This is a genomic window from Vibrio sp. KMM 9700 (assembly GCF_058545285.1).
This window is the reverse complement of the sequence record NZ_CM178589.1, coordinates 1211102-1268031: the sequence shown is the minus strand read 5'-3', so window position 1 is coordinate 1268031 and position 56930 is coordinate 1211102. Positions and strand designations below refer to the sequence as shown.

At 42.6% G+C, this 56930-nt stretch carries 64 protein-coding genes (2 of these 64 running past the window's edge); 55 read left to right on the top strand and 9 right to left on the bottom strand.

Annotation, left to right across the window (positions count from 1 at the left end):
- Nucleotides 1-1565, bottom strand: partial view of a phosphoenolpyruvate carboxylase gene (gene ppc, locus AC2VOY_RS05660; protein ID WP_491832931.1) — the 5' portion only. 1066 nt of this gene lie to the left of the window's left edge; the window shows 1565 of its 2631 coding nt (coding positions 1-1565); it begins with the start codon at nt 1563-1565; the stop codon falls past the left edge of the window.
- A gap of 433 nt (nt 1566-1998) precedes the next feature.
- The gene (argE, locus tag AC2VOY_RS05655) at nt 1999-3138 is read right to left on the bottom strand and encodes an acetylornithine deacetylase (protein ID WP_491833026.1); all 1140 of its coding nucleotides are present in this window, start codon (nt 3136-3138) and stop codon (nt 1999-2001) included.
- Nucleotides 3139-3281: 143 nt separating this feature from the next.
- Here argE and argC point away from each other — a divergent pair, with 143 nt between their 5' ends.
- The 7 genes from argC to AC2VOY_RS05620 all read left to right on the top strand — a co-directional run bounded on the left by argC (nt 3282) and on the right by AC2VOY_RS05620 (nt 11982).
- Entirely contained in the window at nt 3282-4307 is a 1026-nt protein-coding gene (gene argC, locus AC2VOY_RS05650) for an N-acetyl-gamma-glutamyl-phosphate reductase (RefSeq protein WP_491832929.1), read from the top strand.
- Nucleotides 4308-4334: 27 nt separating this feature from the next.
- Nucleotides 4335-5123, top strand: a complete 789-nt coding sequence (gene argB / locus AC2VOY_RS05645; protein WP_491832927.1) for an acetylglutamate kinase — start codon at nt 4335-4337, stop codon at nt 5121-5123.
- 72 nt (nt 5124-5195) lie between these two features.
- Nucleotides 5196-6422: an argininosuccinate synthase gene (locus tag AC2VOY_RS05640; RefSeq protein WP_491832926.1), complete on the top strand. Its 1227-nt coding sequence runs from the start codon at nt 5196-5198 to the stop codon at nt 6420-6422.
- 263 nt (nt 6423-6685) lie between these two features.
- Nucleotides 6686-8560 carry an argininosuccinate lyase gene (gene argH, locus AC2VOY_RS05635; protein WP_491832924.1) on the top strand — a complete coding sequence of 625 codons (1875 nt, stop codon included), beginning with the start codon at nt 6686-6688 and terminating at the stop codon, nt 8558-8560.
- Between the two features lie 179 nt (nt 8561-8739).
- On the top strand, nt 8740-8946 hold the full coding sequence (locus tag AC2VOY_RS05630) for a DUF1656 domain-containing protein (protein WP_491832922.1): 207 nt from the start codon (nt 8740-8742) through the stop codon (nt 8944-8946).
- Nucleotides 8943-9869, top strand: coding sequence for an efflux RND transporter periplasmic adaptor subunit (locus AC2VOY_RS05625; RefSeq protein WP_491832920.1), 927 nt, complete (start codon nt 8943-8945; stop codon nt 9867-9869). Before AC2VOY_RS05630 ends, AC2VOY_RS05625 begins: the two co-directional genes overlap by 4 nt.
- Complete coding sequence (locus AC2VOY_RS05620) at nt 9862-11982, top strand: FUSC family protein (RefSeq protein WP_491832918.1); 2121 nt, start codon at nt 9862-9864, stop codon at nt 11980-11982. Before AC2VOY_RS05625 ends, AC2VOY_RS05620 begins: the two co-directional genes overlap by 8 nt.
- Nucleotides 11983-12041: 59 nt before the next feature.
- Here AC2VOY_RS05620 and AC2VOY_RS05615 read toward each other — a convergent pair whose 3' ends face one another.
- The gene (locus tag AC2VOY_RS05615) at nt 12042-13493 is read right to left on the bottom strand and encodes a dihydrolipoyl dehydrogenase (protein WP_491832916.1); all 1452 of its coding nucleotides are present in this window, start codon (nt 13491-13493) and stop codon (nt 12042-12044) included.
- 267 nt (nt 13494-13760) lie between these two features.
- Between AC2VOY_RS05615 and oxyR the strand changes: the two genes are divergently transcribed.
- Nucleotides 13761-14648, top strand: a complete 888-nt coding sequence (gene oxyR / locus AC2VOY_RS05610) for a DNA-binding transcriptional regulator OxyR (RefSeq protein ID WP_491832914.1) — start codon at nt 13761-13763, stop codon at nt 14646-14648.
- Nucleotides 14649-14722: 74 nt separating this feature from the next.
- Here oxyR and AC2VOY_RS05605 read toward each other — a convergent pair whose 3' ends face one another.
- A complete protein-coding gene (locus AC2VOY_RS05605; protein WP_491832912.1) occupies nt 14723-17272 on the bottom strand; it encodes a penicillin-binding protein 1A in 2550 nt (849 codons plus the stop codon).
- Between the two features lie 438 nt (nt 17273-17710).
- Here AC2VOY_RS05605 and aroK point away from each other — a divergent pair, with 438 nt between their 5' ends.
- From aroK to AC2VOY_RS05545, 12 genes are all read left to right on the top strand, one after another.
- Nucleotides 17711-18238 (top strand): shikimate kinase AroK, encoded by a 528-nt coding sequence (aroK, locus tag AC2VOY_RS05600; protein ID WP_491832910.1) that lies wholly within the window; start codon nt 17711-17713, stop codon nt 18236-18238.
- 157 nt (nt 18239-18395) lie between these two features.
- On the top strand, nt 18396-19487 hold the full coding sequence (gene aroB, locus AC2VOY_RS05595; protein WP_491832908.1) for a 3-dehydroquinate synthase: 1092 nt from the start codon (nt 18396-18398) through the stop codon (nt 19485-19487).
- Nucleotides 19488-19543: 56 nt separating this feature from the next.
- On the top strand, nt 19544-21133 hold the full coding sequence (locus AC2VOY_RS05590; RefSeq protein ID WP_491832906.1) for an SPOR domain-containing protein: 1590 nt from the start codon (nt 19544-19546) through the stop codon (nt 21131-21133).
- Between the two features lie 167 nt (nt 21134-21300).
- Nucleotides 21301-22137 (top strand): Dam family site-specific DNA-(adenine-N6)-methyltransferase, encoded by an 837-nt coding sequence (locus tag AC2VOY_RS05585; protein ID WP_491832904.1) that lies wholly within the window; start codon nt 21301-21303, stop codon nt 22135-22137.
- Nucleotides 22138-22286: 149 nt separating this feature from the next.
- Nucleotides 22287-22958 (top strand): ribulose-phosphate 3-epimerase, encoded by a 672-nt coding sequence (gene rpe, locus AC2VOY_RS05580; protein WP_491832902.1) that lies wholly within the window; start codon nt 22287-22289, stop codon nt 22956-22958.
- Between the two features lie 9 nt (nt 22959-22967).
- On the top strand, nt 22968-23642 hold the full coding sequence (locus AC2VOY_RS05575) for a phosphoglycolate phosphatase (protein WP_491832901.1): 675 nt from the start codon (nt 22968-22970) through the stop codon (nt 23640-23642).
- Between the two features lie 118 nt (nt 23643-23760).
- Nucleotides 23761-24792, top strand: coding sequence for a tryptophan--tRNA ligase (trpS, locus tag AC2VOY_RS05570; protein WP_491832899.1), 1032 nt, complete (start codon nt 23761-23763; stop codon nt 24790-24792).
- A gap of 164 nt (nt 24793-24956) precedes the next feature.
- On the top strand, nt 24957-25535 hold the full coding sequence (locus AC2VOY_RS05565; protein ID WP_491832897.1) for an aminodeoxychorismate/anthranilate synthase component II: 579 nt from the start codon (nt 24957-24959) through the stop codon (nt 25533-25535).
- Between the two features lie 249 nt (nt 25536-25784).
- Nucleotides 25785-27005, top strand: a complete 1221-nt coding sequence (locus tag AC2VOY_RS05560; protein WP_491832895.1) for an aspartate aminotransferase family protein — start codon at nt 25785-25787, stop codon at nt 27003-27005.
- A 79-nt stretch (nt 27006-27084) separates the two neighbouring features.
- Nucleotides 27085-28104, top strand: a complete 1020-nt coding sequence (astA, locus tag AC2VOY_RS05555) for an arginine N-succinyltransferase (RefSeq protein WP_491832893.1) — start codon at nt 27085-27087, stop codon at nt 28102-28104.
- Nucleotides 28105-28116: 12 nt separating this feature from the next.
- Entirely contained in the window at nt 28117-29604 is a 1488-nt protein-coding gene (gene astD / locus AC2VOY_RS05550) for a succinylglutamate-semialdehyde dehydrogenase (RefSeq protein ID WP_491832892.1), read from the top strand.
- A 1-nt stretch (nt 29605) separates the two neighbouring features.
- Nucleotides 29606-30472: a DUF1338 domain-containing protein gene (locus AC2VOY_RS05545; RefSeq protein WP_491832890.1), complete on the top strand. Its 867-nt coding sequence runs from the start codon at nt 29606-29608 to the stop codon at nt 30470-30472.
- A 104-nt stretch (nt 30473-30576) separates the two neighbouring features.
- On the opposite strand, the gene crp is transcribed toward AC2VOY_RS05545, so the two are convergent.
- From crp to AC2VOY_RS05525, 4 genes are all read right to left on the bottom strand, one after another.
- Complete coding sequence (gene crp, locus AC2VOY_RS05540; protein WP_491832888.1) at nt 30577-31209, bottom strand: cAMP-activated global transcriptional regulator CRP; 633 nt, start codon at nt 31207-31209, stop codon at nt 30577-30579.
- Nucleotides 31210-31480: 271 nt separating this feature from the next.
- Nucleotides 31481-32350 (bottom strand): phosphoribulokinase, encoded by an 870-nt coding sequence (locus AC2VOY_RS05535; protein WP_491832887.1) that lies wholly within the window; start codon nt 32348-32350, stop codon nt 31481-31483.
- A gap of 153 nt (nt 32351-32503) precedes the next feature.
- Entirely contained in the window at nt 32504-32722 is a 219-nt protein-coding gene (locus AC2VOY_RS05530; RefSeq protein ID WP_491832885.1) for a YheU family protein, read from the bottom strand.
- The gene (locus AC2VOY_RS05525) at nt 32719-34650 is read right to left on the bottom strand and encodes an ABC transporter ATP-binding protein (RefSeq protein ID WP_491832883.1); all 1932 of its coding nucleotides are present in this window, start codon (nt 34648-34650) and stop codon (nt 32719-32721) included. The genes AC2VOY_RS05530 and AC2VOY_RS05525 overlap by 4 nt, the downstream gene beginning before the upstream one ends.
- Before the next feature lie 202 nt (nt 34651-34852).
- On the opposite strand from AC2VOY_RS05525, the gene kefG reads away from it, so the two are divergent.
- The 4 genes from kefG (at nt 34853) to slyD (ending at nt 38156) form a co-directional block, all read left to right on the top strand.
- The gene (gene kefG / locus AC2VOY_RS05520) at nt 34853-35497 is read left to right on the top strand and encodes a glutathione-regulated potassium-efflux system ancillary protein KefG (RefSeq protein WP_491832881.1); all 645 of its coding nucleotides are present in this window, start codon (nt 34853-34855) and stop codon (nt 35495-35497) included.
- On the top strand, nt 35484-37280 hold the full coding sequence (gene kefB / locus AC2VOY_RS05515) for a glutathione-regulated potassium-efflux system protein KefB (RefSeq protein WP_491832879.1): 1797 nt from the start codon (nt 35484-35486) through the stop codon (nt 37278-37280). Before kefG ends, kefB begins: the two co-directional genes overlap by 14 nt.
- The gene (locus AC2VOY_RS05510; protein WP_491832878.1) at nt 37280-37516 is read left to right on the top strand and encodes a YheV family putative zinc ribbon protein; all 237 of its coding nucleotides are present in this window, start codon (nt 37280-37282) and stop codon (nt 37514-37516) included. The genes kefB and AC2VOY_RS05510 overlap by 1 nt, the downstream gene beginning before the upstream one ends.
- 118 nt (nt 37517-37634) lie before the next feature.
- On the top strand, nt 37635-38156 hold the full coding sequence (gene slyD / locus AC2VOY_RS05505) for a peptidylprolyl isomerase (protein WP_491832876.1): 522 nt from the start codon (nt 37635-37637) through the stop codon (nt 38154-38156).
- A gap of 131 nt (nt 38157-38287) precedes the next feature.
- On the opposite strand, the gene AC2VOY_RS05500 is transcribed toward slyD, so the two are convergent.
- The gene (locus tag AC2VOY_RS05500) at nt 38288-38518 is read right to left on the bottom strand and encodes a SlyX family protein (protein ID WP_491832874.1); all 231 of its coding nucleotides are present in this window, start codon (nt 38516-38518) and stop codon (nt 38288-38290) included.
- A gap of 338 nt (nt 38519-38856) precedes the next feature.
- Between AC2VOY_RS05500 and fkpA the strand changes: the two genes are divergently transcribed.
- The 31 genes from fkpA to secY form a co-directional block, all read left to right on the top strand.
- Complete coding sequence (fkpA, locus tag AC2VOY_RS05495; protein WP_491832872.1) at nt 38857-39789, top strand: FKBP-type peptidyl-prolyl cis-trans isomerase; 933 nt, start codon at nt 38857-38859, stop codon at nt 39787-39789.
- 297 nt (nt 39790-40086) lie between these two features.
- Entirely contained in the window at nt 40087-40806 is a 720-nt protein-coding gene (locus AC2VOY_RS05490) for a helix-turn-helix transcriptional regulator (protein WP_491832870.1), read from the top strand.
- Nucleotides 40803-41201 carry a sulfurtransferase complex subunit TusD gene (gene tusD / locus AC2VOY_RS05485; protein ID WP_491832868.1) on the top strand — a complete coding sequence of 133 codons (399 nt, stop codon included), beginning with the start codon at nt 40803-40805 and terminating at the stop codon, nt 41199-41201. The genes AC2VOY_RS05490 and tusD overlap by 4 nt, the downstream gene beginning before the upstream one ends.
- The gene (gene tusC, locus AC2VOY_RS05480) at nt 41201-41551 is read left to right on the top strand and encodes a sulfurtransferase complex subunit TusC (protein ID WP_491832866.1); all 351 of its coding nucleotides are present in this window, start codon (nt 41201-41203) and stop codon (nt 41549-41551) included. The genes tusD and tusC overlap by 1 nt, the downstream gene beginning before the upstream one ends.
- A gap of 36 nt (nt 41552-41587) precedes the next feature.
- Nucleotides 41588-41857 (top strand): sulfurtransferase complex subunit TusB, encoded by a 270-nt coding sequence (gene tusB / locus AC2VOY_RS05475; protein WP_491832865.1) that lies wholly within the window; start codon nt 41588-41590, stop codon nt 41855-41857.
- Nucleotides 41858-42044: 187 nt separating this feature from the next.
- Complete coding sequence (gene rpsL, locus AC2VOY_RS05470; RefSeq protein ID WP_004399892.1) at nt 42045-42419, top strand: 30S ribosomal protein S12; 375 nt, start codon at nt 42045-42047, stop codon at nt 42417-42419.
- Nucleotides 42420-42533: 114 nt separating this feature from the next.
- Complete coding sequence (gene rpsG / locus AC2VOY_RS05465) at nt 42534-43004, top strand: 30S ribosomal protein S7 (protein WP_252021286.1); 471 nt, start codon at nt 42534-42536, stop codon at nt 43002-43004.
- Nucleotides 43005-43179: 175 nt separating this feature from the next.
- Nucleotides 43180-45276, top strand: a complete 2097-nt coding sequence (gene fusA / locus AC2VOY_RS05460; RefSeq protein ID WP_491832862.1) for an elongation factor G — start codon at nt 43180-43182, stop codon at nt 45274-45276.
- 233 nt (nt 45277-45509) lie between these two features.
- Nucleotides 45510-46694, top strand: a complete 1185-nt coding sequence (tuf, locus tag AC2VOY_RS05455) for an elongation factor Tu (protein WP_491832860.1) — start codon at nt 45510-45512, stop codon at nt 46692-46694.
- Nucleotides 46695-47112: 418 nt separating this feature from the next.
- Nucleotides 47113-47424, top strand: a complete 312-nt coding sequence (gene rpsJ / locus AC2VOY_RS05450) for a 30S ribosomal protein S10 (protein WP_491832858.1) — start codon at nt 47113-47115, stop codon at nt 47422-47424.
- A 13-nt stretch (nt 47425-47437) separates the two neighbouring features.
- A complete protein-coding gene (gene rplC / locus AC2VOY_RS05445) occupies nt 47438-48067 on the top strand; it encodes a 50S ribosomal protein L3 (protein WP_491832856.1) in 630 nt (209 codons plus the stop codon).
- A gap of 16 nt (nt 48068-48083) precedes the next feature.
- The gene (rplD, locus tag AC2VOY_RS05440) at nt 48084-48686 is read left to right on the top strand and encodes a 50S ribosomal protein L4 (RefSeq protein ID WP_491832854.1); all 603 of its coding nucleotides are present in this window, start codon (nt 48084-48086) and stop codon (nt 48684-48686) included.
- A complete protein-coding gene (gene rplW, locus AC2VOY_RS05435; RefSeq protein WP_491832852.1) occupies nt 48683-48985 on the top strand; it encodes a 50S ribosomal protein L23 in 303 nt (100 codons plus the stop codon). Before rplD ends, rplW begins: the two co-directional genes overlap by 4 nt.
- A gap of 15 nt (nt 48986-49000) precedes the next feature.
- A complete protein-coding gene (gene rplB / locus AC2VOY_RS05430) occupies nt 49001-49825 on the top strand; it encodes a 50S ribosomal protein L2 (RefSeq protein WP_491832851.1) in 825 nt (274 codons plus the stop codon).
- Between the two features lie 18 nt (nt 49826-49843).
- A complete protein-coding gene (gene rpsS, locus AC2VOY_RS05425) occupies nt 49844-50122 on the top strand; it encodes a 30S ribosomal protein S19 (RefSeq protein WP_073579722.1) in 279 nt (92 codons plus the stop codon).
- Between the two features lie 10 nt (nt 50123-50132).
- Nucleotides 50133-50462, top strand: coding sequence for a 50S ribosomal protein L22 (gene rplV, locus AC2VOY_RS05420; RefSeq protein WP_491832848.1), 330 nt, complete (start codon nt 50133-50135; stop codon nt 50460-50462).
- Between the two features lie 12 nt (nt 50463-50474).
- Nucleotides 50475-51173: a 30S ribosomal protein S3 gene (rpsC, locus tag AC2VOY_RS05415; protein ID WP_491832846.1), complete on the top strand. Its 699-nt coding sequence runs from the start codon at nt 50475-50477 to the stop codon at nt 51171-51173.
- 11 nt (nt 51174-51184) lie between these two features.
- On the top strand, nt 51185-51595 hold the full coding sequence (gene rplP, locus AC2VOY_RS05410; protein WP_084888990.1) for a 50S ribosomal protein L16: 411 nt from the start codon (nt 51185-51187) through the stop codon (nt 51593-51595).
- Nucleotide 51596: 1 nt separating this feature from the next.
- Nucleotides 51597-51788, top strand: a complete 192-nt coding sequence (rpmC, locus tag AC2VOY_RS05405) for a 50S ribosomal protein L29 (protein ID WP_491832844.1) — start codon at nt 51597-51599, stop codon at nt 51786-51788.
- Nucleotides 51788-52042: a 30S ribosomal protein S17 gene (gene rpsQ, locus AC2VOY_RS05400; RefSeq protein WP_491832842.1), complete on the top strand. Its 255-nt coding sequence runs from the start codon at nt 51788-51790 to the stop codon at nt 52040-52042. The genes rpmC and rpsQ overlap by 1 nt, the downstream gene beginning before the upstream one ends.
- 163 nt (nt 52043-52205) lie before the next feature.
- The gene (gene rplN / locus AC2VOY_RS05395; RefSeq protein WP_017026385.1) at nt 52206-52577 is read left to right on the top strand and encodes a 50S ribosomal protein L14; all 372 of its coding nucleotides are present in this window, start codon (nt 52206-52208) and stop codon (nt 52575-52577) included.
- A gap of 11 nt (nt 52578-52588) precedes the next feature.
- Nucleotides 52589-52906 (top strand): 50S ribosomal protein L24, encoded by a 318-nt coding sequence (rplX, locus tag AC2VOY_RS05390; RefSeq protein WP_491832840.1) that lies wholly within the window; start codon nt 52589-52591, stop codon nt 52904-52906.
- Between the two features lie 26 nt (nt 52907-52932).
- Nucleotides 52933-53472, top strand: coding sequence for a 50S ribosomal protein L5 (gene rplE, locus AC2VOY_RS05385; RefSeq protein ID WP_491832838.1), 540 nt, complete (start codon nt 52933-52935; stop codon nt 53470-53472).
- Nucleotides 53473-53489: 17 nt separating this feature from the next.
- Nucleotides 53490-53795 carry a 30S ribosomal protein S14 gene (gene rpsN / locus AC2VOY_RS05380; RefSeq protein ID WP_491832837.1) on the top strand — a complete coding sequence of 102 codons (306 nt, stop codon included), beginning with the start codon at nt 53490-53492 and terminating at the stop codon, nt 53793-53795.
- Between the two features lie 29 nt (nt 53796-53824).
- Nucleotides 53825-54217, top strand: a complete 393-nt coding sequence (gene rpsH / locus AC2VOY_RS05375) for a 30S ribosomal protein S8 (RefSeq protein ID WP_491832835.1) — start codon at nt 53825-53827, stop codon at nt 54215-54217.
- Between the two features lie 10 nt (nt 54218-54227).
- A complete protein-coding gene (gene rplF, locus AC2VOY_RS05370; protein ID WP_491832833.1) occupies nt 54228-54761 on the top strand; it encodes a 50S ribosomal protein L6 in 534 nt (177 codons plus the stop codon).
- A gap of 9 nt (nt 54762-54770) precedes the next feature.
- Nucleotides 54771-55124 carry a 50S ribosomal protein L18 gene (rplR, locus tag AC2VOY_RS05365; protein WP_491832831.1) on the top strand — a complete coding sequence of 118 codons (354 nt, stop codon included), beginning with the start codon at nt 54771-54773 and terminating at the stop codon, nt 55122-55124.
- A gap of 14 nt (nt 55125-55138) precedes the next feature.
- On the top strand, nt 55139-55639 hold the full coding sequence (rpsE, locus tag AC2VOY_RS05360; protein WP_491832829.1) for a 30S ribosomal protein S5: 501 nt from the start codon (nt 55139-55141) through the stop codon (nt 55637-55639).
- Between the two features lie 6 nt (nt 55640-55645).
- On the top strand, nt 55646-55822 hold the full coding sequence (rpmD, locus tag AC2VOY_RS05355) for a 50S ribosomal protein L30 (RefSeq protein WP_491832827.1): 177 nt from the start codon (nt 55646-55648) through the stop codon (nt 55820-55822).
- 6 nt (nt 55823-55828) lie between these two features.
- Complete coding sequence (rplO, locus tag AC2VOY_RS05350) at nt 55829-56263, top strand: 50S ribosomal protein L15 (RefSeq protein ID WP_491832825.1); 435 nt, start codon at nt 55829-55831, stop codon at nt 56261-56263.
- A 20-nt stretch (nt 56264-56283) separates the two neighbouring features.
- Nucleotides 56284-56930, top strand: partial view of a preprotein translocase subunit SecY gene (secY, locus tag AC2VOY_RS05345; RefSeq protein WP_491832823.1) — the start only. Its footprint extends 688 nt past the window's final position; only the first 647 of its 1335 coding nucleotides appear in the window; its start codon is at nt 56284-56286; its stop codon lies beyond the right edge, outside the window.

The following is a 56930-nucleotide window of genomic DNA, read 5'->3' as shown; positions in this document are numbered from 1 at the left end:
TCTAGCGCAATCAGTTGCTTCATCACAGCTTCTGAGTTGTTCAAGTCGTCTAAGGTTTCAAAAAGTGGGCAAACATCCATGCGGAATTTACAGCCTGCTTCTTGTAAAATTAGGTGCACAGCTAACACATCTGATGCGGTGCGTGCCATCGAGATGATATATGAACCAAACGCGCTGCGATCATGGGCTGCAATCACGCGGCAAGTATCAAGCACTTCTTGCACTTCAGCTGAAGGCTGGAAATGACGCGGCAGCAGTGGACGTTTTGAGTTGAGTTCTTGAGTTAAGAATTCAATTTTCTTCTCTTCGCTCCACTCATTGTAATCACCAAGCTCAAGATATTGAGTAATTTCGCTGATCACGTTTGCGTGACGGGTACTTTCTTGGCGAATATCAAGGCGTACAAGGTGAATACCGAATGCTTTCACGCGGCGCATTGTATCTAAGATTGAGCCTTCTGCGATAATGCTCATGCCGCAATCTTTCAATGATTGATAGCAAAGGAAGAGCGGATCCCAAAGCTCACTAACTTTAGTGATGATTTTCTTGTTTGGAACTTCGTGGCCTTCAAGTTTGGCAAACAAGACTTTACGAGTGTCATTTAACAAAGTGCGCAGGCGTTTTAGAACTTCACGATAAGGTTCGTGAGCATGCTCAGATGCGATAGCGAGTTCTTTATTACACTGGGTCATTGATAGTTCTTGAACCAGATTATCAATATCCGTGTAGAAAAGATCAGCCGCTTTCCAGCGAGACAAAGACAGCACTTCTTCTGTGATTGGGTGGGTAACATTCGGGTTACCATCACGGTCGCCGCCCATCCAGGATGAGAAGTGGATTGGACGCGCATCAATTGGCAGACCTTCACCTAGATGTGATTTTAGCTTGAGGTCAAACTCACGCAAAAACTCAGGCACAGCCGTCCATAATGAGTTTTCAACCACAGCAAAGCCCCATTTGGCTTCATCAATTGGGGTTGGGCGTTGCTGGCGAATCGCATCAGAATGCCAAGACTGAGCAATCAAGTTTTCAAGCTTACGTTCGGTGCGCTGACGCTCACGTGGTGAAATATCGTTAAGCTCAAGGATCGACAAGCAATCATTCATCTTAACGAGCTTGTTGATCATAGTACGACGCGTGATCTCAGTTGGGTGCGCAGTTAATACCAATTCAATATTTAAGCGTTTGACCGCAGCAGAAGCTTCTGCTTTGCTAATTTTATTTTGATCTAGTTTTTGGAATAGGTCGTTAATTGCATCGATTTCATTAAGATTTTGTTCTGAGTGGCGCGAAATCGTGTGGAACTGTTCTGCGATATTGGTCAGGTTAAGGAACTGACTAAAAGCGTGTGCAACTGGCGTCAGTTGGTGGTTCGGTAGGTGCTTAATTTCATCAACGAGTTGAGTTCTTGCTTCTGCATCACCAGAGCGAGCCGACTTTGAAAGCTGGCGAATTGTCTCAACTTTATTCAAGATCTCATCACCGTGAGCCTCTTGAATTGTTGCACCTAGAATATCACCCAACATGCGAACATTGCTTTTGAGTGCCGAATATTTTTCATTCATATGACCATTCCTTGTAATTAGATTACATATAAAAATAGAGAATTCATTCCAATTTAGCGAACTAATGCACAAATAGTCAACAATTATGCGTATTAAATCTTATCAGATGTAAAAAAATAACATCATAATTGATACGCATCATAACCTTTGTCTAAAAGTGGTCTCTATTTTTAAATCTTTGTTCCTGTGTGTATTTAATCGTTTGCTAAATGAGAATTAATTTTGCATATTTATGCTTCTAAATGCATATGCTCTTTATGTTTTAAGCTTGAGTTATATCTATTTGCTAAAAGAAAAATGCCATAATTTAACCCTTATGAGATTTTCTTTTATACGCTTTGATTTGTGATCATTTTATTGTCTTGGCGCATTTATAGATAAGGTATTTATTTCTATCTTAGAATTAATTCTTATAGCAAAATAAACCCTATGATTACTCAAAGCAATACTTATTCATCATCTCTGTGAGCAGTTTCGTTGTTGGATCGATAAACTCAAAACTTAAAAACTCATTCGGTTGGTGCGCTTGATCGATGGAACCAGGGCCTAACACCAATGTTGGGCACAGCTCTTGTAAAAAGGGCGCTTCGGTGCAGTAGTTAACGGTTTCAGTTTTGGTTTGGGTCAGCTCCTCAATGCCTTGAACAAACGGGTGATCTTGCTGACATTCATAACCAGGAATCGAATCATGCAAAGCGCGAATATCGACCGAATTTGGCCATTTGGCTTCAATTTCAACTAAATATTCACGCACGAGTTGATCAAGACCTTGCAAGCTCATTCCCGGCAGTGGACGCACATCAAAGTGAAGCTCACAACAGCCGCAGATACGATTGGCACTGTCACCACCGTGAATATGACCAAAGTTCATGGTGGGTTCAGGGATCTCAAAACCAGGATTACGATAGCGTTTGATCAGCTCTTGGCGTAATTGCATCAGCTTAAACAAGACTTCATTCATGATTTCAATGGCATTAATCCCAAGCGCTGGATTAGATGAGTGCCCAGACTTACCCGTGATCCGAATTGCCTTTGCCACATGACCTTTGTGTGCACGAATTGGCTTAAGGCTCGTTGGCTCACCAATAATACAAAAATCTGGCTGAATCGGGCTGTTTTGGGTGAAATGTTGCGCACCAAGCATGCTGGTTTCTTCATCGCAAGTGGCAAGCACATATAAAGGCTTGGTCTGTTTGCTCCAATCGACGCTACGTGCGGCTTCATAAATAAAAGCAAAGAAGCCTTTCATGTCTGCTGTACCAAGCCCATAAAATTTGTTATCTTTTTCAATGAATTGATGTGGGTTGGTTTCCCAGCGATCGGCATCAAAAGGCACTGTATCTGAGTGACCAGATAAAAGTAGCCCGCCTTCCCCTTGACCTATTTTCGCAAGTAAGTTCTTCTTACCCGGTGCCACGTCAATAATTTGGCTCTCAAAACCAATGTCTTCAAACCATGTCGCGAGCTTTTCAATCACAGCCTGATTGCCTTGATCTAGCTCTGGAGTATTGGCACTAATAGATGGGGTTTCGATAAGGCCCCGATAAACCTCTTTAAAACTTGCTTGTTTCAACATTTGAGAGCATTTCCTTATTGACATGTGTACGAAAAAAAGATAAAAAGAATATTAACTCATTTAAAGTGAATAAAAAATCACGATTTGGCATTTTTTCTGAGTGGATATTCTTTTTATTAATCATTAACTGGAGCGAGAGTATGGACACTGGGGCACAAGGCAAACAAGTATTAAACACTGCGATTATTGGCGCAAGTGGTTATACAGGTGCAGAATTAGCGCTTTTAGTGACCCGTCATCCTTATCTCAAGCTATCAGGTTTATATGTTTCTGCCAATAGTCAAGATGCAGGTAAAGCGCTCAGCGAGTTACATGGACAACTCGCAAGCCTTGTTGATTCAGTGCTTGAGCCTTTAACCGATGTTGAAGCTGTCGCGAAAAAAGTAGACCTTGTTTTTCTTGCTACGGCGCATGAAGTGAGCCACGATATTGCGGCGACTTTTTTACAAAATGGTTGCCAAGTTTTTGATTTATCCGGTGCATTTCGCGTACAAAAACAAGGCTTTTATGACGAGTTTTATCAGTTTGAGCATAAATTTCCAAACTGGTTAGAAAAAGCAGCTTATGGCCTTGCGGAGTGGAATCAAGAAAAAATCCAAGCCGCGCAATTAATTGCTGTTCCAGGTTGCTACCCAACAGCATCGCAACTTGCACTAAAGCCTTTGATTGATAATGATTTATTAGATTTAAACCAGTGGCCTGTGATCAACGCAACAAGCGGCGTGACAGGGGCTGGGCGCAAAGCAAGCTTAACCAATAGCTTTTGTGAAGTGAGCTTGCATGCATATGGCGTATTTAATCACAGACATCAACCAGAAATTGCGACCCATTTAGGCGCAGAGGTTATTTTTACGCCGCACTTAGGTAATTTTAAACGTGGCATTCTCGCGACCATTACAGCGAAATTAGCGGCTGGCGTAGACTTACAAAAAGTACAGCAAGCATTTGAATGTTATGACGATAAACCACTTGTGAGAGTGAAGAAAGACTTGCCTCAACTGCAAAATGTGCAGCAAACACCATTTTGCGATATTGGCTTTAAAATCCAAGGAGAGCATATTATTTTGGTTTCAGCGATTGATAACTTATTAAAAGGCGCTTCGAGCCAAGCGATGCAATGCGTGAATATTCATTATGGTTTCGACCAAACGCTTGGGCTTTTATAAGTATTTAATAAGGATAAGGAATTACTGATGTCAAAGCATGTATCTCAAACATTTGTGATTAAATTAGGTGGCGCAGCTTTAGTCGATAAAGCTCACCTTGCTGGTTTTTTTAAGTTATTGGAATCTTTCAAAGCGCAAACCAATAACGTAGTTGTACTTGTCCATGGTGGCGGTTTATTTGTCGATGCATTAACGCAAAAACTAGGCTTCTCCGTCAGTAAAAAAAATGGTTTACGCGTCACGCCAAGTGACCAAATTGAATACATCACAGGCGCACTGGCAGGCACAGCAAATAAAGTGTTGCAAGCACAAGCGAAAGCGCAGGGCGTTACGAGTTTAGGTATTTGCGTATCAGATTTAAATTTATGCCAAGTGACTCAACTTGATCATGAGTTAGGTTGTGTAGGCAAAGTTTCAGCTAATGATCCTAGCCTAGTTCAAGGTCTACTCGACCAAGGCGTGCTACCTATTATTAGCTCGATTGGTTTAGGTGATAACGGCGAAATGTTTAACATTAATGCCGATGACGCTGCGGTTGCTGTGGCAACTGCGCTTAATGCCAAGCTGGTTTTATTATCTGATGTAGCGGGCGTATTAGATGCTAACAAAGAACTCATCCCTGCTTTAGATGAAGCCCAAACCGAGCAACTCATTCAAGACGGCGTGATCAAAGATGGCATGCAAGTCAAAGTAAAATCAGCACTCGATGCTGCCAAACAAATAGGTCAAGTGGTGACAATCGCCAGTTGGCAAGATTTAGACCAAATTCTTAAAGTGTTGCAAGGTCAGCCTTTAGGAACCAGTTTTTCTTATTAATTTAGTTCATTTAAGCGCAATCTCATTACGCAGCGATAAACGGACGTTCAAGTATTTTACAGGAGCAACACCATGAGTTTAGTGAATCCAAGCGACATTAAAGTAAACAAAGTTGTCGTCGCCTATTCTGGCGGCCTAGATACTTCAGTTATCATTCCTTGGCTAAAAGAGAATTATAATTGTGAAGTGATTGCTTTTGTTGCGGATGTTGGCCAAGGTGAAGATGAACTAGTTGGCATCGAAGAAAAAGCAATCGCATCAGGCGCATCAGCGTGTTATGTGAAAGATCTAAAAGCTGAAATGGTTGCAGATTATATCTACCCAACATTGAAAACTGGCGCATTATACGAAGGTAAATACTTACTTGGTACGTCAATGGCGCGTCCAATTATTGCCAAAGCACAAGTTGAAGTTGCACGTGAAGTCGGAGCAGATGCACTTTGCCACGGCTGTACTGGTAAAGGTAATGATCAGGTTCGTTTTGAAGGCGCATTTGCAGCGCTTGCACCAGATCTACATGTGATTGCGCCATGGCGTGAGTGGGATTTAGTGAGCCGTGAAGAGTGCCTAGATTACCTAGCAGAGCGTAACATCCCATGCAGCGCTTCACTGACAAAAATCTATTCGCGTGATGCGAACGCATGGCATATCTCAACTGAAGGCGGCGTGTTAGAGAACACTTGGAATGCGCCAAACGAAGATTGCTGGGTATGGACAGTTGATCCTGAGCAAGCGCCAAACGAAGCTGAATACGTCACGCTAAAAGTTGCCAAAGGTGAAGTGGTTGCACTGGACGGTGAGGCGCTTAGCCCTTACGAAATCCTTGTGAAGCTAAATGAGATTGGCGCAAAACACGGTGTCGGTCGTATTGATATCGTTGAAAACCGTCTTGTTGGCATGAAATCTCGCGGCTGCTATGAAACTCCGGGGGGCACTATCATGACTGAAGCGCTTCGCGCCGTTGAGCAACTTGTGCTAGATAAAGCATCTTTTGAGTTCCGTGAAGAGCTAGGCGTGAAAGCATCGCACCTTGTATATGATGGTCGTTGGTTCACTCCACTTTGCAAATCTATCCTAGCGGCAACTGAAGAGTTAGCGAAAGATGTGAATGGTGAAGTTGTGATTAAACTTTATAAAGGTCAAGCAACCGTCACGCAAAAACGTTCTGAAAACAGCTTGTACTCTGAAGAGTTTGCAACCTTTGGCGCTGATGAAGTTTACGACCAAAGCCATGCAGCAGGATTTATCCGTTTATATTCACTATCAAGCCGTATTCGCGCTTTGAATAAACAAAAATAAGTAATATGATTCTGATGAAAGGAATTGATTAGCTAGAAGTAGCTTGATGGTGCTCAATGTCATGCAGCAAAGATTATTTGTATAGGATATACAAATCATAGCGACCAGGGATGGCTTGAGCGACTTTGTGGAGTGACATGAGCATCAGCAAGCGTAGCACTATTATTTATAGTCGTAATACAGAGTTTAAGAAACGTTAAACCTAACTAATATAATAAATAATTAAAATATTTAAATACGCTGAGAATTAACGGAGATAACACATGGCACTATGGGGCGGAAGATTTACCCAAGCAGCAGATACACGCTTTAAACATTTTAACGACTCATTGCGCTTCGATTACCGCTTAGCAGAGCAAGACATCATTGGCTCCATTGCTTGGTCAAAAGCACTCCTAAGTGTTGACGTGTTATCCATTGAAGAGCAGCAAAAACTAGAACTCGCACTGACAGATTTAAAACTCTCAGTGGTTGAAGACCCAGACCAAATTCTGCAATCAGATGCCGAAGACATCCACAGCTGGGTAGAGCAACAACTCATTCAGCGTGTTGGTGACCTTGGTAAAAAACTTCATACTGGCCGTTCACGTAACGACCAAGTGGCAACCGACCTAAAACTTTGGTGTCGTCAGCAATCACAGCAACTTCTTATGGCGCTTGATCGCCTGCAACTCAAACTTGTTGAAGTCGCAAAAGAACACCAAAACACAGTACTGCCAGGCTACACTCACTTACAACGTGCTCAACCTGTGACCTTTGCGCACTGGTGCCTTGCTTACGTTGAAATGTTTGAGCGAGACTACTCACGTTTACTTGATGCTATGGTGCGTTTTGATACCTGCCCACTTGGCTCAGGCGCATTGGCTGGCACAGCGTACAACATCGACCGTGAAGCACTTGCTTCAAGCTTAGGTTTCTCACGCGCAACCCGTAACAGTCTTGACTCAGTGTCAGACCGTGATCACGTGATGGAGCTACTTTCTACTGCGTCAATGTCTATGATTCACTTATCACGTCTGTCAGAAGATATGATCTTCTATAACAGCGGTGAGTCTAACTTTATCGAACTTGCTGACACAGTGACCTCAGGCTCATCTTTGATGCCACAAAAGAAAAACCCAGATGCACTTGAGCTTATCCGTGGTAAATGTGGTCGCGTTTATGGTTCATTAGCTGGCATGTTAATGACAGTCAAAGCTTTGCCACTTGCATATAACAAAGACATGCAAGAAGACAAAGAAGGCTTGTTTGATGCCTTTGATACTTGGAATGAGTGTTTAGATATGGCTGCGCTTTGCTTTGATGGGATCAAAGTCAACGAAGAGCGTACCCTTGAAGCAGCTAAACAAGGTTATGCAAATGCAACTGAGCTTGCGGACTACCTAGTTGCGAAAGGCATTCCATTTAGAGAAGCGCACCACATTGTTGGCGTTGCAGTGGTTGGCGCGATTGAAAAAGGCTGCGCCCTTGAAGAGCTAAGTCTAAGCGAGTTAAAAGAATTCTCAGATGTGATCGAAGAAGACGTTTATCCGATTCTAACCATTGAATCTTGCCTTGAGAAACGTTGCGCCTTGGGCGGGGTTGCGCCGCATCAAGTTGATTTTGCAATTAAAGAAGCGCAAAAACGCCTATCTGAACGTAGCACTTCAAAAGTCAAAGTTCGTAGCGCGCGTCTCACCGATGTCGAGACACTTGATGGCATGATTGCCTATTGGTCAAACCATGGTGAAAACTTACCGCGTGATCGTAATGAACTTGTGCGTGATATCGGCTCGTTTGCCGTGACTGAGCATCAAGGTCAAGTGACAGGTTGTGGTTCGATTTATGTGTATGATTCAGGCTTAGCAGAAATTCGCTCACTCGGAATTGAATTGGCGTGGCAGCGTCAAGGCCAAGGCTCAGCGATTATGCAATATCTCATTGAACGCGCTAAAGAAATGGCGATTGAAAAACTCTTTGTGCTCACCCGTGTGCCAGAGTTCTTCGAAAAACAAGGCTTTAAGCAAACGTCTAAAAACTTGTTACCTGAAAAAGTTTTAAAAGATTGTGATATTTGTCCACGTCAACATGCGTGTGATGAAGTGGCGCTAGAGATCAATTTAAATGAACAGGTGATTTTAAAGGTTGGCGCAGCTTAATGCTTTGAGCATGATTTATATGTCATCGTTAAGATTTTAGATTGAAACCCAAGTGAATTATTTGCTTGGGTTTTTTATTATCTTAAGATCTTAAAATAGCGAAAAATAACCCCAAAAACCTCAACATCAAGGTAAGATAGTTAGACTATCCTTTTTTATACCTTTTAGATGGAGTGCCGATGACAGATCTTATCTTTGGTGCCTCGGTGTATTTTCCTCCGATGTTTAAAGCCTTTTTACTTGGCGGCGTCTTGTGGCTTGTGGTGCATTACCTTGCCCGTGACTGGATCTATTCAGGCGAGGTTTGGCATCCAAGCTTAATGGATCTTTCCTTGTTCGTGATTTGTGTCTTCCTCTCTCTACTTGCGGTGAAAGCTTGGCTATGAAATTAAAACATTTTAAATATTTCTCCACTTTATTCGTTGCCGTGATAGCGCTGATGGCCGGTTGGTGGACGTGGAATTATTATATGCAATCACCTTGGACGCGTGATGGCAAAGTTCGCGCTGAAGTTGTCGATGTCGCAGCTTTAATTTCAGGCAAAATAGTTGAGATTAAAGTGAATGATAATTTCGAAGTCAAAAAAGGTGATTTACTCTTTTCTCTTGATCCTAAGCCATTTCAAATTCAAGTTGATCAAGCTCAAGCCAAACTTGCGAGCGCAAAAGCGAATGCAGATAAAGCTGCTAATGAATATCAACGCCGTCAGCGGATGCGCAGCAATACGATTTCCAAAGAAGAGCTCGATGAATCACAAATGCAATACAGAGCCATGGCGTCTGAATATGCTGCGGCAAAAGCGGATCTAGCAGATGCAAAATGGCAATTAGAGCAAACCAATATCTATGCGCCTGTCGATGGTTATATCACTAAAATGAATGCAAGAGTTGGGCATTATGCCGCTGTTGGGGTGCCTTTAGTCGGCGTTCTGGATAAATCTTCTTTTTATGTGAAAGGCTATTTTGAAGAAACTAAGCTCAAGCATATTTCACAAGGGGATGCGGCGAAAGTTGTGCTCTATGCCTCTGGCGAGCAAGTTATGGGTGAGGTAGAAAGCATTGGGCGTGCGATTTCGGATCTCAATGAAAGCGCCGATGATCAAGACTTGATCACCAATGTCACACCGAATGTCCCTTGGGTACGCTTGGCACAACGTGTCCCTGTACGGATAAAATTGCAATCGTTGCCGGATGGGGTTGATCTTATTGCGGGCACAACTTGCAGCATTGAGATCTTATCTGATGCAGATATAAGTACCAGCTTAAGCCAAACGCTATCTTTAGACTCAGCTTCTAAGCAAGATGAATAACTGGTTAGATTGGCAACAAACCCCTTGGGGAAAGGCGACACAAGGACAATGGCGTTATGCGCTACGTAATTCTCTGGCGCTTATCTTAGCGCTTTATGTCGCGATTATTTTGCAAATGACTGAACCTGCTTGGGCGATGACTTCTGCGGCGGTGGTGGGCTTTCCAACTTTTGGCGGTGTGATCAGCAAAAGCTTAGGTCGGATAGTCGGCAGTTTACTCGGCGCCCAAGCCGCACTCATTATCGTCGGCTCAACCCTTAATGAACCTTTGTTATTTGCCATTTGTATGTCGGCATGGATGGGCTTATGTACCTATGTTGCCAACCATTATCAAAATAATGTCTCCTATGCGTTTTTGCTTTCTGGTTATACCGCTGCGATCATTGCTTACAGCGCCGTCAATACGACTGATCCGCAAGTTATTTTTGAAATCGCGCAAGCACGTGTGAGTGAAGTGATCATAGGCATTTTATGTTCAGGCTTGATGATGATGTTGTTGCCAAGCACCTCAGATGGCACCGCGTTACTTTCAAGTCTTAGAAAAATGCAAACCAACTTAGCTGAGCATTTTGAGCGCTTACTACAAGCTCAAGCTTGGCATCCGCAACTTGCCGATCATCAATTACGCCAGCCGATTCGGGACTCCCACCAACAGGTGATCAGCAAAATTTTATCGATGAATTTATTACGTATTCAGGCGTATTGGAGCCATCATCAACTGCGTTATCAAGATCCATACCTCAATCACTTATTGCATCAACAGTTACGTATGACGACGCAGATATCTAGCTTACGTCGAATGTTGGTCAGTTGGTCTAATCCACCTGATGATTTAGCCAAACACCTTGCTGCCATTGCCGCCGAGCTAAAAAATCCTCAAACGACACACTATGATATCGCCAAGCATCTGGCTCAATTTAAACCGACTGAGCCGTCGGATTATAAAGGTCACGCATTCTGGTCACGCTTGCAGCAATTTTGTGTGGGCTATTTACGGGTTGAGAAAACCTTGCAAGCGCTGGAGTCGACGGAACCTTCTCGTCAACGAAGCTTAGGGGTGATCCCAAAAACCTCACGCGTCAAAACCCATACAGATAGTTATGAAGCGGCCTATAATGGTTTTCGAACCTTTATTTGCTTGTTTTTATGCAGCCTGTTTTGGATAAAAACCGGATGGGAAGAGGGCGGCGTCGCCACAACCTTAGCTGCGGTGAGTTTAATGCTAAATGCAAGTTTGCCATCACCTGTGAGTCGAGTTCTGCTTTTAATGCGCGCCGTGTTGATTTTATTTGTAGCTTGTTTTGTCGCAAAATTTGGCATTATGGTGCAAATTCATCAATTTGAAATTTTTGCTGTCTTGCTATTTATAACATTGATCACTATGTACTTATTGCGTGTGCAGTCAGCCAAGAATGCAGGCTTGTGGGCATATTTAATTGTCTTTATGGGATCATTTCTTGCTGTTAACAATCCACCTGATTATGATTTTCAAGACTTCTTAAATTCAGGTGTCGCCAAAGTCGTCGGCTTAATGTTTGCAATTTTTGCCTTTCAGATTTTAAAGCCAAGCTCAGATAGACGTCGTGGGCTTCGGATTGCACGTAGCTTGAAGCGAGACTTTATCGCCCAATTAGCGAAACATCCGCCGCTTGAATCTGACCAGTTTGAATCCTTGGTTTATCACCAAATCAATCAAATTAGCCAGAGTAAAGATGAAGACAGTAAATTAGGCTTGTTGCGTTTAGGTGTCGTCATTTTAAATTGCCACCATATTATTTGGCAAATCCGTGAACGTGGAAAAAAATCCACCGCAGAACAAGTGGCAAGGGATAAAATACGAGAGCAATTGGTTCAAGTCTTTTCATCCATTCACATCAAGCAAACTTGGCTTATTCCTGATGATTGGCAAGCCCAATATACTTATTCAAGTGTGCTACTTCATCAATCTCTAGACACTTTAGTGCTTATTTGCGAGCAGTTTTCTCGTTCTGAAAGCCAAGAAGAAAGGGAGTTTTCTTGTATTGTCTGGCGTTTATATTCTTCATTAAAACAAATCGAGAAAGATATTTTTGATGACGAAGAAGAACTAGAAAGCCTTGAATTAGCATCTTAGAGCAGACAGCACAACTCAAGGCTTGATGGTATTACTTTAGTTTATGAACTCAATAAGTCTTAGCAGCCTGGGCCGCAATCCAAACAATGTTTGACCCCAATTGGGCCAAGGTGGAGCTTGGCATTGACATCACGCAATGCTGTACGAACGCCTTCTTCAATCACTGGATGATAGAAAGGCATGTCGAGCATTTGTGAAATCGTCATTTTATTTTGGTGCGCCCAAGCCAGTAAGTGGGTTAAGTGCTCAGCATTTGGACCTATCATTTCAGCGCCAAGAAAACGCCCTGTACCTTGTTCACCATAAATGTGTAACATGCCTTTGTTGCGCAGCATCACACGTGAGCGACCTTGATTTTCAAACGATGCTTCACCAATCGCAAAATGATCGCAATCACCTAAGCGAGCCACGAGATCTTTATAACTCTCACCGACCGTACCAATTTGTGGATCACAGAAAACCGCAGAAAGTTTAGAGCGGCGCAGACCTGCGCGAATGTCAGGGAAGCGACCCGCGTTATCACCTGCGATTTTGCCTTGATCGGCAGCCTCATGTAAAAGCGGCAATTGGTTGCTTGCATCCCCTGCAATAAAGATATTTTCAACCGAGGTTTGCATGGTGTAAGGATCGGCAATCGGCACCCCACGTTCATCGAGCTTAATGCCCGTTTTTTCAATATCTAACTTATCAACATTTGGGCGACGACCGGTTGCAGCAAGAACATAATCAGGAGTAAAGGTTTCAAGCTCGCCTTCAAAGTTAATAAATTTGACTTCAGGTTTGCCGTTCACCAGTTTAACGCTTTCGACATGTGCATCCGGCGCTAGATAAAACTCTTCTTGAAAAGCTTTGGTTGCATAAGCCATTACGTCAGGATCAGTTAGCGGTCCCACTTGGCCGCCGCGACCAAAGAGTTTCACATCCACACCAAGACGATGTAACGCTTGGCCTAACTCAAGACCGATAACTCCCGGACCAAATACGGCAACAGAGTTAGGTAAATCATCCCAGTCAAATACATCATCATTAATAATGAGTTTATCACCAAGCTCGTCCCAAGCTTCAGGGTAGGCAGGGCGAGAGCCGGTTGCGATCACTATTTGTTTTGCTGTGATTTGGGTGTGATCATCAACCATCAAGGTATGCGCATCAATGAATTTAGCTTCACCTGCAACTTTTTGTTCACTTGGAATAAGGTCGACATCTTCGAGTACAAAGCCCACAAAGCGGTCACGTTCACTCTTTACTCGCGCCATGACTTCCTTGCCATTAATAAGTGTTTCGCCTTGTGGGTGGACGCCAAACTGGTGCGCCTTTTCAACATGATGAACGCTTTCTGCAGCAGCAATTAAAAGCTTTGAAGGCATGCAGCCAACTCGAGCACAAGTGGTGCCATAAGGGCCAGATTCAATCATGACAACATTTTGGGTATATGCTTTTGCTGCGCGAAATGCGCCAAGTCCAGCAGTACCGCCGCCAATTACAGCGACATCAACATTTAGTTTTTTCATAGTTCAGCCTGTTATTATGGATTACCAGGGTAACGACTTATAAAGCAGAACATGCAGTGTCCTTACTTCGCGTATTTGATTTGCTTCATTATTGTAGAGTCTTATGTTCAATCTTAATTGTAGCTCTCGCACAGAAAGCGCGATGCGCTAATAAGGAGAGTGTGATCATTCGCGAAACTTTAATGTTTATTTTATGTAAACAGAGTGTGGCTTTTGATGTTATATATTTGATAGACTAGACCTATACTCACTATCACAAGGCATGTCATGAACATTAGAGATTTAGAATACTTAGTTGCACTGGCTGAGCATAAACACTTTCGAAAAGCAGCCGAAGCTTGTTTTGTGAGCCAGCCAACCTTGAGTGGACAAATTCGAAAACTAGAAGATGAACTAGGTGCGCCATTGCTTGAACGTAGCAGTCGTCGTGTCTTGTTTACTGAACCAGGTCTGCAAATGGTGGCTCAAGCCAAACGAATTTTAGCAGAAGTAAAAGTCTTTCAAGATATGGCGAATGTGCAAGGTAAAGATATGAGTGGGCCGCTGCATATTGGTTTTATCCCAACTGTTGGTCCTTACTTACTGCCTAAAATCATTAAGCCGTTAAAAGCTCAGTTCCCTGACTTACACCTTTATTTACATGAAGCGCAAACCAAGAATTTGGTTCAGTCCTTAGCTGAAGGTAAATTAGATTGTCTCGTCTTAGCATCAGTTGAAGAAACAGAAGCCTTTATTGAGCTTGATTTGTATGTCGAAAATATGAAAATGGCAGTGCCAGAAGGGCACCCTTGGGCGACGCAAAATCCCATTGATATGAAGCTATTAGAGGGGGAGACTGTTTTAGCGCTCGGCGATGGGCACTGTTTGCGTGACCAAGCCCTTGGCTTTTGCTTTGCTGCTGGAGCAAAAGATGATGAGCACTTTAAAGCGACGAGTTTAGAGACGCTGCGTAACATGGTCGCAGCAGGGGGTGGGATCACTTTATTGCCTGAGTTTGCTACCCCAGATGAGCCACAAAAAGATGGTGTGGTATATATTGATGCGATTCATCCAACGCCAAACCGTAAAATTGTTTTGGTGTATCGCCCAGGCTCACCAATGCGTAAGTGTTTTCAGCAATTAGCTGATGCTATTAAGTCGGTTGTTGAGAAATAATTATCCAAAGCATTAGCTATAAAAAAGCCCAAGTTGAAGAATCAAACTTGGGCTTAATTTTTAGTGCTTAGCGACTAGAACAAGCTATCATCGCCACCATCTGAAGTGAAGACAGACTGGTTACTATTCACCTTAGGTTTAGGTTGAGAGTAACGTTTTGGCTCAGTGCCTTCACGGAAATACTCCCAAATTGCTGACTTGCCAGTGCTATTGGTTAAGTAACCTGTATTACGGTTAATTCGCACTTTTTCAATCTCAGGCGGAATAACAAGTTCTTGTTCAGGAACATCTTTCAATGCTTCTTTCATGAACTCAATCCAAGCTGGTTGAGAGGTCGTTGCCCCTGATTCGCCACCATTAAACTGCTCTTCACGAGTATAGTAAGGGCTTGGGCGCGTGCGGCCTAAACCATGGCTTGAGCTATCAAAGCCAACCCAAACTGTTGCCACAATATTTGGTCCATAACCATTGTACCAAGCATCTTTGACATCATTGGTGGTACCGGTTTTACCGCCAATATCATGACGCTCAAGTGCGCGACCACGCCAACCTGTACCATTCCATGCAGTGCCATCTTTCCAAGAACCGCCGCCCCAAATGTTGCTATACATCATTTGACGAACCAAGAAAGCAGTTTGAGGTGAAATCACTTCTTCAGCTTTACGTGGTTTTTGCTGCGTGCCTTGGGCATCGACTGTAATTGGGTCCGTCGGGCAATCTTCCTCACAAACCAAAGTTGGGTTTGCGCGGTAGACTAAGTTGCCATATGGATCTTCAACGTGTTCAACAAAATACGACTCGACATGATAACCGCCGTTGGCAAACACAGATAAACCTTGCGCCATCTTCATTGGGGTTAAGCTACCTGCGCCTAGTGCGATAGTTTCAGAGTGCGGGATCTTACTCTTATCAAAGCCAAAGCGGCCAAGGTAATCAATCGCATCATCTAAACCTACTTCACGTAGAACACGAATCGCCATCACGTTTTTCGACTGTGCTAGACCGATACGCATACGTGTTGGGCCTAAGTAAGTCGGTGGCGAGTTTTTCGGACGCCATGCTTTTTTCTGCCACGGATCCCATTTGCTAATTGGCGCATCGTTAATTAAGGTTGCAAGGGTTAAGCCTTTATCAATTGCTGCTGAGTAAATAAATGGTTTAATACCCGAGCCCACCTGACGCACAGACATGGTCACGCGGTTAAACTTACTGTGATGGAAGTTAAAGCCACCAACAAGTGAAAGCACTGCGCCATTATTTGGATTCATCGCCACAAATGCAGTGTTTGCTTCAGGCACTTGACTTAAACGCCATGCCGCTTCTTGCATGTTTGGATCTGTGATTTCGTTTTCAGTTTCTTCTGCTACGATTTCATGCAATTCATCTTCTTGACGAACCCAAACTTGGTCGCCGACTTTCATGATATCCGCTGCACGTTTTGGCGCAGAGGCTTGACGTTCAAATGAAATATAACGACGAGCCCACTTCATGCCATCCCATTCAATGGTTTTATAACCAATGTTTTTAATATAGACATCAGCAGATTTAGCATTCACTTTCATCACGACAGCAGGGAAGAGCAGACCGTAAGTTGGTTGCTTGCGTAGGTAAGCTTTTAAGCCTTCTTCATCAAGCGGCGCTTCACCATCCTTCCAAACCGTTGCTTGCGCACCACGATAACCGTGACGCTCGTCATAGTTAAGTAGGTTGCCAATCGCTGCTTCATTGGCTGCTTCTTGAAGATTACTCTTCACGGTAGTGTAGATTTTCAAGCCGGAAGTATAAGCGGCTTCACCATATTTTTTCTTCGCCCAGGCACGTGCCATTTCAGCCACGTAAGGCGCATTCAACTCAATTTTCGCACCATGATATTTAGAAATAATCGGCTCAGCTTTCGCTGTTTCATACTCTTCTTGAGTAATGTAGTTCTCTGCTAACATACGTGAAAGCACGACATTACGACGCGTTAAAGCGCGATCAACTGAGTAAATTGGGTTCATTGTTGACGGTGCTTTTGGCAGGCCGGCAATAATTGCAATTTCACCTAAGGTTAGGTCTTTGATATCTTTACCAAAGTAAACTTGCGCAGCTGCGCCAACACCGTAAGCGCGGTGACCTAAATAGATTTTATTTAGGTAAAGTTCAAGGATTTCATCTTTGGTTAAAAGCTCTTCAATATGTAGCGCAATGAAGATCTCTTTTACTTTACGCATTATCTTCTTATCATTATTTAAGAAGAAGTTACGTGCAAGCTGTTGGGTAATGGTACTTGCACCTTGCTTTGCGCTGCCAGACATAGCAACCACAAGCGCCGCACGTGTGATACCTATAGGATCGACGCCATAGTGCTCATAGAAGCGATTATCTTCTGTCGCAACAATAGCTTGAATAAGCTTAGGTGGCATTTCATTTAGCTCTAAAGGAATACGTTTTTGCTCGCCAAATTGAGCAATCAGTTTTCCGTCTTGGCTAAAGACTTGCATAGGGGTTTGGAGCTCAATATTTTTAAGTGTCGTGACGTCTGGTAATTGGGGCTTAAGATAAGAGTAAAAACCAACTAAGGCGCCTACACCCAAGAGGGCACAGATCACTAAAAATATGAAAAATCGAGTAATGAACTTCACCGGTTACTTCCTGATTCGCTAGAATTGAATATATAGGTACAACAAATGCCTTATAAGCTTAACATAATTTTCGTCTAAAATAGCCTATTAGTTCACCTAGATTCACAATATTTTGACTTATTAATAAGCAATATTTGAACAATGTTTTATTAGGATTTAGATGCTGCATAGATTTCATTAGCTTATTCAACTTGCTTATATGTTACTTGCATGGCTCGCATAACTTGGTAAAAAATTCGTGCTTTGGTTTTTTCTCAATAATAAATGAAATAAAAAGTTGCATTCTTAGGCTTAACATTGAGATAATTTGCCATCAGATCACTAATTATCTGTGAGGAATAGGTGTCACACTTGGGCTAACTCATTGACTTTTAAAGTTGTTTTAGCAAGATGTGGCTGTTTTTATTAAATTTTTTAAGTTGCGAATTACTGCTAAACATGGCTGAGAAACGTAATATATTTCTTGTTGGGCCTATGGGCGCCGGCAAAAGTACAATTGGTCGATATCTTGCACAGCAATTGCATATGGAATTCTTGGATTCAGATACAGTAATCGAAGAACGTACCGGTGCGGATATTGGTTGGGTTTTTGATGTTGAAGGCGAAGAAGGCTTTCGCGTGCGTGAAGAAAATGTCATTGATGATCTTACGCAAGAACAAGGTATTGTGCTAGCAACAGGTGGCGGCTCAGTGAAGAGCAAAGAAAGCCGTAACCGTTTGTCTGCACGTGGTATTGTTATTTACCTTGAAACAACTATCGAAAAGCAACTTTCACGGACGAATCGTGACAAGAAGCGTCCTTTATTACAAACAGAACAAGCGCCTCGCGAAGTCTTAGAGGCATTGGCAAATGAACGTAATCCACTTTACGAAGAAATTGCTGATTATACGATAAAAACTGATGAGCAAAGTGCAAAAGTAGTTGCTAATCAAATCGTTAAGCTATTAGAAGAAAACGAATTTTAATCTGTATGGATGCCCTAGCAAATGCGTTAGGGTATCTTTTTATCTTATAGGGCAAAAATCATTTTAATCTATGAATCCTGCCCTATAAGATAAATTAACTTACATAAATCATATCTAAATCAATACAAAATAACACAACCATCAAGGAGTGATGACAATGGAAAGGATTGATGTGGCGCTGGCCGAAAGAAGTTACCCTATCTCTATCGGTGCTGGGCTTTTGAGTGATCCAAAGATGTTTGCTCAAATCAAACCTAATCAAAAAGTTGTCGTTATCTCAAATATCACCATAGCTCCACTTTATGCGCAAACACTCGCGCAGACTTTAGACCAAGTCGGTTGTTCACACGCTTTGCTTGAACTTGAAGATGGTGAAGCTTATAAAACTCTTGCGACCTTTGAAAAGATCATGACCTTTTTACTTGAAGGTAATTATGGGCGTGATGTGATGCTGATTGCATTAGGCGGTGGTGTCATCGGCGATCTTGTTGGCTTTGCGGCGGCATCGTTTCAACGTGGCGTTGATTTTATTCAAGTTCCAACGACGCTTCTTTCTCAAGTTGACTCTTCTGTTGGCGGTAAAACAGCGGTTAATCACCCTTTAGGCAAAAATATGATAGGTGCTTTCTATCAGCCAAAATCTGTGATTATTGATACTAACTGTTTAAAAACTTTACCACCGCGTGAATTTGCCGCAGGAATGGCCGAAGTGATCAAGTATGGGATTATTATTGATGGTGATTTTTTTGCTTGGTTAGAAAAGCATATTAATGAATTAAATGATCTCAGCGAAGCGCATTTGGTGTACGCGATTAAAAAGTGTTGCCAAATCAAAGCTGATGTTGTGGCACAAGATGAAAAAGAGCAAGGTTTACGTGCATTGCTAAATTTAGGTCATACTTTTGGCCATGCGATTGAAGCTGAACTTGGCTATGGCGTATGGTTGCATGGTGAAGCTGTGGCATCTGGCACTATGATGGCTGCACACACTGCGCTGTTATCTGACTATATTCAAGCGCAAGATGTTGAGCGAATCAAAAACATACTTGTTGCGGCTAATTTGCCAGTGTATACACCTGAAAGCATGAGCTTTGACGATTTTCTTAAGCATATGATGCGAGATAAAAAAGTCTTGTCTGGTCAACTAAGATTGATTTTACCGACAGGTATTGGCAGTTCTAAAGTCGTCAATGAAGATTCGCATAGTAAATTAGAGCAAGCGATTAATGCATGCCGTATTGAGGCATAAGTTTAACTTAGCCAATGCGCAGTTCAATTATATATTAAAGAAATAGAGGTTTTTTGATGACAGTTTCTCATGCGGGTGATGTGCTTGAGCTACCCTCTCAAAAGCAATTGCTAACACAACTAAAAAAAGCAGTCACAACCAATTCTAACTTGATTAATATTCAAGGTGAGGAAGGGGCTGGTAAAAGTTTTCTGGCGCTTCAATATCAAGCTATTATGGCTGAAGAGCAAAGTATTTCTTTAATTGAATGTAACCCATCTCAAACCCTTGCAGAGCAAAGATCCTTACTTTTAAGTCAGTTGATTGATCCTGAAGATATGCAAGATGGTGAGCTGCCATTTGATGAGAATGATCCTATCAATGAAACCATTGCCCCGGTTTTAACTGAGCTATCTTATGATTTAGCTTTTGTGCTCGATGATGCACATTATGCTGCGCCAGAGTTGTTGCAAGAATTATATGCATTGGTTTTGGCTGGACAAGAAAACCCTGACTGGAATATCAACATTTTAGCTTTTTCATTACCAGATGAGCTTGATGTGATTAACTTACCCGTCTCGCTTACTTTAGATATTCAAGACTTACATGTAGCACCATTGAGTGATAGTGAAATTGACTTTTTTGTCAGCCACTTAGTTGCAGCGCGTGTGCGTGATGAGAAGCAGCGTAAACGTATTTTAAAGCGTGCATTCCAAGTTCCACCATATCCATCTGATTTGCTTGGGCTTAGCCTGCAACAAGCCAAGTGGTATGATAATGTTAATTGGAAACTTGCCGGTGGTGTGGGTGGTGGAGTGCTCGCCTTAGTGCTCTTGCTTTCTTGGTGGCAATCAGAACCAGATACGGAAGAGTTAAAACAAATGCCTGAATGGCGTTTAACTGTTGATGAAAAAGAAGCGCTGAATAAAGAAGATGCAGCGCTGCAAGGTCAGCTTGCTGGTGTGGATGCAGGCGCTGAAATTATGCCACCACCTGTGACAGAGCAAACCGTGACAGTGGGCGAAGATGAAGATGATCGCCAGCGAGTGGTGGTGCCATCGGACATGGTTGATGACATGGAAAATGGCATTAGCCCAGAAGAAGCTGCGCAAAAAGAGCGTGAGCAATTGGCAGCAGAGCGCGCCAAACTTGAAGCTGAGCGTGCTAAATTAGAAGCAGAGAAAAAAGCTCGCGCGCAAGCAGCGGCAAAAGCCAAAGCAGAGCAAGAAGCACAAGCGAAAGCTCGCGCCCAAGCAGCAGCGAAAGCCAAAGCCAAAGCGGATGCCGAGGCAAAAGCGAAAGCAGCGCAATCTGCAACAAGCACTACTGGTGTGAAGTCGAGCACTTCAACTTCAGGCGTGACCACTGTTGTCGCGGATGACGGTGAGTTAATGAAATTGCCTGCATCACGTTACACCTTGCAACTTGGCGCATTAAGTAATTTAAGTTCGGCGTTAAAATTTGTTGATAAGCACCAAATCAAAAACCAAGCGCGAATTTATAAAACTGTGCGTAATGGTAAGCCGCTTTATGTGGTGACTTATCAAGACTATGCAAGCGCAGATCAAGCACGTGCGATGGCTGGCGCTTTGCCACAAAACTTGCGTGCACTGAATCCTTGGCCTAAATCAATTGCGCAAGTTCAAGCTGAAATTAAACAAAATTAATTCACAGCTTTTGGCGCATAATGGCGAGTAACAAAGATAACCCGAAAATACATGTCCAAAGTGGCAATCTATTTTTGGGTTATTTTTTATTCTTATCTTTAGTGAAATGTGTTACATTGCGCGCCCTGTTTATATCCTGAAGTTTCTGTGTGGTGAAAGTAGATAGCATGAAGAAAAATCGAGCTTTTTTAAAATGGGCTGGTGGAAAATATGGCCTAGTCGATGATATCCGACATCACCTTCCTGAAGGACGTAAACTGATTGAACCTTTTGCCGGTGCGGGCTCTGTGTTCCTCAATACTGATTATGACCAGTACTTACTTGCTGATATTAATCCAGATCTGATCAATCTATATAATCTGCTAAAAGAAAAACCAGACTTTTTCATTACCGAAGCGCAGCGTTTTTTCGTCCCTGAAATGAATCAAAAAACGGCTTATTTAGGCGTACGTGCTGACTTTAATCAAAGTGATGATGTGGTTTTTCGCTCGCTCGCATTCTTATATATGAACCGTTTTGGTTTTAATGGCTTATGTCGTTATAACAAAAAGGGCGGCTTTAATGTGCCTTTTGGATCATATAAAAAACCTTACTTCCCTGAAAAAGAGTTATTGTTTTTTGCAGAAAAAGCTAAGAAAGCCACTTTTGTCTGCGAAGGCTATCCACAAACTTTCGCGCGAGCGCGTCAAGGTAGCGTAATTTATTGCGATCCGCCTTATGCTCCACTCGCCCAAGCTTCAAATTTCACCGCTTATGCTGGCAATGGTTTTACCCTTGATGATCAAGCCAAACTTGCTGATATTGCAGAAAAAACTGCATTTAAAAGGCATATCCCTGTACTTATCTCTAACCATGATACTGATTTGACTCGCCGCCTGTATAAAGGTGCGACGCTCAATACGGTTAAAGTTAAACGTACGATTAGCAGTAAAGGCAGTGGCAGACAAAAAGTAGACGAGTTATTAGCACTCTTTTCTTGCCCGCCAAATCCTAGCCAAGTTTAAATTCGCATTTATTCTAAGAATTTCTCTTTTTATTCGAAATATCGCCAGTTAATCGTTTGCTCGAGTAAAATTGCTCGGTTAAAATAGCAGCCAATCTCCCTAGGCTGTATTTGGCCTAGGTTTTGTTTATAAAAACCAAGAGGCTTGGCATGAAAGACTTTCTTATCGCTCCATCTATTTTATCTGCTGATTTTGCTCGCTTAGGCGAAGATGTTGAACGCGTCTTAGCTGCGGGTGCTGATGTAGTGCATTTCGATGTGATGGATAACCACTATGTGCCAAACTTAACTTTTGGCGCGCCAATCTGTAAAGCATTGCGTGATTACGGTATTACTGCGCCGATTGATGTGCACCTTATGGTTGAGCCAGTTGATGCGATCATCCCTGAGTTTGCCAAAGCAGGTGCAAGCATGATCACTTTTCATGTTGAAGCATCTAAGCATGTGGATCGTTCCCTGCAACTTATCAAAGAGCACGGCTGTCAAGCGGGCGTAGTGTTCAACCCTGCAACGCCTTTGCATCACCTTGATTATATTCTAGATAAAGTCGATATGATTTTATTGATGTCGGTAAACCCTGGCTTTGGTGGTCAATCTTTCATTCCTTCTACGTTAGATAAATTACGTCAAGTGCGTGAGCGTATCGATGCGAGCGGTCGTGATATTCGTCTTGAAATCGATGGTGGCGTAAAAGTGGATAACATCCGCGAAATCGCAGAAGCTGGCGCAGATATGTTTGTTGCAGGCTCGGCTATTTTCAATCAACCTGATTATAAAGAAGTGATTGATCAAATGCGCGCAGAATTAGCTAAAGCTAAATAAGGAAGGCTTATGTCCAGCACTCAAATTAAACTTGTTGTCTTTGATTTAGATGGCACCTTGCTTAACTCTGTTCCTGATCTTGCTAAAGCGACCGATGAAGCTATGCAGGCGATGGGGCGTCAAGGCGTCACACTTGAGCAAGTGAGTTGCTGGATTGGCAATGGCGCGGATAACTTAGTCATGCGCGCTTTAAGCCAAGGTATGGAGCGCAGCGCTGATGTCACAGATGAAGATATCCGCACTGCGCGTCAACACTTTGATCATTACTACCATATCGGCGGGCATCAATTAAGCCATCTTTACCCGAATGTAAAGAAGGTGCTCACAGCTTTAAAGCAAAAGTCTATTCATATTGCACTGCTCACCAACAAGCCAAGTCAATTTGTACCCAGTGTTTTAACCAAACACGGAATTGCTGAGTTTTTTGATGATGTGATTGGTGGGGATGATTTTCCAGTTAAAAAGCCTGATCCATTTGCGCTGAATATGCTGGCAGAAAAATACAACTTCGATAAATCTCAAATCTTAATGGTTGGGGATTCAAAAAATGATATCCAAGCGGCGAAAAATGCAGCTTGCCTCTCTTTTGCTTTAACTTATGGCTACAACCATGGCGAGCCAATTCAAGATGCTAAGCCAGATTTTATTGCTGACGATCTGATTGATTTGCTGCAACATATCTAAGTCTTGTTTAATCTGATCCTTGTGTCAGTTTGGGCTAGTAAATCCAAACTGAAAACCTTATGATTAAGGCTCTTATATCTTATTTATTATCTTGTAATTGAAAAAGGAAACACTGAATATGAGCAACTCCAATAAACCCATCGTATTAAGCGGTGTTCAACCATCAGGTGAACTCAGCATTGGTAACTACTTGGGTGCTTTGCGTCAGTGGCAACAAATGCAAGATGATTATGATTGCCAATATTGTGTTGTAGACTTGCACGCAATCACAGTACGCCAAGATCCAAAAGCGCTGCATGAAGCAACCTTAGATGCACTTGCAATCTGCCTAGCCGTTGGCGTATCACCAGAAAAAAGCACCTTGTTCGTCCAATCGCATGTGCCAGAGCATGCGCAACTTGGCTGGGTATTAAACTGCTATACGCAGATGGGTGAGCTGTCTCGCATGACTCAATTTAAAGATAAATCAGCACGTTATGCAAATGATGTGAACGCAGGTTTATTTGGCTACCCAGTCCTTATGGCAGCAGATATCTTAGCTTATCAAGCGCAGCAAGTGCCTGTTGGTAACGATCAAAAGCAGCACCTTGAGCTTGCACGTGATATCGCAACTCGTTTTAATAATTTATATAGCACGCCGGAAAACCCAATTTTCCAAATTCCTGAGCCGTATATCCCAAGCGTGAATGCGCGTGTGATGAGCTTGCAAGATGCAACCAAGAAGATGTCTAAGTCAGATGATAACCGTAAAAACGTGATCACCTTACTTGAAGATCCTAAATCTATCTTGAAGAAGATCAACAAGGCGCAAACTGATACAGAAACACCGCCACGTATCGCACATGATGTCGCAAACAAAGCCGGCATCTCAAACTTGATGGGCCTATACTCAGCAGCAACGGGCAAAACTTTTGCTGAAATTGAAGAGCAATATCAAGGCGTTGAAATGTATGGTCCATTCAAAAAGGATGTGGGTGAAGCATTAGTCGCGATGCTAGAGCCGGTACAAGCTGAATATCATCGCGTTCGTAATGACCAAGCATATCTTGATCAAGTGATGAAGTCTGGCGCAGAAAAAGCCTCTGAGCGTGCCGCGAAAACTTTAGCTAAGGTTTATCAAGCTGTTGGTTTTGTAGGCCGTCCTGTGTGATAGTAGCTATGAATCTTTAATCTTATTGAAAAGACTATTTTCGGTATATTTGGGATTAATTTTAGTTATTTACAATATTAAAGTAGCCAAATCTTTGGCTACTTTTCTTTTTTTCTAATCTTTAGTTGTGGCAGAATACAGCTTTATTTTTATTGGATGCACACATGCTACTTATCATTGATAACTATGATTCTTTTACTTACAACTTGTATCAATACTTTGCCGAGTTAGGTGCTGAAGTAAAAGTTATACGTAATGATGAGATAGATCTTAAAGGCATTGAAGCGCTTTCCCCTACGCATCTTGTGATCTCTCCAGGACCTTGTACACCAAATGAAGCGGGCATTTCACTTGCTGCGATTGAGCACTTTGCAGGAAAATTACCCATTCTAGGCGTTTGCCTTGGGCATCAAGCTATTGCACAAGTTTTTGGTGGTAAAGTTGTTCGTGCGCCACAAGTGATGCATGGTAAAACCTCTGAGCTTAAGCATACTAATCAAGGCATATTTAAGAACTTAGCCAACCCATTGACTGTTACGCGTTACCACTCTTTGATTGTCGAAAAGGAAAGTTTACCTGAGTGCCTCAAGGTCACAGCTTGGACGACAAAAGATCAAGCGGTAGATTTGATTATGGGGTTTGAGCATAAAAGCTTAGCTATTTATGGGGTTCAGTTTCACCCTGAGTCGATACGCTCCGAGCAAGGACATGAGCTATTGAACAACTTTCTTACATTAGGCTAATCATTTGTGACTTCCTCGACATGCTCCTCATATTGCTAATTTTTTCTTAAATATTAGGCATTATTGCTAAAACTCTTCCTATACTAAGAAGAATAGCTTTTATTATTTAATCAATTGTTTGCTTTCATATAAATAGCATTTGATTTTTAATTCTATTTTTCTGCATAAATATTGATTTAGCTTCGCTTTCAGTTCATATTAGAAGTCATTCAAATGAAGCAAATGATCAAATTAATGAAGAGGGATTTTATGTCGGATACACAAGCCACAAATATAACTAGAGATCTTTGGGACCAAGTCATGGTGCCTTGTTATAGTCCTATGCAAATGATCCCAGTGAAGGGCAAAGGTGTGCATGTTTGGGATCAAGAGGGTAACGAGTACATCGACTTCGCTGGCGGGATTGCGGTAAGTTGTTTGGGACATTGCCATCCAATTATGGTCAATGCTTTAACTGAACAAGCGAATAAACTTTGGCACTTAAGTAATGTCATGACCAATGAGCCTGCATTAGCACTTGCCCAAGCTTTGACTGAAATTAGCTTTGCTGAGAAAGTCTTTTTTGCCAACTCTGGCGCTGAAGCAAACGAAGCTGCATTGAAACTTGCTCGTCGTTGGGCAATCGAAACCCATAATCCTGAAAAAACTGAAATTATTGCCTTTAAACAAGCTTTCCATGGACGAACTTTCTTCACTGTCACGGTTGGTGGTCAGGCATCTTATTCGGATGGTTTTGGTCCGAAGCCCGGTGATGTAACTCACCTTCCATATAACGATATCGAATCCCTCAAAGCCCATATCTCAGAGAAAACTTGCGCTGTTATGCTTGAACCTTTACAGGGTGAAGGCGGTATTATCTCGCCCGATCCTGAGTTTTTAAAAGCTGTTCAAAGCCTTTGCGCCGAGCATCAGGCTCTTGTTATTTTAGATGAAGTGCAAACCGGTAATGGTCGAACTGGGCATTTTTATGCTTATCAAGACTTGCCTATCACGCCGGATATTTTAACTACAGCTAAGTCTTTAGGTGGTGGTTTTCCAGTTGCGGCAATGTTAACCACGACAGCCATTGCTGAGCATATGAAAATCGGTACGCATGGTTCGACTTATGGTGGTAACCCTCTGGCATGTGCGGTTGCTTTAGCTGTGGTGAATTATATTCGCCAAGATCATGTCTTAGTAGGCATTCGTGAGCGTGAGCAATGGTTTAAGCAAGGTCTTGAGAAAATTAATCAAAAATATCCTATTTTTAAAGATATTCGCGGTAAAGGTTTATTAATTGGTGCTGAGTTAGTCGAAGACTGGCATGGGCGCAGTAAAGATATTTTAAATGCGGCAGGGGAGCAAGGTCTCTTGGTTCTAGTTGCTGGTGCAAATGTTGTACGCTTTACACCGTCATTGGTGATTTCTAAATCGGAAATCGAGCAAGGCTTGGAATTATTAGAGAAGGCCATTGCAAGTTTGCATGAGTAAATTTGTTATAAAACCTAATCATTTATCAGCAGATCAAAGAAGGTATCAATTGATTTAAGAAACTTCACAGGAGGTGAATATGTTAGTTGTCCGTCCGATTCAAGTCACAGACTATGCGGCTTTATACGAATGTGCGCAAGCATCTGGTCATGGGTTTACCTCCTTGCCTGCTGATAAAACTCTATTGGAAAAACGCATCCAAGCCTCGATTGAAAGTTTTGCAAAAGACGCCCAAATGCCAAATGAAGAAAGCTATCTTATGGTGGGCGTTGATAGCGAAACAGGCAAAGTTGTTGGCACTACTGGCATTGAAGCCGCAATTGGTTGGGATGTGCCTTTTTATACCTATCAAGTTTCTAAAGTTATCCATTCTTCACATAAGCTTGGCGTACGCAATGAAGTAAAAATTCTGACGCTAACGAATCATTACATGGGTGCAAGTGAAGTCTGTACCTTGTTCTTATTACCCGAAGCGCGCGGTGGGCTAAATGGTAAATTAATGTCTAAGTGCCGCTTTTTGATGATGGCGCAACATCCACAAAAATTTGCCGACACTGTCTTTGCTGAAATGCGCGGAGTAAGTGATGAAGCCGGTAACTCACCATTTTGGCAATGGCTACAAGCACATTTCTTTTCGATTGATTTTACTCTTGCAGATTATTTAACCGGAATAGGGAAAAAGGGCTTTATCTCTGATTTAATGCCCAAGCTGCCGATTTATGTCAATTTACTCAGCCCTGATGCGCAAGCTGTGATTGGTAAGGTTCACCCGAAAACAGCGCCTGCGCTTAAGTTATTAGAACGAGAAGGCTTTGCTTGCCGCGGTTTTATCGATATTTTTGATGGCGGTCCAACGGTTGAATGTGATCGCGATAAAATCTACTCGATAGCTCATTCACTATCTGCCAAAGTGAAGATTGCTAAACATTCCTCAGCCCAGTCTTACCTTATTAGTAATAGCTTATTTGAAAACTTTCGAGCTTTGGCAGCGACCGCCGCATTTGATGTCGAAACTAATCAATTATCACTCGATCCTGAGGTAGCTAAGCTACTTTTAGTAGATACAGGTGATCGGGTACGTTTTATCTCGGCCGATTAAAAGGAGTGTCTGATGCAAACTCAAGTGGAATATTCTTTTAAGCAACAACAATGGATTAACGGTCAATGGCTTGACGGTGATGGTGAATCCTTCACATCTTTACGCCCTTATGATCAAACTTTGCTTTGGCAAGGCCAATCCGCCACTGAACAGCAAGTCCTGGCTGCAGTCGCAAGTGCGCGAGAAGCATTTTATGAATGGAAGCATACTGAATTTTCTGAGCGTGAAGCATACATCCAAGCTTATGCAAAACTTCTTGAAGCCCATCAAGTTGATATTGCAACGTTAATTTCAATGGAAACGGGTAAGCCATTTTGGGAAAGTAAAACTGAAGCGGCAGCTATGCTTTCCAAGGTGAAATTCTCAATTCAGTCCTATCAAGAACGTAGTGGTGAGAAGTGTGAACAAAGGGGATCAAATCAGATCCAGTTGCAACATAAGCCAATTGGGGTTCTCGCTGTTTTTGGACCTTATAATTTTCCTTGTCATCTGCCAAATGGGCATATTATTCCAGCCCTTCTTGCTGGCAATACTGTGGTCTTTAAGCCCTCAGAGCAAACGCCAGCCACGGGTGAATTTATGATGTCATTATGGGAGCAAGCGGGTTTGCCTCATGGTGTGTTGAACCTTATTCAAGGCGGCAAAGAAACAGGTATTCATCTTTCAAAAGCGCAGCAACTCGATGGGATTTTATTTACAGGTAGTGCAGCGACAGGGCAGTTATTACATCGACAACTAGGAGGGCAGGTAGGGAAAATGCTTGCGCTTGAAATGGGGGGCAACAACCCCATGATTATCGATAAAGAGTATGGTGATTTAGATGCTTGCGTTTTAACAGTTATCCAATCTGCTTTTTTAAGTGCGGGTCAACGCTGCACCTGTGCAAGGCGTTTATTTATTGCTAATGACGAAGCGGGGGATAAGTTACTCGTAGCCCTAATTAAAACCGTATCTAGTTTAAAATATGGTGCGCCGTTAGAAGATGAACAACCATTTATGGGCGCGCTAATTTCTCCAAGCGCTGCCAAGGCTATTATCGATGCGCAAGATCAATTGATTGAATTGGGTGGAAATGCTTTGTTAAAAGCCAAGCTTGTTCCACCTAGTTTTGTCACCCCAAGTCTCATCGATGTCACAGATCTTACTCATGTACCAGATGAAGAATATTTTGGGCCTTTATTACAAATCTATCGCTATCAAGAGTTTAGTCAAGCGGTTGATTTAGCTAATCAAACTCAATTTGGTCTATCTGCAGGCTTGGTTTCAGTGGATAAAATGAATTGGGAGTATTTCCAAGATAGAATTCGCGCAGGAGTTGTAAACTGGAATAGACCACTAACCGGTGCGAGTGGGGATTTACCTTTTGGCGGTGTCGGACAATCTGGCAACTTTAGAGCTAGCGCTTATTATGCCGCAGATTATTGCGCCTATCCGATGGCATCTGTTATGGGCGAAGCATTAGAGTTCCCAAGCCAGTTACCTCCAGGAATAAGGAGTTAATATGTCTAGTTTAAATTCAGCGTCGCAAATTCAAGCCATCAAGACTTTGTTTAGTCAACTTTGGCAAGATTATCAAGCACGCCTGTGTCCGATGGCTACTAAGGTTCACCAAGTTCTCGCCCTAAAAGAAGGCAAACAAGCGTTGCAAAATGACCATATTGCATTGCGTACTTTTGCCAGTAAGAAACTAGGGCTCAAGCAGCTTGCACAGCATTTTGAACACTTAGGTTATGTGAAAGCTGGGGAATATGAATTTAAAGCGAAAAAGCTTTATGCGCATCATTACCAGCATTCTGATTTAAGTCTTCCTAAAGTGTTTATTAGTGAACTACTAGTCGATGAGCTGAGTGATACTGCGCAGCAAGTTATTTATCAATTAATTGCACAAGTTAGTGATGGCTATGCGCAAGATGAAAGTTTTTTATACCAAGGGCGACCATGGCAACTAACGCAACAAGATTATGATCTGCTTGCTACTGAAAGTGAATATGCCGCTTGGGTTGCTGCTCATGGTTTTGGGGCCAATCATTTTACGGTTTATGTGAATGCATTAAAGCACTTTGAAGAGGTGGCTAGCGTTAATCAGTTCTTAACTGAACACGGCTTTGTATTGAACAAAGTTGGCGGTGAGGTGAAAGGCTCTGAGTTTGATAAGCTTGAGCAATCCGCAACCATGGCAGACAAGGTGTGGGTTGAATTTAATGATGAGAAAAAAGTGCAGATACCCGGTGGATTTTATGAGTTTGCAAAGCGCTACCCTGAGAAACCAGGTGCAGATATTGATCTGAATGATCTTATATTTAGCGACAAACTTTACCAAGGTTTTGTGGCAGCATCAGCAGATAAAATATTTGAGTCGACACATTAACAAAGATAATTCAGAAAGGTTAAAAACAAAAGCAGCCACTTAAAGTTAAGTTGACTGCTTTTTTTGTTATGCTAAACAAATCTCGCACTTAAGCGAAAAGTGGCTTAACGAGTACCGTAAACAACAATCGTTTTACCGTGTGCTGAAATAAGGTTTTGCTCTTCAAGCATTTTTAAGATTCGGCCAACTGTTTCACGTGAACAACCAACGATTTGACCAATTTCTTGACGAGTGATCTTAATTTGCATGCCATCTGGGTGTGTCATTGCATCTGGTTGTTTTGCAAGGTTAAGCAATGTTTGTGCAATACGACCTGTAACGTCAAGGAAAGCCAAGTCACCAACTTTTTGACTAGTGATTTGCAGACGATTTGCCATTTGACCTGATAGACGCATCAGGATATCTGGGTTTACTTGGATAAGTTGGCGGAACTTCTTGTAAGAAATTTCAGCAACTTCACAAGGTGACTTCGCACGAACCCAAGCACTACGCTCTTGACCTTCTTCAAATAAACCAAGTTCACCAATGAAATCACCTTGGTTTAGGTAAGAAAGAATCATTTCTTTACCTTCTTCGTCTTTGATCAATACAGCAACAGAGCCTTTCACAATATAGTAAAGGGTTTCTGCTTTTTCGCCGGCATGAATTAAAGTACTTTTTGAAGGATACTTATGGATATGACAGTGTGAAAGAAACCATTCTAATGTTGGATCTGCTTGAGGTTTACCTAAAACCATAATGTTGTTTCCTCTAAATAAGTCTACTTAGTTACTCTATATGTTTTTCATTTAAGTAGATAGAACTATTGATATTAGTTAAAGTTTTGCACTTCGTATTCATATTGTGAATAAAATGAAAGGCTTACTTTTAGGTAATTGGATATATCGTAAATATTACCTTGTTTTATATGGAATAAAAGGACAGAGATCGCACAACTCATGTCTCATTTTTCGTAAAACAAGGCTAAAGATCACGAAATGAAAACCTTACTCTGACAATTTTAGCATTTTAGTCGATTTTTCCAGTTTCAATTAATCTTTGTAGCAAAGGGTGAATGATAAGCTCCATTGCAAAACTCATCTTACCGCCAGGCACAACGAGTGTGTTGTGACGGGACATAAATGAGCCTTGGATCATTGATAGTAAATATGGAAAGTCGACATTTTCGATACCGCGAACACGAATAACAACAAAGCTTTCATCTAAACTAGGGATGCCTTTTGCATTAAGTGGGTTAGAAGTATCGACAGTTGGAACACGTTGAAAGTTAATATGCGTACGAGAAAATTGAGGTGTAATAAAGTTAAGATAATCATCCATAGAGCGAACAATTGAGTCCATTACAGCTTCTCTTGAGTGCCCTCTATCTCGCGTATCCCGAACAAACTTTTGAATCCATTCAAGGTTAACAATCGGAACCATACCGATAAGTAAATCTACATGTCGTGCGACATTCACGCCTTCATCCACAACGCCACCATGCAAACCTTCATAAAATAGCACATCAGAGTCATTCGGGAGATCTTGCCATGGAGTGAAAGTGCCTGGCATTTGGTTGTAAGGAACCGCTTCATCAAAGGTGTGTAAGTAACGTCTAACTTTGCCTGTGCCATTTTTTCCGTACTGCTCAAAAAAAGACTCAAGGCGGGCAAAATCATTTGCTTGCGAGCCAAAGTAACTAATGTGTTTCCCTTGCTCTTTCGCTTTGCGTATCTCAACATCCATTTCAGGTCGGGTGAAACGGTGAAAACTATCCCCTTCAACCCAAGCTGGTTTCACTTTCATCATATTGAACATTTTACGAAATGTCTCTGAAGTCGTTGTCGTCCCTGCACCAGATGAACCCGTGACAGCAATGATAGGATGTTTTCCTGACATGAAACTTCTTCCTTAAAGATGAACGTAAAATGATGTTTAGTGTATGTAAATTCTACCTTGAAATAAACTTAGCCCAGGTTTGGAGCCCTAAGCTTGTGGGCTAAGTCTAACTTTTAACTCAAATATAGCACTTCTGCCGTGCATTTGCTTAGCTTATGATTCTATATCTTTTTTATTTTTAATATCAATAGTTTCGTGAAGTTCAGAGTAAAGAATAAAGACTTCCTTACGAATTAATAGCTGGCGTACATGCTCAATTTTTTGATCGAGTGAGTATTCTACTTCGCCATAATCTGTACCTTCACGTAGTACAAACTCTTTAATAATATTTTCAAGGGTATCTGGATTTATCTCTTGCCAAGGAATAATCATTCGTTGTCCTCGCTTAGCAGCTCAGCTTCAAGAGCTTCTAACGACTCTTGGGTTTCCATCCACTCCATCTCTACGTCTTCAAGCTCTGATTTGGCTTGGGCTTGAGTTGCTAAAATTTCAGTGAGTTTTGCTTTGTTTTCAGCTTCATACAAACTCATATCGCCTAAAGCAGTTTCTGCGTCATTAAGCTTGGTGGTCAATTTATCCATTTTCGTTTCGAGTTGTTTGAGCGTTTTACGCAGTGGCGCCGTTTGGGTGCGCGCTTGTGCTTGGCGGCGCTTAATATCTTTACGATTGGCGGCTGAGTTTTGATTATTTGATTCTGCTGGTTTATCTTGGCTGTCACGTCTTTCTTGTCTTTGCTGCTCAACCAACCATTTGTAATAATCTTCAAGATCGCCAGCAAAAGGCTCTACTTGCTGGTTATCGACCAGATACAAGTCATCCGTCGTAGCGCGTAGAAGATATCTATCGTGGCTGACAATGACCATTGCACCTTCAAAGGTTTGCAAAGCAAAGGTGAGCGCTTGGCGCATATCTAAGTCCAAGTGGTTCGTCGGTTCATCGAGAAGTAGCAAGTTAGGTTTTTGCCATACGACTAGGGCTAACACTAAACGCGCTTTTTCACCACCAGAGAAAGGTACAACTTGATCGAGCGCTTTATCCCCTTGAAAGCCAAAGCTGCCTAAATAATCACGCAACTCTTGTTCGGTGCGATCTGGAGCAATTTGCATCATGTGCTGGAGTGGTGTTTCTTCAGGATGCAAGGTTTCGAGTTGATGCTGAGCAAAGTAGCCAATTTTTACGCCTTGTGAATAGGTTAAATCACCAGACTTAGGTGCTAGCTCGCCCGATAAGAGTTTAATTAACGTTGATTTACCCGCGCCGTTGCGACCAAGCAAACCAATACGGCTGCCAGGGACAAGGTTTAACTTAATTTCTTTTAAAATCAGCTTATCATCATAGCCTGCGCTGACTTCATCCATCATTAAAATTGGTGTTGGCAGGGCAGCGGGCTCACGAAACTCAAAGCTAAATGGGTTATCAAATTGCGCTGGCAGCACTTTTTCCATTTTTTCTAGTGCCTTGATACGGCTTTGCGCTTGGCGAGCTTTGGATGCTTTATAACGGAATCTATCAATATAGCTTTGCATGTGCGCCATTTGCTTTTGCTGCTTGGCAAACATAGCTTGTTGCAAAACAAGTTTTTGCGCTCTTTGAGTCTCAAAAGATGAATAGTTACCTGTGTATTCATTCAAGCTTTGGTTTTCAACATGAATAATACGATTGACGATAGGATCGAGAAAGTCCCTATCATGCGAGATTAAGACTAGGGTGCCAGAGTAATTTTGTAGCCACTTTTCAAGCCACAACACGGCATCTAAATCCAAGTGGTTGGTTGGTTCATCGAGAAGCAAAAGATCAGAGCGGCAAATCAAGGCTTGGGCAAGGTTTAGACGCATGCGCCAACCACCAGAGAATTGAGTTAAAGACCAAGACATTTGCGCTTGTGAAAAGCCTAAACCATTTAACAACTCAGCTGCGCGAGCGCGAATCGTATAACCGCCAACGGTTTCAATTTTACCATGTAGCTCGGCTGCGAGTGTGCCTTTGTCTTCTTGTTCAGCTTTCGCCAATTTTGCTTCAAGTGCACGAAACTCTCTATCGCCATCAATGACATATTCGATTGCACTGGTTTCAATATGTGGCGTTTCTTGGTTAACCCAAGCAAGCTCCCAATGCGCTGGCAGTTGAAAGTTACCCGCATCAATAGATAGCTCATCTTTAATTAAAGCAAAGAGGGTGGACTTGCCACAGCCGTTTTTCCCAACAAGACCGACCTTATCGCCCGGACGAATGGTTGCAGAGGCTTGTTCAAGTAAAGGTTTGCCACCACGCAGGAGGCCTATATTGGAAAAAGTGATCATAGAATTGTATTTACCAGCTTTTAGATGTTGCGATGAAAAGACGCTTTAAATATGGATACCAAATACTAGAGATTTAAAGCTGATTTGTCGATCATTATCCTGTTATTAGACTATTATCGGCTTAATCAAAGAAGTCATCATACATGGAGTAAAACTAATGTTATGATTAAGTTATAGACGTAAGGTATAAAAATGGAGTTATATGTCTGATTCTTATTCTCACACGCAAGCTAAACTCAATGTTTTAGTTATCTTTGCGCACCCCGATCCAGAAAGTTCGCTCGCTAACCAAGCGATGCTACATGCTATTTCTGATCTTGAACATGTCACTGTGCATGATTTATATGCTGCATACCCCGACTTTTTTATCGATATTCAAGCCGAACAAAAATTAGTTGAAGCACATGATGTGTTGGTTTTCCAACATCCTTTATTTATGTACTCATGCCCAGCCTTATTAAAAGAATGGATGGATGTTGTGCTTGGCAAAAACTTTGCATTTGGCGCCGGGCGTGCATTGGAAGGCAAAGTTTGGCGTAGCGTGATTACGGCAGGTGGCTCGCATAATGCTTTCACGCGTGAAGGATATAACTATTATTCCTTAGATGAATTGCTCCAACCTTTTGAACTTACTGCAAAATTATGCCGCATGCAATGGGTGAAACCTCTTGCTTTATACTGGGCGAGAAATATTAGCCAAGTGGATCGCATTGAACATGCGCAGCAATATAAACACTGGTTAGCTAATCTTGAGGATGAACTTGCAGAGGAAGTGAGCTTAGAAGATATATATCAAAGCCGAGGAAATCGTTTAGCGATGCAAGGAGAGGTAGATGGAAACCAATGATCTTTTACAGATAGGCGTTATCTTTCTTTCCGCAGCGGTGATCACGGTTCCGATTGCGCAGAAATTAGGCTTAGGCTCAGTGCTTGGTTATCTACTCGCTGGGGTTGTGGTAGGCCCTTGGGGGATGGGGCTAATTTCAGATGTTGAAGAAGTGATGCACTTTGCCGAGTTTGGCGTAGTGTTATTGTTATTTTTAATTGGTTTGGAGTTAAATCCAAAAACCTTGTGGCAGATGCGCGGGCCGATAATTGGCTTAGGCGGGGCGCAAGTTGTGGTTTCAACACTTGTGATCGCTGGAATTAGCTTTTTATGCGGCGTTAGCTGGCGCGATAGCTTAGTGATTGGGATGGGGCTTGCTTTGTCCTCCACTGCAATTGCGTTAAGAGTGATTGAAGAAAAAGGGTTGTCGAGCTCAGAAGCTGGGCATTCTGGCTTCGCTGTCTTATTGTTCCAAGATATCGCTGTGATCCCAATGTTGGCATTTCTACCTTTACTTGCTGGTGGTGGTGGAGGAGATTCGAGTTGGCAAGATGGCGCTTGGATGATTGCTGGAGTTGCCGGCTTATTGATTGGTGGGCACTTTTTGTTAAGACCCATCTTTCGAATTATCGCCCTTAGCCGAGTGCGTGAACTCTTCACTATCGCAGCTTTATTATTGGTGATCGGCACTGCAATCTTGATGGACTCACTTGGTTTGTCGATGGCGTTAGGCACTTTTATTGCAGGGGTATTACTTGCTGAAAGTGAATTCAGGCACGAACTTGAAACTGCAATTGAGCCCTTTAAAGGCTTATTACTAGGCTTATTTTTCATGTCGGTTGGGATGGCAGTTAACTTGCAGCTGCTAACCTTATATCCGCTTGAAATCTTAGCCGCAGTCATGGCTTTGGTCACAGTGAAAGGTTTAATTTTATATTTGCTTGCACGGCTCTCAGGCTTGCAGTCAAAATCGCGCAGCCGCATGGCCGCAATTTTAAGTCAAGGCGGTGAATTTGCTTTTGTTATTTTTAGCGCAGCCAGTGTTGAAGGTTTATTAAACGCAGAGTTGAGCGCATTCTTACTGGTTGTGGTGAGTATATCCATGGTTACGACGCCTTTGATTTTACAAGTGCAAGATGTTTGGTTTAAACGTACGATTAACCAAGAGTCGATGCAATCAGATGTTGAAGACAGAGATCCTAAAGTCATTATTGCTGGCTTTGGGCGCTTTGGGCAGGTGATAGGTCGTTTGCTTTATGCGAATAAAATCAGGCTCACGGTATTAGAAAGCGATGCAAGCCAAATTAAACTATTAAGAAAGTTCGGCTATAAAGTTTATTATGGTGATGCGACTCAGCTTGATCTCTTGCGCGCAGCCGGCGCTGAAAAAGCGCAAGCAATCGTGATTTGTACCGATCATCCCGATGAAGTTTTGAAAATAGTCGAGTTATGCCAAATGCATTTCCCGAACTTAAAGATTTTAGCGCGTGCGCGTAGTCGTGTAGAGGCCTATCAGCTGTTAAATCTTGGCGTGACTTTATTCTCACGCGAAATGTTTATGAGCGCGTTAGATTTAGGTAAGCAAACCTTAGTCGCTCTTGGCATGCATCCTTATCAAGCCAATCGCGCGCAAGCGCATTTCAAACGATTAGATATGCATATGATAAAAGAGTTACTGCCACAACGAGAGGATGCAGACTTTACGAGCCGCGCAAAAGAAGCGCGTAAAGAGCTCGAAGAGATTTTTGATCGTGAAATGGAAAACGAACGCAAGATGCGCAATATGTGGGGAGGGGATGAATAATGCTAGGCAAAACTGAAAGAGCTAAAAAACGTTTTATCGCTGGGGCGGTGTGCCCCAGTTGTAAAACACAAGATTCTGTTTATGTCGCTTTGATGCCTGATGGAGAGCAAGTGGCATGTGTGAGCTGTGATTATCTTGAGCTAAAAGAAGCACCTAAAGATGAACCCCAAGTGCTGAAAGCTCAAAATTTTGTTGCGAAAGATCAAAACGTCATAGGTTTATTTCAGCCGGAATGAATTTAATTGCCCTCAAACATTGCAATCTAAGTCACTTGTTAGCATCATAGTAGGGATTTCATCAAAGCGTGATCGAATTTTTAGAGAGTCGCGCTTGTGTACAGACTCGGAGCATAAAATGAAAATTGAAAACAACAAGGTTGTTAGCCTTGCATATAAATTAAAGTTAGAAGACGGTGTCGTGCTAGAAGAAACAACAGCACAAGCACCTATGGCTTACTTGCATGGTCACAACAACCTTATCACAGGTCTTGAAAAAGAGCTTGAAGGTAAAGAATCTGGCGCTGCGTTCACAGCTGTGATTGCACCAGAAGAAGCTTACGGTCAGTACAATGATGAACTTGTTCAACGTGTACCTGGCAACCTATTCCAAGGTGTTGATACACTAGAAGTTGGCATGCGTTTTATCGCAAACACTGATCAAGGTGAAATGCCAGTTGAAATCACTGAAGTTGATGGCGACCATGTAGTGGTTGATGCAAACCACATGCTTGCTGGCCAAACGCTAACTTTTGATGTGGAAGTAGTTGAAATTCGTGAAGCAACAGCTGAAGAATTAGAGCACGGTCATGTTCACCAAGCTGGCGCACATGAGCATAAAGAAGAAGGTGGTTGTTGTGGCGGCGGTTGTAGCTGCTAAGCAATACTTCTAATAGCTGACTTTATAGCAAGATTTAAAAGCCTGAACTTGAGTCCTCTCGTTCAGGCTTTTTTGTGCCCAGCATAGTTTAAATGCGCTATATCTGTTTGCGCATTCATTATGATGAGGCATTAATAATGCGGTGGTGGCGTTTCTTCTGACGGGTCAGCAAGGTTAGATGTGGTCATGCTCTTCACCTTGGTGACCATAAAGCGCATTTGCTCTTGCATCTGAGAAATCAGAATTTGTTGCTGGCTTAAAGCTTGGTTGAGCTCGTCGATGGTATGCTCTTGAAATGCAACTTGACATTCAAGCGCGTCAAGACGCTCAAGCAGTTGTTTGGTATCTAATGAATTTGGCATAAGTATCTATCTAGTTAATCCAAAAATATGAAAGTTAAATAAAGAATATGGCAAGGATTGTAGCAGCTTTTATAGTATTCGGCTTGGTTTTGATTTCAGAGGCCTACATGAGGTTTATTTAAGGCTTATGTTAAGTTTTGTTTAAGATTGAATGAAAACTAACCAGTTAAGCCCTGGTAGGAATTTTATTCTGAACTTTTTCTTTTGATATCAGTCACTATTTCTAACTTTAACAAAGCTTTCGTTGCAATATCAGGCTTGTACTTTGTAAATCCAAGCGTATATTGAGTAAGACTTTATTTTATAAAATACAATAAATAAGCATAGCGGAGATTTAGATGAAATCTATTTTAAAAGTATCACTTCTTGCTGCAACAGTTCTCGCTGCAGTTGGTTGTCAAAAAGAAGAAACCAAAGCACCAGAGCAAGCAGCAACTCAAGTTGAAGCAACAAAAGCAGAAGCGACTAAAGCAGACGCAACAGCAGCAACTGAATTTAAAACTGAAGATGATAAAGCAGCCTATGCTATGGGTGTTTCTTTCGCTCAATATCTGACTCAGAACATGGATAAGCAAGAAGAACTAGGTGTATCTTTAAGCAAGGATATTATCCTAACTGGTATTCAAGATGCTTTTGCTGAAAAATCTCAGCTATCGGATGAAGAAATTCAAACGACTCTTGCTTCACTTGGCGACCGTGTAAACAAGAAACTTGAAGAGCAGCAAAAAGTTGCCGCTGAAAAAGCAGCAAAAGATGCAGCAGAAGCTAAGTCTAAAGGTGATGAATTCCGCGCAAACTTTGAAAAAGAAGATGGCGTAACTAAAACTGATTCAGGTCTTCTTTATAAAGTGATCACACCTGCAAAAGATGCAGATGCGAAATCACCAAAAGAAACGGATACCGTTGTTGTTCATTATAAAGGCACATTGATTGATGGCACCCAGTTTGATAGCTCTTATGAGAGAAACCAACCTGCCTCATTCCCTTTAAACCAAGTCATCACAGGTTGGACGGAAGGTCTTCAACTTATGAAAGTTGGTGAAAAAGCGGAGCTTGTGCTACCACCTGAGCTTGCTTACGGCGAACACCCAACAGCTTCAATTCCTGGTAACTCAACTTTAGTATTTGAAGTTGAACTACTTGATATCAAAGATGCTGAGCAAGTGAAGAAAGAGCAAGCAGAAGCTGCGAAGAATCAACCAAGCCAAGCTCAAATTCAAGCGGCTATGGAAGCAGCACAAAAGCAAATGAAAGCTGCGCAAGAACAATAATTTATACAAAACTAGATTGATTCAAACACAAGTATCGCCATATATTCGATGTACTTGAGCGCTTTTTGAATTAAATTGTAAAAATTATATAAATTAAAGCACTGGAATTTTTCTGGTGCTTTTTTTATTTCATTGAAATATAAAGAAATATTTTTAATTGGTGTGTTTTTTATGACACAGAGTCTTAGATATATATTTAGTGACTATCAAAATATTTGATAAAATCAAGTATAATTGAATTTAGCATTATCGTGATAAATGTATATATCCAAAATACTTGATAATTAAAGAGGCAACGTGGACAGTATTGCAAGTACAGAAGAATTATTAGAAATAGATTCAGTGCGTTCGACACCTTTTAATGCACAAGATCACTTCATCTTAAACTCTTATGAGGCGGTCGTAGATGGCCTTGCTAGCCTCATTGGCCCTTATTGTGAAATCGTGCTGCACTCACTTGAAGATCTTAACACTTCAGCTATTAAGATTGCCAATGGTGAGAATACAGGTCGTCAGGTTGGTTCACCAATCACAGATCTTGCGTTAAAAATGCTAAAAGATATCGAAGGTTCAGAACGTAACTTCTCTCGTTCATACTTTACGCGTGCAAAAGGCGGCGTATTGATGAAGTCGATTACGATTGCGATCCGCAATGGTGAAGGGCGAGTAATTGGTCTGCTTTGTATTAATATCAACTTAGATGCGCCATTCTCACAAATCCTGCAAGCTTTCATGCCAAATGAAGAAGCAAAAAAAGCAGCGTCTAACGTTAACTTTGCAACAGATGTAGAAGAGCTTGTTGATCAAACGCTTGAGCGCACGATTGAAGAAGTGAATGCTGATAAAACACTTTCTAATCACACCAAGAATCGTCAAATTGTTATCGATCTTTTTGATAAAGGTATCTTTGATATTAAAGATGCAATCAACCGTGTCGCAGAGCGTTTAAATATTTCTAAACACACAGTTTACTTATATATCCGTCAACGCAAAGGCGGGGAAGGGGAAACTGAGTGAGCCAAGTGCTAACTTATACTTTAGTGATTAATGCTGCGCCTTACGGAAATGTTCAGGCGCTGCATGCTTATCATTTTGCTTGCGCTTTAATCGAAAAAGGGCACCAACTTAAAAGTGTCTTTTTTTATCAAGCCGGTGTGCAGCATGCATCCAAGCTTAACTTACCGGCAAACGATGAGTTTGATTTAACCAAAGCTTGGCAAAGCCTTGCACTTGAACATCAAATTTCACTGGAGGTCTGTGTGGCGGCATCGCTGCGGCGTGGACTTGTGAGCGAGCAAGAAGCAACAACTCATCAGTTAGATAGTAGCAACCTTGCGACAGGTTTTGAGATGGCAGGCTTAGGCAGTTTAGCTAAGGCATTAATTGTGCAAGATAGAGTGGTGACTTTCTAATGTTAGGTTTTGTTTTTCAAACGCTCCCACATATCAGTGCCTCTGGACGCGAAGGCTTGGATGCTTTACTTGCAACTTCTGCTTTTACTGAAGAGATCCAAGTATTCTTTGTTGGTGATGGTGTCTTGCAGCTTAAAAAAGACCAAAACTTAGATGCATTAGGCAGTAAAGACTATATCAAAGCCTTTGGTTTGTTGGAGCTTTATGATGTGGAAGAGATTTATGTCTGTGAGACATCGTTAAACTCTTTTGGATTAACACAAGCGGACTTAGTTATTGATGCCACGCTTGTTGGCAAGTCCGAGATCCGTCAATATTGGCAAGCATGCAATAAGTTAATCAGCTTTTAATCTTCATGAGCGCTTTGAATATCACCGAGAGTCTTTATGTTACATATTATCCAAGCAAGAGATAAAGCTAGCCAAGCATTGAAGTACGCAGCGCAAGATGATGCATTTGTCTTGATGGGCGAAGCTTGTTATTTACTATTTAAAGCTGACTTTTGCGAGCTAATGGCGAAACATGAGTTGTATGTGCTTGAATCCGATATGCAGGCTTATGCTTTACCAAAGAGACAAGACGTTACACAAATCGCCTATGCTGATTTTGTTGAATTAACTGCTCAGCATGAGCAATCTTTGACTTGGTCGCTTTGAGCTTTAAGCGAATTTGGCTTGCTGAAGATAAATTGATCAAAAAAACTTCATTTTATATTGTATATTTCTTGACACATTCCCCATAGACGAATAGAATTTCGCGTCCCTCATTCTTACTATTTAGTTTTAGTGATTGAGGGTTAGATTTTTCACAAGCTTACTTTCAAGTACAATCAGGAGCTATTTAATGGCAACTATTAACCAGTTGGTACGTAAGCCACGTGCAAAGCAAGTTGTAAAAAGCAACGTGCCTGCACTTGAAGCGTGTCCACAAAAACGTGGTGTATGTACTCGCGTATATACTACTACTCCAAAAAAACCGAACTCAGCATTACGTAAAGTATGTCGTGTTCGTCTAACTAACGGCTTTGAAGTTACTTCATACATCGGCGGTGAAGGTCACAACCTTCAAGAGCACTCAGTTGTTCTTATCCGTGGTGGTCGTGTTAAAGATTTACCAGGTGTGCGTTATCACACTGTTCGCGGTGCACTTGACTGTGCTGGCGTAAATGACCGTAAACAAGGTCGTTCTAAGTATGGTGTTAAACGTCCTAAGTCTTAATGCTAATTTCTTTTTTAGAAATAGCGTTGAGTAAGGCCAAACACTAAAAATAATTGTAATTTTGAAGAAACTGAAAAGTTTTGGATAACCTGAAGAAGACAACGGAGAAATACCATGCCACGTCGTCGCGTAATTGGTCAGCGTAAGATCCTTCCAGATCCTAAGTTCAAATCTGAGCTGCTGGCAAAATTTGTAAACATCGTAATGGTTGACGGTAAGAAATCAACTGCTGAAAAAATCGTTTACGGTGCACTAGATACTATGGCTGAGAAATCTGGTAAAGATCACTTAGCTGTATTCGAAGAAGCTCTTGAAAATGTTCGCCCAGCGGTAGAAGTTAAATCTCGCCGTGTAGGTGGTTCAACTTACCAAGTACCTGTAGAAGTTCGTCCGGTTCGCCGTAACGCTCTTGCTATGCGTTGGTTGGTTGAAGCTGCGCGTAAGCGTGGTGAAAAATCTATGGCGCAACGTCTAGCTGCTGAAATGCTAGATGCGTCTGAAAACAAAGGTACTGCGGTTAAGAAACGTGAAGACGTTCACCGCATGGCTGACGCTAACAAAGCGTTCGCTCACTACCGTTGGTAATCTCTCCAACATTGGTAGTAACACCTATGTTAAAACCTGGGCTAATCGCTTAGGTGACAACACTAGCTTAGGTAAGTCATTTACCTTTGCTAGTGTAATGGTTATAATCATGACCATACTTTTTTGTGCTGCGGGCTTATCTCGCGGCACTTTTCATATGTAAGAGGATACAATCGTGGCTCGTAAAACTCCTATTGAGCGTTATCGTAATATCGGTATTTGTGCGCACGTAGATGCAGGAAAAACAACCACGACTGAGCGTATTCTATTCTACACAGGCCTTTCTCATAAAATCGGTGAAGTTCACGATGGTGCAGCAACCATGGACTGGATGGAGCAGGAGCAAGAACGTGGTATCACTATCACTTCCGCTGCGACTACTACTTTCTGGCGTGGTATGGAAGCACAATTCGACGAACATCGCGTCAATATCATTGATACCCCTGGACACGTTGACTTTACAATCGAAGTAGAGCGCTCATTGCGTGTGCTTGATGGTGCAGTGGTTGTTTTTTGTGGATCTTCTGGTGTTGAACCTCAGTCTGAAACTGTATGGCGTCAAGCGGACAAATATCATGTCCCACGCATGGTTTTCGTCAATAAAATGGACCGTGCCGGCGCAGATTTTCTACGCGTAGTCGACCAAATTAAAAATCGTCTTGGTGCAAACCCAGTTCCAATCCAATTAAACATTGGTGCGGAAGATGAGTTTAAAGGTGTCATCGACCTTATCAAGATGAAAGCTATCAACTGGAATGAAGCCGATCAAGGCATGACCTTCGCATACGAAGAAATTCCAGCAGATATGCAAGAGCTTGCTGAAGAGTGGCGTAACCACCTTGTTGAAGCAGCAGCTGAAGCGAACGAAGAGCTGATGGATAAATATCTTGAAGGCGAAGAGTTAAGCGAAGCTGAAATTAAACAAGCATTACGTACGCGTACTCTAAACAATGAGATTGTGCTCGCAACTTGTGGTAGTGCATTTAAAAACAAAGGCGTTCAAGCTGTACTTGATGCTGTTATTGATTTCCTTCCTTCTCCAATTGATGTTCCTGCAATCAAGGGCGTGGATGAGCTAGAAAATGAAATCGAGCGTCACGCAGATGATAACGAACCTTTTGCTGCGCTTGCATTCAAAATTGCAACCGACCCATTTGTGGGAACCTTAACTTTCATGCGCGTGTATTCGGGCAAAGTTAACTCAGGTGATACGGTTTACAACTCAGTGAAGCAAAAGCGTGAGCGTTTTGGGCGTATTGTTCAAATGCACTCAAACAAACGCGAAGAAGTAAAAGAAATTCTTGCTGGTGATATCGCAGCTGCTATCGGCTTAAAAGATGTCACAACAGGGGATACACTTTGCTCACAAGATCACAAAGTGATTCTTGAGCGCATGGAGTTCCCTGAGCCTGTTATTCAAATCGCTGTTGAACCTCGTTCAACCGCTGACCAAGAAAAAATGGGTATTGCTTTAGGTAAACTTGCTGCTGAAGATCCGTCTTTCCGCGTTGAAACTGATGATGAAACAGGTCAAACCCTTATTTCTGGTATGGGTGAGCTACACTTAGACATCATTGTTGACCGTATGAAGCGTGAATTTAGCGTGGACTGTAATGTTGGTAAACCTCAGGTTGCTTATCGTGAAACTATTCGCGGTGCAACGGAAGTTGAAGGCAAATTTGTTCGCCAATCAGGTGGTCGTGGTCAATATGGTCACGTATGGCTGAAGATTGAACCAGCAGAGCAAGGCGAAGGCTTTGTATTTGTTGATGAAATCGTTGGTGGCGCAGTACCTCGTGAATACATCAGCTCAGTTGCTAAAGGTATTGAAGAGCAAATGAACAATGGTGTACTTGCTGGCTATCCTGTATTGGATGTCAAAGCGACACTATTTGATGGTTCTTACCATGATGTCGACTCAAGTGAGATGGCATTTAAAATCGCAGGTTCAATGGCATTCAAAAAAGGTGCGCTCCAAGCAAACCCTGTCATTTTAGAACCTATGATGAAGGTTGAAGTGACCACTCCAGAAGACTGGATGGGTGACGTGGTTGGTGATTTAAACCGCCGCCGTGGCATTATCGAAGGGATGGAAGAAGGGCATGCGGGTCTTAAAGTGATTCGTGCTCAAGTGCCGCTTTCAGCTATGTTCGGTTATGCAACTGATCTTCGCTCTGCAACTCAAGGCCGTGCTTCATACTCAATGGAATTCTCCGAGTATGCAGAAGTACCTAAGAATGTTGCAGATAAAATTATCGCAGAACGCGGTTAATTAATGGTAAAAGGTCATTTTGGATCGATTTAAGATCGCATATCGAAAAAAATTGATCTAAAATGAGCTAAAAAGTAATCAATTAACTCTCTTTTTCATGAAATGATCAAGAGAGTTGGTTATTATAGCTACGAATCTATTGCGTTGATGCGAGTTGACGCATAAAATAGCAATTTCTGGCGTGTTTTGATCCTGTTGATCAAAACTCATCATAACTAGGAAGGAACACGATTGTGTCTAAAGAAAAATTTGAACGTACGAAACCGCACGTAAACGTTGGTACTATCGGCCACGTTGACCACGGTAAAACAACTCTTACTGCTGCTATCTGTACTACACTTGCAAAAGTGTACGGTGGTGTAGCGAAAGACTTCGCATCTATCGATAACGCTCCAGAAGAGCGCGAGCGTGGTATCACAATCGCAACTTCTCACGTTGAGTATGATACTCCAGCTCGTCACTACGCACACGTAGACTGCCCAGGACACGCCGATTATGTTAAAAACATGATCACTGGTGCTGCGCAAATGGACGGTGGTATCCTAGTTGTTGCTGCAACTGACGGTCCAATGCCTCAAACTCGTGAGCACATCCTACTTGGTCGCCAAGTTGGTATCCCTTACATCATCGTATTCATGAACAAATGTGACATGGTTGATGATGAAGAGCTTCTAGAGCTAGTTGAAATGGAAGTTCGTGAACTTCTTTCTGAATATGATTTCCCAGGTGATGACCTACCAGTTATCCAAGGTTCTGCTCTTGGCGCACTAAACGGCGAGAAAGAGTGGGAAGACAAAATCGTTGAGCTTGCAGAAGCACTAGATTCTTACATCCCAGAACCAGAGCGTGCTGTTGACCAACCGTTCCTACTTCCAATTGAAGATGTATTCTCAATCCAAGGTCGTGGTACTGTTGTTACTGGTCGTATCGAACGTGGTATCCTACAAGTAGGTGACGAAGTTGAAATCGTTGGTATCAAAGATACTACAACTACAACTTGTACTGGTGTTGAAATGTTCCGTAAACTGCTTGACGAAGGTCGTGCAGGTGAGAACGTTGGTGCACTTCTACGTGGTACTAAGCGTGATGACGTTGAGCGTGGTCAAGTTCTTGCAGCTCCTGGCTCAATCACTCCACACACAACTTTCGAATCAGAAGTATATGTTCTTTCGAAAGATGAAGGTGGTCGTCACACTCCATTCTTCAAAGGTTACCGTCCACAGTTCTACTTCCGTACTACTGACGTAACTGGCGACATCCAACTACCTGAAGGTGTTGAGATGGTAATGCCTGGTGATAACGTACAAATGGTCGTTACTCTAATCGCTCCAATCGCGATGGACGAAGGTCTACGTTTCGCTATCCGTGAAGGTGGCCGTACAGTTGGTGCTGGTGTTGTTGCTAAAGTTATCGCTTAATAGCTGATAAATTTGCACAACTAGCCTAGCTAGTATAAGAAAGGGGAGGCGTATGCTTCCCTTTTCTATGTCTATCGCAAAATTGCCTACCTTATTTCCCTATATTTATTCTATTCAAATTAATTTGCTGTATTTTTCAACAAAAGCCTTGCGCTCCTCCCAGAAGTACGTATAATGCACCCCACTTGCCCGATATGAGGTGAGTTGTGAACCAATAAGCGTTGAGGAGAAGTTAACAAACTTTTAGTTGCTAACTTCACAATGTACACTCTGACTTATGTTCGCAGTCATTAAATTGGCTGACAATGTGTCCAAAAGGGATGCTACGTTCACATGAATCAATCGTACATTCACTCGATCTATCGAGTTAGAGTGGCGATATTGTTTGTGTAATTTTTAAGTATTGGAGCTCTGTCTCATGCAGAAGCAACGTATTCGTATCCGCCTAAAAGCGTTTGACTATCGTTTAATCGATCAGTCAACAGCGGAAATCGTTGAAACAGCGAAGCGCACTGGCGCACAGGTTCGTGGTCCTATCCCACTTCCTACACGTAAAGAGCGTTTTACTGTTCTTGTCTCTCCTCACGTCAACAAAGATGCTCGTGATCAGTATGAAATCCGTACTCACAAGCGCCTAATCGACATCGTTGAACCAACAGATAAAACTGTTGATGCACTGATGCGTTTAGATCTTGCTGCTGGCGTTGATGTTCAAATCAGCCTAGGTTAAGGGAGAAGAGATAATGATTGGTCTAGTCGGACGTAAAGTGGGTATGACCCGCGTATTTACCGAAGAAGGCGTTTCTATCCCTGTAACAGTTGTTGAGGTTGAAGCGAACCGTGTAGCTCAAGTACGTACAGTTGAGACTGACGGTTATGCTGCAATTCAAGTAACTGCAGGTAACAAGAAAGCTAGCCGCGTATCAAAACCAGAAGCTGGTCACTTTGCGAAAGCAGGTGTAGAAGCTGGTCGCGGTCTTTGGGAATTCCGTTTAGAAAACGGTGAAGAGTTTGAAGTTGGCGCTGAGCTAAACGTAGAACTATTCAATGAAATCAAAAAAGTAGACGTTACTGGTACATCTAAAGGTAAGGGTTTCCAAGGCGCTGTTAAGCGTTGGAACTTCCGTACTCAAGATATGACCCACGGTAACTCTTTGTCTCACCGTGCACCGGGTTCAATTGGTCAATGCCAAACTCCAGGTCGCGTATTCAAAGGCAAAAAAATGGCTGGTCACATGGGTGCTGAGCGTGTAACGACTCAAAACCTAGAGATCGTACGTGTTGACGCTGAGCGCAATCTGCTTCTTATTAAAGGTGCAGTCCCTGGTGCTATCGGCGGCGACGTTATCGTAAAACCAGCTGTTAAAGCATAACGTCTAGGAGTAAGTAATGGAATTGATGGTTAAAGGTGCAAACGCACTAACTGTTTCCGAGACTACTTTCGGACGTGAGTTTAACGAAGCTCTTGTACACCAAGTGGTTGTTGCGTATGCAGCAGGTGCTCGTCAAGGTACTCGTGCTCAAAAGACTCGTTCTGAAGTATCTGGTGGCGGCGCTAAACCATGGCGTCAAAAAGGTACTGGCCGTGCGCGTGCTGGTACAATTCGTAGCCCGATCTGGCGTACAGGTGGTGTTACTTTTGCTGCGAAACCACAAAATCACAGCCAAAAAGTAAACAAAAAAATGTACCGCGGTGCAATGAAGAGCATTTTCTCTGAATTAGTTCGTCAAGAGCGTTTAATCGTTGTTGAAGAGTTTTCAGTTGATGCGCCAAAGACTAAAGATCTAGTAGCTAAGCTAAAAGATCTAGAGCTAAACGATGTATTAATCGTAACTAGCGAAGTAGACGAGAATCTATTCTTAGCTGCTCGTAACCTTTACAAAGTTGATGCACGTGATGTAGCTGGTATTGATCCAGTAAGTCTAATCGCATTTGATAAGGTTCTAATGACTGCAGCTGCAGTTAAGCAAGTTGAGGAGATGCTGGCATGATCAGTGAAGAGCGTCTACTAAAAGTTCTACGTGCTCCACATATTTCTGAAAAAGCAACTATGGCTGCAGAGAAAGCGAACACTATCGTTTTCAAAGTAGCAAAAGATGCGACTAAAAAAGAAATCAAAGCAGCTGTAGAGAAGCTATTTGAAGTTGAAGTTAAGAATGTAAATACCCTTATCAACAAGGGTAAGACCAAACGTCAAGGTTTACGCCAAGGCCGTCGCAGCGATGTGAAGAAAGCTTACGTAACTTTGAAAGAAGGTCAAGATCTTGACTTCGTTGGCGGTGCTGAGTAACAGGAGTAGTTAAACATGGCTATTGTTAAGTGTAAGCCGACTTCCCCTGGTCGTCGCCACGTAGTTAAAGTAGTTAATGCTGACCTACATAAAGGTAAGCCATACGCACCACTTCTAGAGAAAAACTCTAAAAATGGTGGTCGTAATAATAACGGTCGTATTACAGTACGTCACATCGGCGGTGGTCATAAGCATCACTACCGTGTAATCGACTTTAAACGTACTAAAGACGGTATCCCAGCGAAAGTTGAGCGTCTTGAATACGATCCAAACCGTAGTGCAAACATTGCTTTAGTTCTGTATGCAGACGGTGAACGTCGTTACATCATTGCACCAAAAGGCATTCAAGCCGGTGATCAGATCCAATCTGGTGTTGATGCGCCTATCAAAGCAGGTAACACTCTGCCGATGCGTAACATCCCAGTAGGTTCTACAATTCACTGTATTGAACTTAAACCTGGTAAAGGTGCACAGCTAGCTCGCTCAGCAGGTGCTTATGCACAACTTGTTGCTCGTGATGGCGCATATGTAACTATTCGCTTACGTTCTGGTGAGATGCGTAAAGTGTTATCTGAAGGCCGCGCAACCGTGGGTGAAGTAGGTAACGCAGAACACATGTTACGTGAACTTGGTAAAGCTGGTGCTAACCGCTGGCGCGGTGTTCGTCCTACCGTTCGTGGTGTTGTGATGAACCCAGTAGACCACCCACACGGTGGTGGTGAAGGTCGTACATCTGGTGGCCGTCATCCAGTTTCTCCATGGGGTATGCCAACTAAAGGCTTTAAGACCCGTAAGAACAAACGCACTGACAAGTACATTGTACGTCGTCGTAATAAATAATCTATAAGAGGATAAGCCATGCCACGTTCTCTCAAGAAAGGTCCATTTATTGACCTACACTTGCTGAAGAAGGTAGAGAAAGCGGTGGAAAGCGGAGACAAGAAGCCTATTAAGACTTGGTCCCGTCGCTCAATGATCATTCCACAAATGATCGGTTTGACCATCGCTGTCCATAATGGTCGTCAGCACGTACCAGTTTTCGTTACCGATGAAATGATCGGCCATAAACTGGGCGAATTCGCACCAACTCGTACCTATCGCGGCCACGCTGCAGATAAGAAAGCTAAGAAGAAATAAGGAGTAGATGATGGAAGCTATCGCTAAACATAACTTTGCTCGCATTTCTCCACAGAAAGCTCGCTTAGTTGCAGACCAAATCCGTGGAAAATCAGTAGACCAAGCTCTAGAAATCCTAACTTTCAGCAACAAAAAAGCTGCTGTTCTAGTGAAGAAAGTTCTTGAGTCTGCGATTGCAAACGCGGAGCATAACGAAGGTGCAGATATCGACGATCTATCAGTCGCTAAAATCTTCGTAGATGAGGGCCCGACCATGAAGCGCATTATGCCTCGTGCGAAAGGTCGTGCGGATCGTATCTTGAAGCGTTCAAGCCACATCACTGTGGTTGTCGCAGACTAGGAGAGTAAGCAAATGGGTCAGAAAGTACATCCTAATGGTATTCGTCTTGGCATCGTTAAGCCTTGGAATACTACATGGTTTGCTAATACCAATGAATTCGCTGACAACCTAGACGGCGATTTCAAGGTACGTCAGTTTCTTACAAAAGAACTGAAAAAAGCGTCTCTATCTCGTATCGTGATCGAGCGTCCTGCTAAGAGCATTCGTGTAACTATTCACACTGCTCGTCCAGGCGTTGTAATCGGTAAAAAAGGTGAAGACGTTGAGAAGCTACGCGCAGCTGTAGCTAAAATTGCAGGTGTACCAGCACAAATCAACATCGCTGAAGTACGTAAGCCTGAGCTAGACGGTCAATTAGTGGCTGATAGCATCGCGTCTCAGCTAGAGCGCCGTGTTATGTTCCGTCGCGCTATGAAGCGTGCGGTACAGAACGCTATGCGTCTAGGTGCACAAGGTATTAAAGTAGAAGTAAGCGGCCGTCTTGGCGGTGCTGAAATCGCGCGTACTGAATGGTACCGTGAAGGCCGTGTGCCACTACACACACTTCGTGCTGACATTGACTATGCAACTTCTTCGGCTCACACTCAATATGGTGTGATCGGTGTTAAAGTTTGGATCTTCAAAGGTGAAATCCTTGGTGGTATGCCAGACGCTAATGCTGTTGAGCCAAAGGCTGACAAGCCTAAGAAGCAGCGTAAAAGCCGTAAGTAAGGAGTCGACAGATGTTACAACCTAAACGTACTAAATTCCGTAAGGTTCAGACTGGTCGCAACCGTGGTCTAGCTAAAGGTACTGATGTAAGCTTCGGTACTTTTGGTTTGAAAGCAGTAGGCCGTGGCCGTATTACTGCTCGTCAAATCGAAGCGGCACGTCGTGCGATGACACGTCACGTTAAGCGTCAAGGTCAAATCTGGATTCGTATTTTCCCAGACAAACCTATCACTGAAAAACCACTTGAAGTTCGTCAAGGTAAAGGTAAGGGTAACGTAGAGTACTGGGTAGCCCAAATCCAACCGGGTAAAGTAATGTACGAAATGGACGGTGTACCTGAAGAGTTGGCACGTGAAGCGTTCCGCCTAGCGGCACGTAAACTGCCTATTAAAACTACTTTTGTAACTAAGCAGGTGATGTGATATGAAAGCACAAGACCTACGCGAAAAAAGCGTTGAAGAGCTTAATACAGAGCTTGTGAATTTGCTTCGCGAACAGTTCAACTTGCGCATGCAAGCTGCGACTGGTCAACTACAACAAACTCACACTCTTAAAGCTGTACGTCGTGATATCGCACGTGTTAAGACTGTTTTGACTGAGAAGGCAGGCGCATAATGAGCGAAACTACTCGTACGACTCAAGGTCGTGTAATTAGCGACAAAATGGATAAATCTATTGTTGTTGCTATCGAACGTTTTGTGAAGCACCCAATCTATGGGAAATTCATCAAGCGTACGACAAAAGTACATGCACATGATGAAAACAACGAGTGTGGCCTAGGCGATACTGTTGAAATCCGTGAATGTCGCCCACTGTCTAAGACTAAATCTTGGACTTTGGTAAAAGTTGTTGAAAAAGCTAAAATTTAATTAGTTTTATTTCAATGAGTTAGACGGTTCTGGAATATTTTTTCGGAACCGTCTATTTTTTGACTACCTTTTTCTGAGAAAGGGTGTTATTATCTGCACCCTCTCAAGTAGAGGCAGCCCGACCCGTGATGGGTCTAGTTTTAATTATTAGCGGAGCACTAACATGATCCAAATGCAAAGTACACTCGACGCTGCGGATAACTCCGGCGCTCGTAGAGTAATGTGTATTAAGGTTCTGGGTGGCTCTCACCGCCGTTATGCACATATCGGAGATATCATCAAAGTTACTGTTAAGGAAGCAATTCCTCGCGGTAAAGTAAAAAAAGGTGATGTTCTGAAAGCGGTAGTGGTGCGCACCCGTAAAGGCGTTCGTCGTCCAGACGGTTCTGTCATTCGCTTCGACCGTAACGCTTGCGTATTATTGAATGATAATACTGAGCAACCAGTCGGTACACGTATCTTTGGTCCAGTGACTCGTGAACTTCGCAATGCGAAATTCATGAAAATCGTGTCACTAGCACCTGAAGTTCTGTAAGGAGCGTCTCAATGGCAGCTAAAATCCGTCGTAATGACGAAGTAATCGTTCTTGCTGGGAAAGATAAAGGCAAGCGCGGTAAAGTAACTAAAGTTCTAGCAACTGGTAAAGTTATCGTCGAAGGTATAAACCTTGTTAAAAAACACCAAAAGCCTGTTCCGGCTCTAGGTCAACAAGGTGGCATCGTTGAACAAGAAGCAGCAATTGACGCTTCTAACGTTGCAATCTTCAACGCATCTACTGGTAAAGCAGATCGTATCGGTTTCCGTTTTGAAGAAGGTAAAAAAGTACGTTTCTTCAAGTCAAACGGTGAAACTATTTCTAACTAAGAAATCGAGTAATTTGGAGTTCTACTATGGCGAAACTGCATGATTACTACAAGTCGTCTGTAGTCGCTGAGCTTACCAAAGAGTTCAGCTACTCAAGCGTCATGCAAGTCCCTAGGATTGAGAAAATCACCCTAAACATGGGCGTTGGTGAAGCAATCAACGATAAGAAACTACTAGAAAACGCAGCAAGCGATATGGCGATCATCTCTGGTCAAAAGCCACTTATCACTAAAGCACGTAAATCTGTAGCTGGTTTCAAAATTCGTGAAGGCTACCCAATTGGTTGTAAAGTAACCTTACGTGGCGAACGTATGTGGGATTTTTTCGAGCGTTTAATCTCAATCGCTCTTCCACGTGTACGTGATTTCCGTGGTGTTAGCGCTAAGTCTTTTGACGGACGCGGTAACTACAGCATGGGCGTTCGCGAGCAAATCATCTTCCCGGAAATCGACTATGATAAAGTCGATCGTGTACGCGGTCTTGATATTACTATCACGACATCAGCGAGCACAGACGCGGAAGGCCGAGCTCTGCTGGCTGCCTTTAACTTCCCATTCCGTAAGTAAGGTGAAGGGTTACTGTTATGGCTAAACAATCAATGAAAGCACGTGACGTTAAACGTGCAAAGCTAGTAGCACAATACGCTGAAAAGCGTGCTGCGCTAAAAGCAACTATCAGTGATGTAAACGCATCTGAAGAAGATCGTTGGAATGCAGTACTTAAACTGCAATCTCTTCCACGTGATTCAAGTGCATCACGTCAGCGCAACCGTTGCAACCAAACTGGTCGTCCACACGGTTACCTACGTAAATTCGGTCTAAGCCGTATCAAAGTTCGTGAAGCTTGCATGAAAGGCGAGATTCCTGGACTTCGTAAGGCTAGCTGGTAATTGCCACTTAATCATTTGGAGTAATTAATATGAGTATGCAAGATCCGATTTCGGATATGCTGACCCGTATTCGTAACGGTCAAGCAGCAAATAAAGTTGCTGTTAAAATGCCTTCTTCAAAGCTTAAAGTTGCAATTGCCGCTTTACTAAAAGCTGAAGGTTATATCGCTGACTTCGCTGTTGAAGGCGAAGCAAAACCAGAGCTAGAAGTTACTCTTAAGTACTTCCAAGCTAAACCAGTAATTGAGCAAATCCAACGTGTATCACGTCCTGGTCTGCGCGTTTATAAGAAAAAAGACGCTCTGCCATCAGTGATGGGCGGTCTAGGTGTTGCTGTTGTTTCTACTTCCAAGGGTCTAATGTCTGACCGTGCTGCTCGTAAAGCAGGTCTTGGTGGTGAAATCATTTGTTACGTTGCGTAAGGAGTAGGATATGTCTCGTGTTGCTAAAGCACCCGTAGTTATTCCTGCCGGCGTAGAAGTGAAATTAAACGGCCAGGAAGTTACTGTTAAAGGTAGCAAAGGTGAAATGACTCGCGTTATTAATAACGACGTTGTTATTGCACAGGAAGAAAACAAGCTGCAGTTCTCACCAAAAGAAGGTGTGTTCAAATCAAATGCTCAAGCAGGTACTGCTCGTGCACTTGTAAACAACATGGTTGTTGGTGTTACTGAGGGCTTTACTAAGAAGCTAGTTCTTAAAGGTGTAGGTTACCGTGCTGCTATTAAAGGCAACTCTGTTTCTCTAACACTAGGCTTCTCTCACCCAGTTGAGCATGAATTGCCAGCGGGTGTTAAAGCTGAATGCCCAAGTCAAACTGAGATCGTTGTAACTGGTTGTGATAAGCAATTAGTTGGTCAAGTTGCGGCTGACATTCGTTCTTACCGTGAGCCTGAGCCTTATAAAGGCAAAGGTGTTCGTTACGCAGATGAAAATGTGCGTACTAAAGAAGCTAAGAAGAAGTAAGGTAACACTATGGATAAGAAAGCATCTCGCATCCGTCGTGCTACACGTGCACGTCGTAAGATTGCTGAGCTAGGTGCAAACCGCCTAGTTGTACACCGTACTCCACGTCACGTGTACGCTCAGGTTATCGCACCAAACGGCTCTGAGGTTATCGCATCTGCTTCTACTGTAGAAAAAGCGATCCGTGAGCAAGTGAAGAACACCGGTAACAAAGACGCAGCTGTTGCAGTAGGTAAAGCTATTGCTGAGCGTGCTATCGAAAAAGGCATTTCTAATGTTGCTTTCGATCGTTCTGGTTTCCAATACCACGGTCGAGTGGCTGCACTTGCAGATTCTGCACGTGAAGCTGGTCTGAAATTCTAAGGTAGGGTTGATCGATGGCTAAAGAACAACAACAAGCTCAAGATTTGCAAGAAAAATTAATCGCCGTTAACCGTGTTTCTAAAACGGTTAAAGGTGGTCGAATCTTCAGCTTCACTGCACTAACAGTAGTTGGTGACGGTAATGGTCGCGTTGGTTTCGGATACGGCAAAGCTCGTGAAGTACCAGCAGCGATTCAAAAAGCAATGGAAAAGGCGCGCCGTAACATGGTTACAGTTGCGCTTAATGAAGGCACTCTTCACCACGCGGTGAAAGGTCGCCACACAGGCTCTAAAGTTTACATGCAGCCAGCAGCAGAAGGTACAGGTATCATCGCAGGTGGTGCGATGCGTGCAGTACTAGAAGTTGTAGGTGTTCATAACGTACTTGCGAAAGCATACGGTTCTACGAACCCAATCAACATCGTTCGTGCAACGATCGATGGTCTGAGCGGCATGAAGTCACCAGAAATGGTTGCTGCTAAACGTGGTCTAACTGTTGAAGCAATTTCGGAGTAAGGCACAATGGCAACTATTAAAGTAACTCAAACTAAAAGCTCAATCGGCCGTTTACCAAAGCATAAAGCTACTTTACGCGGTTTAGGCCTTCGTCGCATCAACCACACTGTTGAACTTGAAGATACTGCTTGCGTACGCGGCATGATCAACAAAGTTCACTACATGGTTAAAGTTGAGGAGTAATCAGAAATGCGTTTGAATACTCTATCACCGGCTGCGGGTTCTAAGCCTTCTAAGAAGCGTCTTGGTCGCGGTATCGGTTCTGGCCTAGGTAAAACTGGTGGCCGTGGCCACAAAGGTCAAAAATCACGTTCTGGCGGCACTGTTCGTCCAGGTTTTGAAGGTGGTCAAATGCCTTTGAAACAACGTCTTCCAAAATTCGGTTTTACTTCTCGTAAGAGCCTAGTAAGCGCAGAAGTTCGTCTAAGCGAACTATCTAAAGTTGAAGCAGACGTTATCGATCTTAACAGCCTTAAAGCTGCTAACATCATCACTAAGAACATCGAATTTGCAAAAATCGTTCTTTCTGGTGAAATTAGCAAGTCTGTGACTGTTAAAGGTCTACGCGTGACTAAAGGTGCTAAAGCTGCTATCGAAGCTGCTGGCGGTAAAATCGAGGAATAATCTTCGAGGGAAAGGTACAGATGGCTAAAAAACCAGGACAAGATTTTAGTGCCAATAAAAGTGGTACTTCTGAATTAAAAGCGCGTTTATTCTTCGTAATAGGAGCACTTTTAGTATTCCGAGCTGGCTCTTTTGTGCCGATTCCTGGTATTGACGCGGCTGTACTTGCCGACTTGTTCGAACAGCAAAAGGGAACCATCGTTGAACTGTTTAACATGTTCTCCGGTGGTGCTCTATCTCGAGCATCTATATTTGCATTGGGCATCATGCCGTATATTTCGGCGTCTATTGTTGTCCAATTATTGACTGTTGTTCACCCTGCACTAGCTGAACTGAAAAAGGAAGGCGAAGCAGGTCGACGTAAGATTAGTCAATATACCAGATATGGTACGCTTGTACTGGCGACTTTCCAAGCGCTAGGTATTGCAACGGGGCTACCGAATATGGTCCAAAATCTGGTCGTTATCGACCAAACCATGTTCACCCTCATTGCTACCATTAGTTTAGTAACCGGCACCATGTTCTTGATGTGGTTAGGTGAACAAATTACTGAGCGCGGAATTGGTAACGGTATATCTCTGATTATTTTCACAGGTATCGTTGCGGGTCTACCAGCTGCTATTGGACATACAATCGAGCAAGCCCGTCAAGGTGAATTGAACGTGCT

Bases quoted from the DNA above. Each gene is read 5' to 3' on its own strand.
- argC (WP_491832929.1), top strand. From the start codon at position 3,282: ATGGACACTGGGGCACAAGGCAAACAAGTATTAAACACTGCGATTATT.
- argB (WP_491832927.1), top strand. From the start codon at position 4,335: ATGTCAAAGCATGTATCTCAAACATTTGTGATTAAATTAGGTGGCGCA.
- AC2VOY_RS05640 (WP_491832926.1), top strand. From the start codon at position 5,196: ATGAGTTTAGTGAATCCAAGCGACATTAAAGTAAACAAAGTTGTCGTC.
- argH (WP_491832924.1), top strand. From the start codon at position 6,686: ATGGCACTATGGGGCGGAAGATTTACCCAAGCAGCAGATACACGCTTT.
- AC2VOY_RS05630 (WP_491832922.1), top strand. From the start codon at position 8,740: ATGACAGATCTTATCTTTGGTGCCTCGGTGTATTTTCCTCCGATGTTT.
- AC2VOY_RS05625 (WP_491832920.1), top strand. From the start codon at position 8,943: ATGAAATTAAAACATTTTAAATATTTCTCCACTTTATTCGTTGCCGTG.
- AC2VOY_RS05620 (WP_491832918.1), top strand. From the start codon at position 9,862: ATGAATAACTGGTTAGATTGGCAACAAACCCCTTGGGGAAAGGCGACA.
- AC2VOY_RS05615 (WP_491832916.1), bottom strand. From the start codon at position 13,493: ATGAAAAAACTAAATGTTGATGTCGCTGTAATTGGCGGCGGTACTGCT.
- oxyR (WP_491832914.1), top strand. From the start codon at position 13,761: ATGAACATTAGAGATTTAGAATACTTAGTTGCACTGGCTGAGCATAAA.
- aroK (WP_491832910.1), top strand. From the start codon at position 17,711: ATGGCTGAGAAACGTAATATATTTCTTGTTGGGCCTATGGGCGCCGGC.
- aroB (WP_491832908.1), top strand. From the start codon at position 18,396: ATGGAAAGGATTGATGTGGCGCTGGCCGAAAGAAGTTACCCTATCTCT.
- AC2VOY_RS05590 (WP_491832906.1), top strand. From the start codon at position 19,544: ATGACAGTTTCTCATGCGGGTGATGTGCTTGAGCTACCCTCTCAAAAG.
- AC2VOY_RS05585 (WP_491832904.1), top strand. From the start codon at position 21,301: ATGAAGAAAAATCGAGCTTTTTTAAAATGGGCTGGTGGAAAATATGGC.
- rpe (WP_491832902.1), top strand. From the start codon at position 22,287: ATGAAAGACTTTCTTATCGCTCCATCTATTTTATCTGCTGATTTTGCT.
- AC2VOY_RS05575 (WP_491832901.1), top strand. From the start codon at position 22,968: ATGTCCAGCACTCAAATTAAACTTGTTGTCTTTGATTTAGATGGCACC.
- trpS (WP_491832899.1), top strand. From the start codon at position 23,761: ATGAGCAACTCCAATAAACCCATCGTATTAAGCGGTGTTCAACCATCA.
- AC2VOY_RS05565 (WP_491832897.1), top strand. From the start codon at position 24,957: ATGCTACTTATCATTGATAACTATGATTCTTTTACTTACAACTTGTAT.
- AC2VOY_RS05560 (WP_491832895.1), top strand. From the start codon at position 25,785: ATGTCGGATACACAAGCCACAAATATAACTAGAGATCTTTGGGACCAA.
- astA (WP_491832893.1), top strand. From the start codon at position 27,085: ATGTTAGTTGTCCGTCCGATTCAAGTCACAGACTATGCGGCTTTATAC.
- astD (WP_491832892.1), top strand. From the start codon at position 28,117: ATGCAAACTCAAGTGGAATATTCTTTTAAGCAACAACAATGGATTAAC.
- AC2VOY_RS05545 (WP_491832890.1), top strand. From the start codon at position 29,606: ATGTCTAGTTTAAATTCAGCGTCGCAAATTCAAGCCATCAAGACTTTG.
- crp (WP_491832888.1), bottom strand. From the start codon at position 31,209: ATGGTTTTAGGTAAACCTCAAGCAGATCCAACATTAGAATGGTTTCTT.
- AC2VOY_RS05535 (WP_491832887.1), bottom strand. From the start codon at position 32,350: ATGTCAGGAAAACATCCTATCATTGCTGTCACGGGTTCATCTGGTGCA.
- AC2VOY_RS05530 (WP_491832885.1), bottom strand. From the start codon at position 32,722: ATGATTATTCCTTGGCAAGAGATAAATCCAGATACCCTTGAAAATATT.
- AC2VOY_RS05525 (WP_491832883.1), bottom strand. From the start codon at position 34,650: ATGATCACTTTTTCCAATATAGGCCTCCTGCGTGGTGGCAAACCTTTA.
- kefG (WP_491832881.1), top strand. From the start codon at position 34,853: ATGTCTGATTCTTATTCTCACACGCAAGCTAAACTCAATGTTTTAGTT.
- kefB (WP_491832879.1), top strand. From the start codon at position 35,484: ATGGAAACCAATGATCTTTTACAGATAGGCGTTATCTTTCTTTCCGCA.
- AC2VOY_RS05510 (WP_491832878.1), top strand. From the start codon at position 37,280: ATGCTAGGCAAAACTGAAAGAGCTAAAAAACGTTTTATCGCTGGGGCG.
- slyD (WP_491832876.1), top strand. From the start codon at position 37,635: ATGAAAATTGAAAACAACAAGGTTGTTAGCCTTGCATATAAATTAAAG.
- AC2VOY_RS05500 (WP_491832874.1), bottom strand. From the start codon at position 38,518: ATGCCAAATTCATTAGATACCAAACAACTGCTTGAGCGTCTTGACGCG.
- fkpA (WP_491832872.1), top strand. From the start codon at position 38,857: ATGAAATCTATTTTAAAAGTATCACTTCTTGCTGCAACAGTTCTCGCT.
- tusC (WP_491832866.1), top strand. From the start codon at position 41,201: ATGTTAGGTTTTGTTTTTCAAACGCTCCCACATATCAGTGCCTCTGGA.
- tusB (WP_491832865.1), top strand. From the start codon at position 41,588: ATGTTACATATTATCCAAGCAAGAGATAAAGCTAGCCAAGCATTGAAG.
- rpsL (WP_004399892.1), top strand. From the start codon at position 42,045: ATGGCAACTATTAACCAGTTGGTACGTAAGCCACGTGCAAAGCAAGTT.
- rpsG (WP_252021286.1), top strand. From the start codon at position 42,534: ATGCCACGTCGTCGCGTAATTGGTCAGCGTAAGATCCTTCCAGATCCT.
- rpsJ (WP_491832858.1), top strand. From the start codon at position 47,113: ATGCAGAAGCAACGTATTCGTATCCGCCTAAAAGCGTTTGACTATCGT.
- rplC (WP_491832856.1), top strand. From the start codon at position 47,438: ATGATTGGTCTAGTCGGACGTAAAGTGGGTATGACCCGCGTATTTACC.
- rplD (WP_491832854.1), top strand. From the start codon at position 48,084: ATGGAATTGATGGTTAAAGGTGCAAACGCACTAACTGTTTCCGAGACT.
- rplW (WP_491832852.1), top strand. From the start codon at position 48,683: ATGATCAGTGAAGAGCGTCTACTAAAAGTTCTACGTGCTCCACATATT.
- rplB (WP_491832851.1), top strand. From the start codon at position 49,001: ATGGCTATTGTTAAGTGTAAGCCGACTTCCCCTGGTCGTCGCCACGTA.
- rpsS (WP_073579722.1), top strand. From the start codon at position 49,844: ATGCCACGTTCTCTCAAGAAAGGTCCATTTATTGACCTACACTTGCTG.
- rplV (WP_491832848.1), top strand. From the start codon at position 50,133: ATGGAAGCTATCGCTAAACATAACTTTGCTCGCATTTCTCCACAGAAA.
- rpsC (WP_491832846.1), top strand. From the start codon at position 50,475: ATGGGTCAGAAAGTACATCCTAATGGTATTCGTCTTGGCATCGTTAAG.
- rplP (WP_084888990.1), top strand. From the start codon at position 51,185: ATGTTACAACCTAAACGTACTAAATTCCGTAAGGTTCAGACTGGTCGC.
- rpmC (WP_491832844.1), top strand. From the start codon at position 51,597: ATGAAAGCACAAGACCTACGCGAAAAAAGCGTTGAAGAGCTTAATACA.
- rpsQ (WP_491832842.1), top strand. From the start codon at position 51,788: ATGAGCGAAACTACTCGTACGACTCAAGGTCGTGTAATTAGCGACAAA.
- rplN (WP_017026385.1), top strand. From the start codon at position 52,206: ATGATCCAAATGCAAAGTACACTCGACGCTGCGGATAACTCCGGCGCT.
- rplX (WP_491832840.1), top strand. From the start codon at position 52,589: ATGGCAGCTAAAATCCGTCGTAATGACGAAGTAATCGTTCTTGCTGGG.
- rplE (WP_491832838.1), top strand. From the start codon at position 52,933: ATGGCGAAACTGCATGATTACTACAAGTCGTCTGTAGTCGCTGAGCTT.
- rpsN (WP_491832837.1), top strand. From the start codon at position 53,490: ATGGCTAAACAATCAATGAAAGCACGTGACGTTAAACGTGCAAAGCTA.
- rpsH (WP_491832835.1), top strand. From the start codon at position 53,825: ATGAGTATGCAAGATCCGATTTCGGATATGCTGACCCGTATTCGTAAC.
- rplF (WP_491832833.1), top strand. From the start codon at position 54,228: ATGTCTCGTGTTGCTAAAGCACCCGTAGTTATTCCTGCCGGCGTAGAA.
- rplR (WP_491832831.1), top strand. From the start codon at position 54,771: ATGGATAAGAAAGCATCTCGCATCCGTCGTGCTACACGTGCACGTCGT.
- rpsE (WP_491832829.1), top strand. From the start codon at position 55,139: ATGGCTAAAGAACAACAACAAGCTCAAGATTTGCAAGAAAAATTAATC.
- rpmD (WP_491832827.1), top strand. From the start codon at position 55,646: ATGGCAACTATTAAAGTAACTCAAACTAAAAGCTCAATCGGCCGTTTA.
- rplO (WP_491832825.1), top strand. From the start codon at position 55,829: ATGCGTTTGAATACTCTATCACCGGCTGCGGGTTCTAAGCCTTCTAAG.